Genomic DNA, 57511 nt, shown 5'->3' on the forward strand with positions numbered 1-57511 from the left:
CTGAGCCGCAAGCAGCAAAAGTATCACCACCAACTATCCTGCAACCTTCTGAGCCACAAGCAGCAAAAGTATCACCACCAACTATCCTGCAACCTTCTGAGCCGCAGCAGAACATTTCCTTTGAAAGTTCCCTAAAGTTGGAAAACGGGAGCAGCAATGTTGCCGAGCCAATTTCTGTGATTGCCAAAGACTTGCCGGAAAGCGAAACTAAATCACAGCCGCAGTCTTTAGAATCACCACCAGAAGCAATACTCCCGTCAGCACGTGGAAATGGTACAGAGCCAATTTCCGTGATTTCTCAAGACTTGTCGGAGAGCGAAACTACACCGGAGCCTACGTTACCATCGCTGGAAGTAACACCTCCAACAGTTAAGAAAAAACTTACTGAACCAATTTCTGTTTTCTCCAGAGATTTATCAGAGAACGAAATTAAACCCCAGTCTGCTTTGCGATCGCCTACGGCGGGCGCTCCCGCGCCATCGCGCAAACGAGGAGGCTCAACACCACCCAAGTTACCTAGCTCTACAAGCTTATCGCCTATCCAAATCGGTTTCTTGCTGGTAGTGTTGTCAACGGTGATGTCATCACTTTACAACGTAGCCATCAAAGTGATTTTTCACCAAGGTTCCGAGATTCTTGGAGTAGTCGAGGTAGAGCGCTTGCTTGCACCGACTTTGGGCAATACTCTCTTAATTTTGATGCTACGGTTGCTGGTGGTTGTACCACTGATGTTACTTTTGGCTCCCATGATGCATCCACGAGTCTGGCAAGACTTGCAAAGTCTGTTTGAATCAGTACGAGGAAATTCTACTTCTAGGAATGTCAAAACACTAAGAGTTTTGCAATTGTCGATCGCAAGTGGCTGCTGTTTGTTTTTGTCTCAGGTACTCATTTACATTGCCGTTGGTCAAGTTACTACCGGGATGGCGATCGCGCTTTTCTTTGTCTATCCCCTGATTAGCGGATTATTGTCGTGGCTTCTGTTCCGCGATCGCCCTAACTTATTCCGCGCCGCTGCTATCGGCTCGCTTTTCTGCGGTGAGTTACTGGTTTTGGCGGGTTCGCCTAGTACTCCTACAGGTAATGTTTCCCTGGGAAGCGGCACAGCAATTTTAGCAGGAGTGGCTTTTGCTTTCTACGTAATATTAACGCGTATATGTGCTAGCAAACTACATCCAGTATCTTTTACTTTAATTAACTTCGCTACTATGCTGCTGTTGAGCTTTATCGGGTTGATGTTGCCTTTATCTGGTGACTTAAGCCTAGCAGTTGTTCCTTCTAAGTTGCTGGAAATTATTTTAAGTGCTTTTATTTTGGGCGTACTGACTCTCTGCGGTTATGTGTTAAATCATGTTGGTATTCGCAAACTAGGTGCATCTCGTTCGGCGATTATCGGTGCTAGTGTCCCTTTCCTAACCGTAATTTTCGCTGGATTGATTATTCAGGAAAATCTAGAAATTGTGCAAATTTTAGGTGTGCTATTAGTAACTTTTGGAGCGGCAGCTTTTAGCTTTGAGCAATTGCGGAACCAAGTTAATTCTTCTAATTCTGCAAATTAAATGAAGAGTAGCAAGTAGCCTAACTAAAGAAAGTTAAAAGTTAAAACATCAAATTTTATATTTTTCGTTTTAGCTTTTAACTTTTTAAAGTATTTTATTATTAGTTATATGAGCAATTATCAGTTATATTATTACGTTACAAGGTATCAGGACTTGCTGAACATGGTTAGGTAGCCGATTATGTATCAGTCCAGAAGTAAGAATCATTATTTTTATATGTTAATTATTGTAGAAATATCAAGAAACCATGATTTTACTATTAATATAAATTATTTAAATAAAAAGCGCAAAAATCTTTAAAATAGATAAATTTATACAAAATCAATAAAAAATGCTATAATTTAAAATTAATATACTAACAAAGATTAAAAGGTAATTGGAAGTTGGAATTCTCGACTTTATTTGATATCTATGATTTTCCTTCAAATCGACAAACTATACTGCCAAGATATAATTGAAAGTGTTGATCAGGGTATCAATTGGCAAAGCATTGTTGTTCTTATCAATGCTTTCAAGTTCAGCAAGTGATTGCTTTTAAAACACTTTCTCTCATCCTCAGGCATCTGTGTAGTAGGAAAATTCATTAGGTTTTCATCACAATAATATTTGTTGAGGAATATTTCCTGTTAGCTGCACTAGTTAGTTTTTGTAGTGTTATTTGCCTGAAGCAGTACACAGCCGCACTTAGAATAAAAGTAGCGTTTGCATTACTACTAGTAAATAATAGGCAAATAGTGGTCAAATATGACAAACTTTGGGGGAAGACTTGGAATCTACAAAGGTTGCCGATAAAGCTAAAAAGCCTCTAGTGGTAAGACTAGGGATTTCTATAATCTTCTGATAGGCTAGATTAATCTAGTAACAATACTGCCTCGAAAGTATGTGCTAGAAATTACGCTGAATTTCACAATTTTTGCTACCAACAATCTTATTGTTGAAGCATAATAAATAATCTGGAGCGAAGATATCGCCTTCAGTCGGGTGTATGCTACTTCCTTTCTTTGAATTAATAACTGTGTAAACGTACTGTTTAACTGTCTGTAATATGAGTAACGACATAGATCTGATCAAACGTCTTGGCCCCAGTGCGATGGATCAGATCATGCTTTATCTGGCTTTTAGTGCTATGCGAACCAGTGGGCACAGGCATGGAGCATTTTTAGATGCTGCTGCTACAGCAGCCAAATGTGCAATTTACATGACCTACCTGGAGCAAGGACAAAACCTGCGGATGACAGGACATTTGCACCATTTAGAGCCGAAGCGGGTCAAAATCATCGTTGAGGAAGTCAGACAGGCCCTGACTGAGGGTAAATTGCTGAAGATGCTGGGTTCTCAGGAGCCTCGCTATCTCATCCAATTGCCTTATATCTGGATGGAAAAATATCCCTGGCAGCCAGGTAGATCGCGCATTCCTGGTACAAGTCTGACAACAGAAGAAAAAAGACAAATTGAGCAGAAACTGCCGAGTAATCTGCCGGATGCCCAGCTAATAACATCTTTTGAGTTTTTAGAGTTAATTGAATTTCTGCACAAGCGATCGCAGGAAGACATGCCACCTCAGCACCAGATGCCTTTGAGCGAAGCTTTAGCAGAGCATATCAAGCGCCGTCTGCTTTATTCTGGTACTGTGACACGGGTTGATTCTCCGTGGGGAATGCCTTTCTACGCTCTGACTCGTCCTTTTTATGCGCCAGCAGACGATCAAGAGCGTACCTACATCATGGTCGAAGATACCGCTCGGTATTTCCGGATGATGAAAAATTGGGCAGAACGGCAACCAAATGCTATGCGAGCTTTAGAAGAGCTTGATATTCCACCGGAAAAATTAGAACGGGCTATGGAAGAATTAGATGAAGTGATCCGTGCTTGGGCAGATAAATATCACCAGGAGGGTGGTATTCCGATGATTTTACAGTTGATTTTTGGTAAAAAAGAAGACTGATCCTTTAGGAGGCGAAACACTTTAACTACCCAATATACATACCTTGAATCCACCGTTTGGTGGATTCAACATTGGTAGTTCAATAGCGGCAAATTAAGATAGGGTTTGGTTTATCAGTCTTAAATATTTATGAAGCTGATACTCTAAGACGTGTATTTACCGTCTACAAGTGAATTTTGCCGATAGCACAACTTAAAACTAATTTACTGATTGCCTGGTTGCGATGGAATTGGAGTTGTTTCAAAAAGCGGGCGCAATTCAGCAGGATTTTGAATTAGTGGTGTAGACGAAGGTGCAAAGCTACTAATTCTGTCACTGCCATCGATACAAGTGTCTAACACTTGAGTAAGAGCAATGTTGATTTCACTACGTAAGCCCACTACACACTGAGCAAAGCGCACGGGCAACAAACTACGACCGCAATAATTTAAAAGTTCTGGATTAACTGCCTCTTTAACATTCCGTCCAATACCAACTACACAGGTAGCTAACTCTTCGGGACGTCTTGCCTGGGTACAAGTAGCTAGCGCAGATGCAGCACTGATTTGCGTTTGCTTGTTTATATTAGCTGCACAGGCAGACACTTCCCGTGGACGTAGTGCTGTAGCGCAAGCTTGCGATGCTGCTACGGGAGTAATGTTTACACGCAAGAGTTGAGCAGCACAGACACGGTAATCATTACTGTAAGAGGCGGTGACAGCCAAACTAGGAACCATTGTTGCTAACCATCCAGCTATAACCAAAAATGGTGCTGTTACCTTAATTGCTTTAGTCTGTAACATTCTATAGTTGCAACCGCCTTGTTTGCTCATCTGTTTTTTGCTCCGTAACATTGCCATTCTCTAGAGACTCAAGGTTATGCTAACTCATAAGTGCTATCAATCCTCTAAATCTAGGGAATTTTGCTTGCATATTTGATATCATGTCCGGCAAATCACCCTTAATATCATTGCGAGTGGAACGAAGTGAAACGACGCAATCGCAATGTTTTTGGGATTGCTACTCTTCGAGAAGCCGCTCCGCGTCTACCCTACGGTCGCAATGACGGTTATTTGAATGGACATGATATGAGGGAAGCCTCAACCGCCACTAGAATCATCGCGCGAAATTCAAAATATACTACCCTAAAACCTTCTCTGCTGGGTTTTTGAGGTGTTTTGCTTGATCAATTTATTTCTGCCGTACTGTATTAACACAAAATTTTGATGATGAAATTGATAATTTCTGGAAATTCTGATTTACACATATTTATAATGGTATGTCTGGGTAAAGTTGAAACAAGATTAGATTAAGGAAACTCATGTCCCGATATAGAGGGCCTCGCCTCAGAATTGTACGTCGCTTGGGCGACTTACCAGGATTAACTCGTAAAAGCGCTAGACGCGCTTACCCACCTGGTCAGCATGGCCAGAACCGCAAAAAGCGTTCTGAGTATGCGATCCGTCTAGAAGAAAAGCAAAAGCTACGTCTCAACTACGGTTTGACCGAAAAACAACTGCTGCGTTATGTACGCAGAGCAAGACGTGTTACTGGTTCTACCGGACAAGTGCTGCTACAACTGTTAGAAATGCGATTGGATAATACCGTTTTTCGCATGGGTCTAGCTCCTACCATTCCAGCAGCTCGTCAATTGGTCAATCACGGTCACATAACTGTGAACGGTCGTGTAGTTAATATTGCTAGCTACCAATGCCGTCCTGGTGAAGAAATTGCTGTTAGGGATAAAGAAGCATCACGTAAGTTGGTGGAAACAAACTTGCAATATCCCGGTTTAGCGAACCTCCCCAGCCATCTGGAGTTTGACAAAAACAAGCTGACTGGCAAAGTCAACAGCCTGATTGAGCGTGAATGGGTGGCGCTGCAAGTCAACGAACTGCTCGTGGTGGAATACTACTCACGACAAGCCTAAGAAAGTGTTGAGTACCGAGTGCTGAGTTTTAATTACTCAGAACTCAGGTCTCATTACTCGGAACTGCTTTATCCCCCAATTTGTGACATGGTACGGGTATATGTACCCACAGTTCCAGGGTCGCGTCCTTTAAAATTGATTTCTGGCTTAATGTCCAGCAAATGTTTTACCTGCTCTCGCAATTGCGCGGTGCTGACACCAGAACGGAGAGCAGTTTTTAAATCAATTTGACCAGCTTCATTCAATAAACAGGGACGCAGCCAACCATCGGCTGACAAACGCATCCTGTTACAACGATCGCAAAAACACTCCGACATCTGACTGATAAATCCCAGTGTCCCCTTAGCGCCGGGAATCTGAAATACATCAGCAGGCCCAGCACCACGAACTTGCGAATCTGTCAATCCCCAGCGATCGCGGATTTGTTGCCGCAATTGAGCTGAAGTTACCCAACCGCGATCGCCAAATAATTGCTCATTGCCAATAGGCATAAATTCAATAAATCGGACGTGCCAGTTGCGGTCAAGTGTCAAGGCGGCTAGATTCAGAACTTCGTGGTCATTGACTCCAGGGATCACCACTACATTCAGCTTCAATGGATCAAATCCCACACGATGAGCAGCTTGGATACCATCCCAGACTTGCTGCCAACGCCCACGACCACGATTGCCGATAATTAGGTCAAAGGTGTCTGCTTCGAGAGAATCTAGGCTAATATTGATGCGCCGCAAACCAGCATCGTAGAGTTTTTGCGCTATGGGCGCAAGTAAAAACCCGTTGGTTGTCATCGAGAGGTCTTGAGTCTGGGGGAGAGAAGCGATCGCCCCTACTAATTCCACCACATGGGGGCGTAGTAGAGGTTCTCCACCAGTCAAACGAAATCGGCTAAAGCCTACAGGGATAAATACTTCTTGAATGAGGGTTAAGAGTTCCTCATCAGTCAAAAGTTGTTGCTTAAGGATGTAATTCAGTTCTGCACCTTCTGGCATACAGTATTGACACCGGAAATTACAGCGATCAATCAAACTAATTCTGAGGTAGTCTACCTGGTTCATAATTCTTATTTTAGAGTTTTATCTTATGTCTTGACGAAAAAGACAAATTCTGATTTGCGAAATTTCAATGCACCAATCAGGTGATACAACCCTATAAGAAAATAGAACGAAATAACAGCCCAAGCTTCTGTAGGTTTCTGTATTTACTATCTCAACGAAAAATGAAGCTTATTTAATTCGGGGATATGGTTGCGCTCGCACAGGAGCATCAGATTTAGCGATCGCTGACTTTCGTAAGGCTGTGGAAATTTCTCATCGGCAAAAAGCCAGTGCTAAATATCATCAAGCCTTAGATGTTTTGGCCCAGACCTATGAAGTTTATTACAGCAATCTTTATTTAGTTGAGCCAGGAAATCGAGTTAATCAGCAAAGAGCGATCGCTAATCTTCGTAAAGCAGTTCAGTTTTTTCGTCAACATGGCAGTCGAAAGCATACTCAGCAAATGCTTGACGTAATTACTCAACTTGGATCAACAAAAAAGAAATAGGTTGTGCCTTACTTTTTAGTTTAATTTATATATCTCAATACGGTTCACTTCGCTATAGAAACAAGAACCAAAAGTAGGTTTGGTTGACGCAAGGAAACCCGACTCTATTAAATCTTGGTCGGGTTTCGCAAGCAGACATCTAACCTATTTTGAGCTAGAGATTAGCCTTTTACCGCAAGTGCCAGAAACAGAAAAATTTATATTAATTTCCGCCAGCCAACTTATCCAAGAAATCAATTTTTACTGCTAGGTTGATGATATCTTGGTGAGATTTCTTATCTTTAATTTCAGCATTGTTCAGGGCAACAATGTATGGCTCACCATCAATCAAACCGATAAGTGGCCCGCCAGAAGAACCACCGGCAGTATCACAATCATGGAGTAGTACTTCTTGCTCTTCCCCAACAATGCTACATCCCGCTTGGAATCCCGCAGTCCATCCTTGACCAGCATCAAGGAATTCATAGTCTTTTTTCTTGGGATCAGGGTAATCGCCAGAGTAGCCTACAAAGAATAATTTTTTCTGGTTTTCAGTAAAAGCTGAGGCGGGTAGAGATTTCCATCCTAAATAACCGTATTTGCGACCGAGAGGCTTATCAATTTTTATAATTGCCCAGTCGTTAATCTGATCTGTAGTGCTGTCACCTGTAAAGTCCGTACCATAAATGACTTGCTCTGCTGAGGCTACATCTCTTTCATTGCTCACAACACCATTGATGACATTTGGTAGAAACTGAATTTTTTTACTTAATTGATGAGTCTCCGGGTCAATTACGCAATGAGCATTGGTCAAAACTATATCGTCAGCAATTAAAGTTCCTGTGCAATGGTAACTTTTGGCATCAGTTGTTGTTCCTTGCACTCGACCAATAGTTGACCAAGGATATTGCCGACTGAGCATGGGTGTGCGATCGTCGATACCATCAGGAATTCCCCGCCTACCTCCAGTTGGTTTTTCAGATTGTCTTAGTCCCTCAGGCTTAAAAGGCTTCCCACCTCCTGGCAGTTTCACTTGGCCTGCTTTTTGGAAGTTCGTGAATTTTGGTGGGGTGCTTGGTTGTGATTCTGTCTGTGCTTGTGCTTGAACAGATAACCAACTGCCTAAAGTTACAGCACCAAGAATTCCAGCGAAAACGAGAGCGAAAGGTTGCTTGTAAATAGGCTTTTTAGTCATTAAATGATTTCTCCTACAATCAGAGTTAAGTATTCTGGCGAATAATGGCGTTTTACAGACTTAGGTTATTCCCCAATCCCTAAGAGTGATAGGGAGATGAAGAATAGATTAGTTGGGTTTTATATATATTCAGTGATTTTGCCACCTCTTTATGCGTTAATTACTATCTTTAATGGCAACTTCGTATTTACCGCCATTTTCCTTGTGAAATGAAAGCTGACCAATAATAGGGATAATACCAATTCTTTTGTTGCCACATATTAATTTGTGTGGCACGAAGGATAAATATTGGCGATTTATAAGCTGCAAACCCTCTCCCTTGCTCCCTGCCCCCTGCCCCCTGCGGCCTCAATGTGCAAATTAAATGCTTAACACCTTACCTACGAGTTAATATATCTCTAGCGGTTTTGAGCTTACTCAGGTTTTAAGAAGTTTACAGAATCTTTAAATTACAGTGTTCAAGCAAGTATCAAGTTATTAAACTGTACAGATTGAGCGATCGCCTTGCTAAATGCCACAATATATGGTGTATTTGGGTTATTTATTAACTCTATGCAAGTTAAAGATTTGACCATTATGGCTATAATACCCGCTCGAAAGGCTACCGACGATAAGGCCGATAGACATCAAGAAACTTTTCAAAGTAGCGATCGCCACAATATCTAGACGCTCTAAAATGAGAATTAGGGATAAATCTGTAATTCCCTAGTAAGTCTCTGTACCGATCATTCAGATTGCAATGTCGAACGACTCTTGAGGCAACTTGCTCATATTCATAGAAATGATATGGCATATAGTGATTTTACTTTAGAGAAAGTTAAACAGAGTTTTCAAATAAATACTATTGAAGAAATTGATATTTTTGCTAATACACCCGATTTAGAATGCAGCCATTTACTAAAAGAAGTTCTGCAATATAATGTTCCTATAGCTATTGCTAGCAATAGTGAAAAAGCTCGGTCAGAGATGATTATTTCTCCAATTTTGCTAGACTTAAGGCGACAACTAAATGACCAAATAAATTTGTTTTCTGGTGTAGAATTTAATGTTGATGCTACACAAGGATTAAATGGAATTTGTGATTTTATTATTACCCGTTCTCCAGAAAAATTAATTATCACAGCACCAGTGATTATTATTGTAGAAGCGAAAAAAGAAAATATTCCAGCGGGTTTAGGACAATGTGTGGCAGAAATGTTAGCTGCCAAAATATTTAATGAACGAACAGGTAATGAAAACTTGGCAATTTATGGAACTGTTACGACTGGAAGCATTTGGCAATTTTTGAAATTAGAAAATCAAGCTATCCACATCGACTTAAGTGAATATTATCTTAGAGATGTTAATAAAATTTTAGGAATTTTAGCTAGTGGTGTACGCTAAAAAATCACTGGTGTTAGTCACACCAGATTGTGGCATAATAAGCCGACGCATACACTACTCTGCTACCAGTCGTGCAATATAACGAATCTATCAACGACCTTGCTGCTGCTTTGCAACAGCCAGCGGATCTTACCTTTGAACTGCCCGATCCAGAAGACGAACAGATACCAGAGTCAGATTTTCAACAGCAGCTGGATGTGGCTTGGCAGGTATGCGATCGCTTTGATTTACAAACCGAAATCTGGCGGGGGCGAATTTTACGGGCTATCCGCGATCGCGAGAAAATAGGCGGTGATAGTCGGGGTGCTGGTTTTCTACGCTGGCTGAAAGAACGCGAAATCAGCAAAAGTCAAGCTTATGCCTGGATTCAATTAGCTAACAGTGCTGATACTCTCTTAGAAGAAGGCAAACTTGAGCCAGCAGCAGTAAATAACTTTAGCAAACGGGCTTTTGTAGAAACTGCAAAAGCTTCCCCAGAAGTGCAACAGATGGTGAGTGAAGCCGCGCAAAAAGGCGATCGCATCACTAGGCGTGAAGTACGTCAACTCACCGACGAATGGACAGCAATGTCTTCGGATTTGCTACCGGAACCAGTAAAAGTAAAAGCAGCAGATAACACCCTTTCCCCACGCTACATCGCCCCACTGGTGAAGGAATTGGAGAAACTGCCAGAACCACACCAAAAATACTTACAAAAAGAAATTGCTGCAAACCCCGATGTTGATACCCTCAAACAAGTAACTACAGAGGCGCGTTACCTAGCAAAATATCTCAAATCTGCTGCCCAAGTCCAAGCGTTGAATCAAGCAAATGTTGACATTGAAACAGCCTTAGAAGAAGCCCAGAGAATTGGTTGTTTAACCATCGCTGCTGACTTGGTAAATCAAGCATCTCAAATGGAACAAACAATTGCCAAGTTGTACATGACTTGGAAGCGCATCAGCAATTTAGCAGATCGATTGTATGTAGATACAGGTGCAAGTACACCAAGCCTGCGATCGCTTCTCACCTGCATAGAACCTCTTGGTGGTGAAATTATGGAATTACAACTTAGTGGCACTATTGAACACACTATTCGCCTGCAAATTCAGGAAACTAATTAAAGTATAGAAAATTAGTAAATACTGACTTTAATTTAGCGGAAACTCTCAACATTAGCAGATAAACAAGTGTGGAGTTACCTTTGGCTATTAAGATAAATTGACTCAAAAAATAATAATAGTATATTAAAACCCATGAATCAAACTACATTTTCTAATGTAATGCCGATATGGAAATTTTGCACTTTGTATATTTTTACTGGAGGAGTTTATCAGCTGGCTTGGGCGCACAAGCATTGGAAATTTATTAAAGAACGAGAAAATTTAAAAATTAGACCTTGGTTCCGTTCCTTGTTTTTACCGTTTTATTTGTACAGTTTGTGCCAAAAAGTTTTTGCTTTAGCAGAAGAGCAAGGATATAGAATTAAGCATTCACCTTTTAGAGTAACGCTTTTTTATTGGATATTTATTGTCCTGTCAAGATTAGCAGATCCCTTGTGGCTGATCAGTATATTTTCATTTATTCCTTTATTAACTGTTGTGAAGGCACTTAATTATTATTGGGGACAGCAACAGCCGAATCTACCAATTAGAGAATTTTTTACAGGCAGAGAAATTGCCTGGATTGTCTTTGGTGTGATTTTATGGCTGTTAATAGTAATTGGTTTATTAGCTGGAGGAAACGTATAAAAGGATGCCTAAACTGGGTTATTATCAAAATATTGCTAATGTTTAGCAGTTTAATAGAGGCTTCATAAGTAATCCATTCCCCAATTACCTCCTGAAGTATGAGCTATTGCCTCAATCCTGATTGCCACAAACCCGAAAATCCTGTTGATGGAAATTTCTGCCTCAATTGTGGTTCAAGGCTACTACTGAGGCAAAGATATCGTGCTATGGCTCAACTGGGTGCGGGTGGATTTGGGAAAACATATCGCGCAGTAGATCAAGACAGATTGCAAGAAGTCTGTGTGATTAAACAATTTTTACCGTCGCCAGAAATTCAAGGAAATTCACAAGCACTAAATAAGGCAATTGAACTGTTTAATCAAGAGGCAATTCGGCTATACGAACTAGGGAAGCACGATCGCATTCCCAATATGCTTGCTTATTTTGAACAAGACAAACGGCTGTATCTGGTACAAGAATTTGTCGATGGAGAGAATTTATTAACAGAATTGGAACGCTATGGAGTTTTTCAAGAAAGTCTAATTTGGCAGTTGTTGGCTGATTTATTGTCAGTGCTGAAGTTCATTCATAAACATGGAGTAATTCACCGGGATATCAAACCAGAAAATATTATGCGCCGCCAAAGCGATCGCGCTCTTGTATTAATTGATTTTGGCATCTCCAAACAGGCAAGTGGCACTATGATCAGTGGGGCGCGGGGAACAATGGCAGGTACGCCAGGATATGCCCCAGATGAACAACTCCGTTTTGGCGAAGCGTACCCAGCTAGCGATCTTTACGCCTTAGGTGTAACTTGCGTACATCTGATGACAGGAATCTATCCCTCAAGCCTGTACAACGCTTGGGAGTCGCGCTGGTTATGGCGAGAACATCTGTTGTCTCAAGGTGTAACGATTAGTAACCAGCTAGGGGCAATTTTAGATAAGTTACTCAAAGACCGAGTAGGCGATCGCTACCAATCTGCCGACCAGGTGCTAAAAGATTTAAATAGCAACACCACAGCTGCATCGGCTGAAATTCCCTCAACAATTATTAGTAACCAAACAACACCACTAATAGCCCAAAAATGGCGATGTATCAATACTCTCACAGGTCATGTAGCTTCTGTGCGTTCCGTTGCAATGAGTCCAGATGGTCAGACACTAGCTAGTGGCAGTGATGATAACACTATTAAACTGTGGCATTTAGGCAGTGGCAGCCTCAAGAACACTTTAACTTCTCAGTCAGGATTTTTTAAAAATGGGGCTACTTGGTTTACTTGCGTCGCCTTAAGCCGAGATGGTCAGACACTAGCCAGTGGTAGTTTAGACAAAATCATCAGAATATGGGATTGGGGTAGCGGTAAACAAATTCGCAACCTCAAAGGCCACGCTGACAGAGTAAATGCGATCGCAATTAGTCCAGATAGTCAAACTCTAGTTAGTGGCAGTCGTGATAACACAATCAAAGTTTGGAATCTCGTCACTGGGCAACTCCTACGCAATATAGACGGGCATTCTAACTCAGTTACCACTCTTGCCATCAGCCCCAATGCTCAAACACTCGCTAGCGGCAGTTGGGACAACACAATTAAAGTTTGGAACCTACTAAATGGCAGACTAATCCACACATTCACTGGGCATTTAGATTGGGTTTATGGTGTAGCTATTAGTCCAGATGGTCAAACTTTAGTTAGTGCTAGTCGGGACAAGACAATTCAAATTTGGCATATAGAAAGTGGCACATTAATTCGTAGCTTAACTGGGCATACTGATTGGGTGACTACCGTTGCCATTAGCCCTCAAAGTAATCTTGTGGTAAGTGGTAGTCGAGACAAAACTATCAAGTTATGGGATATGGGCAATGGACAACTGCTTGATACATTAACTGGACATTTAGATTTAATTCATTCTCTAGCAATTAGTCCAGATGGTCAAAATATCATTAGCAGTAGTAATGATGGGGCAATTAAAATTTGGCGGCGGAATTAATTTGTAATTCGTAATTCGTAATTACGATGCATCAGATTTATACAAATTTTCTAAAAGCTAGCTACTAATCATTCTCCTGTGCCTCTGTGCCCTCTGCCTCCTCTTTAAATCAACTTCTTTAATTCTTAATCCCGGTTGTGGCAATACCCTGAATAAACTGCCGTTGACCGATGATAAATAAAATCATCACTGGAACTGTTGCGATTGTCACTGCTGCCATCATCAAGGGCCAATTATTGGTAAATTGCTCTTGAAACTCTGCCAATGCCAGTTGCACAGTCCTTAATTCTGGTCGTGTTGTAAACACTAAAGGCTTAAATAAATCGTTCCATTCAGCGATAAATGTGAACAAAAACAGCGTCACCAAAGCTGGACGGGCTAAAGGTAACATCACTTGCCATAAAACTTGCAGTCGATTTGCCCCGTCTATGGCTGCTGCTTCCTCCAACTCCACGGGAATTGTCTGGAAATATTGACGTAACAAGAAAATACCAAAGCCATTCACAGCCGTTGGTAGAATTAGTGCCCCGTAGGTATTGATCAAATTTCCCCACTTCAAAACCAAAAAGATGGGAATCACCAATAACTGGAAAGGAATCACCAAAGTAGCTAAGACAATTAATAGCAGTGCTTGCCTGCCTCGAAATTTCAATCGTGCTAGGGCATAACCTGCCAATGCCGAAGTCATAATCTGAAACGCCGTCACTGCGATCGCAACCAAGGTAGAATTAGCAAACGCCAACAAAAATTTACCTCGCTGCCATGCATCGCGGTAATTAGCTAAAGTCCAGTTATTTTCGGATAAAACTTCCGCATTTGCCCCCGCAGGTGCAAAAGATGTCAGGAAGACCACAAACAGCGGCAGTAACACGATCAAAGCGCCCAGCAGTAGTACTACTAGGCTCACAAAATCGGCAGATTTCAGACTCCACTGTGGTTTAGACATGAATTTTGCTTTGAAGCATTTGTGTTTCTAATATTAGAGCAGCGTCCCCAGCAACAGCTAATCTATAAACATAGTGACTTGTTAAGTTAAATTAAATCACAGTGATTGTTACCCTAAATTCATAGGGTAAATTTAATTTTGGTATCAAATGATTCACGTTTACAGGGGTAAACATAACATGCAGCAGCTTACAGATCAATCCGAAATTGATTTTCACAGCGAAACATACAAAGATGCCTACAGCCGCATTAATGCGATTGTGATTGAAGGTGAACAAGAAGCTTACGATAATTACATCAAACTGGCTGAACTGCTGCCGGAACATCAAGAGCAACTGATTCGTCTATCAAAGATGGAAAGCCGTCACAAGAAAGGATTTGAAGCTTGTGGGCGAAATTTGCAGGTAACGCCGGATCTGCAATTTGCTAAAGATTTCTTCTCTGGATTGCACGGAAATTTTCAAAAAGCAGCAGCAGAGGGCAAGGTGGTTACTTGCTTGCTAATTCAATCATTAATTATTGAATGTTTTGCCATAGCAGCATACAACATCTACATCCCGGTTGCTGATGATTTTGCCCGCAAAATAACAGAGGGAGTAGTAAAAGATGAATATAGCCACCTCAACTTTGGAGAAGTTTGGTTGAAAGAACATTTCATCGAATCTAAGACTGAACTAGAAGAAGCAAACCGTCAAAACCTTCCCATTGTTTGGAAAATGCTCAATCAAGTAGCAGATGATGCCCAAATCTTGGCAATGGAAAAAGATGCTTTGGTAGAAGACTTCATGATTCAGTACGGTGAAGCACTAAGTAATATAGGATTCAGTACCCGCGACATTATGCGCTTATCAGCCTACGGACTGACAGCCGCTTAAAAAAGTATCAAGGGTAAAGAATGAAGGATGAACGATAACAAACCAACAGGTGAAAAATCTAACCAAGGATGAACAACTTCATCCTTTATCCTTGATTCTTGGATATATCTTACGCTTTGTGTAGTATTTTTAAGAGTTAGTTATTGTCTCTTAACCCACTATTCCACGCTTTCGACGCAGCACACGCTTAATATATCACTACATGTTTGGTCTAATTGGACATCTGACTAGTTTGGAACACGCTCAAGCCGTAGCTCAAGACTTGGGATACCCAGAATATGCCGATCAAGGGCTAGATTTTTGGTGCAGCGCCCCACCGCAAATTGTCGATAACATTACCGTCACTAGTGTAACTGGACAAAAAATTGAGGGACGGTATGTAGAATCTTGCTTCTTGCCTGAGATGCTGGCAAATCGGCGCATTAAGGCAGCAACGCGCAAAATTCTTAACGCTATGGCTCATGCTCAAAAGCATGGCATCAATATCACAGCTTTAGGCGGATTTTCCTCCATTATTTTTGAAAACTTTAATTTGGAGCAGTTTAGCCAAGTCCGCAATATCAAACTAGAGTTTGAACGCTTCACTACAGGAAATACTCACACTGCCTATATTATTTGTCGGCAGGTGGAACAAGCGTCGAAACAATTAGGAATCGATCTCAAAAGCGCGACTGTAGCTGTATGTGGTGCGACTGGAGATATTGGCAGTGCAGTTACACGCTGGCTAGATGCGAAAACAGATGTCAAAGAACTACTGTTAATAGCCCGTAACCAAGAACGTCTCCAACACTTACAAGCTGAACTGGGGCGGGGCAAAATCATGGCTTTAGAGGAAGCACTACCCCAAGCTGACATTATAGTTTGGGTTGCTAGTATGCCTAAAGGCGTGGAAATAGACCCCACTGTTTTGAAGCAACCCAGTCTGCTGATTGATGGTGGCTATCCTAAAAATTTAGGGACAAAAATTCAGCATCCTGGGGTATATGTGCTAAATGGTGGAATTGTAGAGCATTCTCTGGATATTGACTGGAAAATTATGAAAATTGTCAATATGGAAGTGCCAGCACGCCAGCTGTTTGCTTGTTTTGCGGAATCAATGCTCTTGGAATTTGAGAAGTTATACACGAACTTTTCTTGGGGGCGCAATCAGATTACCGTAGACAAAATGGAGCAGATTGGTCAGGTATCAGTAAAACATGGATTTAGACCGCTGCTGGTATAGCGACTGGGGACTGGTGGTTGGGGGCTGGGGGCTGGGGACTGGGAAATGTCTCTAATCCCCAATCCCCAATACCCAATCCCCAATACCCAACACCCAATCCCTAATCCCCAATCCCTAATACCTAACTATGGCAACTACCGAGCGTAAACCGCTACTGTTAGATTTTGAAAAGCCGCTAGCAGAACTTGCAACCCGAATTGAACAGATTCGGCAACTTGCAGAAGAAAATAACGTCGATGTTTCTGGTCAAATACGCCAACTAGAAGCACGTGCTATGCAACTGCGTGAGGAAATTTTTAGTAGTCTATCTCCGTCCCAGCGACTACAGGTTGCTCGTCATCCCCGCCGCCCCAGTACTCTAGATTACATTCAGGCAATTAGTGATGAATGGATGGAGTTGCATGGCGATCGCTGTGGTGGCGACGATCCAGCTTTAATCGGTGGTGTTGCTCGTTTGAGTGGGCAACCTGTAGTGATGTTGGGTCATCAAAAAGGGCGCGATACAAAAGATAATATTGCCCGGAACTTTGGTATGGCTACTCCTGGCGGTTATCGCAAAGCAATGCGGCTGATGGAACATGCCAATAAGTTCGGGATGCCAATTTTGACTTTTATTGACACGCCGGGAGCTTTGCCTACAGTGGTAGCCGAACGACAAGGCGCTGGGGAAGCGATCGCCTATAATCTACGGGAAATGTTCTGCCTGGATGTGCCAATTATTTGCACGGTTATCGGTGAAGGTGGTTCTGGCGGTGCATTAGGTATTGGCGTAGGCGATCGCCTCATGATGTTTGAACACGCTGTTTATACAGTTGCCACTCCAGAAGCTTGTGCCGCTATTTTGTGGAAAGATGCGAGTAAGGCTCCCCAAGCCGCTGTTGCTCTCAAAATTATTTCCCACGACCTCAAAAACTTAGGCATTATTGACCATATATTACCTGAACCGATTGGTGGCGCTCATGCCGATCCTCTGCAAGCCGCTACAACTCTCAAACAAGCACTGTTGGATACTTTAGACGAACTCAATCGTTTAACCGCTTCAGAACGACGCCAACTGCGCTATGAAAAATTCCGCAAAATTGGGATTTTTACTGAAGTTGCCCATTAAAAACCCTCAGATGATTGATTAGCATGGCAGCAATGCTATAATTGCCTATGACGCTTAAAGATTTTTAACAATCTTCTCAGTCATAGGCGTTTGCATTTGGACAAATCAACTCAAGATGGTTGGTTTGTTTATTATTTGGTAATTAATTTTGAGTGTACAAATTCATATCCCAAGCATAGATTTTTTGTCTTCTCTGGGAAAATTCTTAAAGGACAATATACCCATTCTGACACTGTAGTATATACAGTGGTCAAAAAAATCATCGGATTTTTAGATTTTTTTAATCTATTCTTTAGATTTTTTTAATCTATGCATACCGAGAGATTTAAATAATGGAGTAGCAATAAGCTTGCAGAACCGCCAACAAATCTGGAGATAGCATGAGCGTTGAGCCGAAACGACGCGCCTTAATTACTGGGGCAAGTAGTGGAATTGGGAAAGCAACTGCTTTGGCGTTTGCAAAAGCGGGCATAGATGTCGCCTTAGTTAGCCGTTCCCTTGAGAAGTTGGAGGCGGTTGCAGTAGCAGCACGGCAGACAGGAGTGGAAGCGAAAGGTTATGCTGTGGATCTAGCTTGTGTCTGGCAAGTAAAAGAACAGATACAAGCGATCGCCCATGACTTTGGCGATATAGACATTCTCATCAACAATGCTGGTATGGCGTACACAGCCAATTTAAGTGAAACTTCCTTAGAAGACTGGCAACAAGTGATGAATTTAAATCTCACCAGCGTGTTTCAGTGCATTCTGGGGATTTTGCCAAGTATGCGCGCTCAAGGTAGTGGCACAATTATCAACGTCGCCTCTATTGCCGGTAAGCAAGCCTTTGCCAATTGGGGTGCATACAACGTCAGCAAAGCTGGTCTGATTTCCCTGTCTCAAACCTTGGCACAAGAAGAAAGCGCTCATGGCATTCGCGTTACCGCTATTTGTCCTGGGGCTGTCAATACCGAACTTTGGGACACAGAAACAGTCCATGCCAACTTTGACCGTTCAAAGATGTTAACGCCAGAAATTGTTGCTCAATCGATTCTTTACACTGTCCAGTTACCACAACAGGCAGTTGTTCATGAATTGACCTTGATGTCCAACGCCGGCGTTTTGTAAGTTTTGAACTTTAAATTGAAAGCGGAGCCACCAGCAGACCCGCCTCCGGTGTTGAGTTTTTCATGCAGAATGCAACATTCAACACTAACAACTTATAAATCATTGCTGATTGCCTGATCTAAATTCCAACCATAACTAAGATTGATATCATGACTATCGCGAGTCCCAACGGTTCTAATCGTTCTCAATCTCCTTTAATTCCCGACTTGGCAGATGCCATCACTCCCAGACCAGATCGTAATACTCACGACGGTCGGGAACCGAATTTGCATCCACCTGGAGAGGAAGAGATGGAGCAAATGACGGCAGCCGTGCGACAAATACTCCTGGGTGTAGGAGAAGACCCCGAACGCGAGGGACTCCTGAAAACGCCTAAGCGGGTAGCAGAAGCAATGCGGTTTCTTACTAGTGGCTACGATCAATCCCTAGAAGAACTCGTAAATGGAGCCATCTTTGATGAAGGTCATAACGAGATGGTTTTAGTTAGAGATATTAATTTCTTTAGCCTGTGCGAACACCATATGTTACCTTTTATGGGCAGAGCGCACGTTGCTTATATCCCCAACCAAAAAGTAGTGGGACTAAGTAAGCTAGCCCGGATTGTGGAAATGTATTCCCGCCGCCTGCAAGTACAAGAAAGGCTAACCCGCCAAATTGCCGAAGCGATTCAAACCATCCTAGAACCTCAAGGTGTCGCTGTAGTCATGGAAGCTAGTCATATGTGCATGGTGATGCGGGGCGTGCAAAAACCCGGTTCTTGGACTGTCACCAGCGCGATGGTTGGTGTGTTCCAAGATGAGCACAAAACTCGTGAAGAATTCTTTAATTTGATTCGTCACCAACCAGCGTTTTTTTAAAGGATGAAGTGTGAAGGGTGAAGATGAAAAATTTCATGCTTCATCCTTTAGCTTTGCAAACAGTAGTGCTGTCTTATCTAAATCCTTATCTCCTGGTTGCCGTTCTACACCACTAGATAAATCAATGCCGTTGGGTTTAACCTGACTTAGGGCTTCTAAAATGTTATCTGGCGTTAGTCCCCCTGCTAAAAACCAAGGGCAACTTGGGCTAAATTTTTGTAGCATACTCCAGTCTAGGGTCTGACCCGTACCACCTAAATGCTGAGGATGATAGGCATCAAGTAACAAAGTATCTACATAATCGGTGTACTTATCTACTCGCTTAAGATGGTCAAGATTAAGAATCCTGAAAGCTTTGATAATTTCTACCTGGGGTAGAGATTTACGCAATTGCTCACAAAATTCTGGGGGTTCATCTCCATGCAATTGAACACTAGTCAAACCAGACTCAACAACTATCTGGACAATTTCTGGAATACTAGTGTTGGCAAACACCCCAATTTTGTCAATGTTTTGTGGTAATGGTGCTACTGCTGCGCGAATTTGCTGTACGTTAACGTAGCGGGGTGAAGTAGGCACACAAATAAATCCTAAGGCTGTTGCGCCCTGAGAGGCGATCGCTACAGACTGGTGTGGTTGAGTAATTCCGCAAATTTTCACTCGCATAGCAATTGAGTTATCCAAGATAAATACCTAATAAAGGTCTATATTTTTGCAATATTTTCTGGTTCTTTCCTAATAAATTTTATAATTTTGATGGTCTACATTATTTTCCTATTCAGGAGGCAAAAGCTTGATTTCATCAATCTTACTAGCAGCACAAGCAGCTACCCCAACTGTTCCACCAACACCTGCGTGGAATCCTACAGTAGCAATTATTATCAGCATCAGTTGCATAGTAGTTCTTTTACTGTCTACTAGAATTGAATATCCCCAAGTAGGGCCTAAGCTGCCTGTCCTACCTGTCAGTGTTCCGACATTCATCGCTGCGATGGCTTTCGGTCATGTTATCGGCGTTGGTATTGTTTTAGGTTTAACTAACATCGGTCGTTTGTAGTGTTGATCAAACAGAGACATTGAATTTATAGTCTCGTTAAATCAATTACTCTAAACACTGATTCCGGTTCTTTCTCCAGCAAGTGCAATCAACTCTATGTGCGATCGCCCGTATACTGCCAAGCCTGCTATTTTAGAACAGGCTTCCTCAAAGCTTTGCTTTGAGGCAACCGGACGGAGTGCGGTTGGGCAGTAGGGCGCGCTACGCAATCGTCTAACCGAAAGGGGAATAATTAGCAACCCCTTGAAGGCAGAATTTAGCGAATCCATACGCAAAATAGTTACATAGTTATAGAGAAGTGACTTATTGCTTCTTCATAGCTAAATAGATTTGTGCTTGCAGCAGAAAGAACCGTAATGCCATCAATTTTATTAGCAGTTCAAGCCCCAGTTTTCAGTATCGACACTATATATAAAACAGAAAGGGTTAACCTAACCCAGGCGACTGCGTTATCTCGCTAAGTACTCGTATCCCTACAGCTAAGAAAGCTACGCGATAGTATCTTTGGCAGAGAAAGACGCACAGATAAATGTTTAGCAAAATTTTTGAGAATTGATATAAGCTTAAATATTTTGTTGAATTAAGCGAATTTACTTAGGTAAACTTAAAACATTGGTATTTAATTAATCAATTTATCAGCAAAATACAGACTAAGTAAACTATTTTATAACAGAACCAGCAAATTTGTTTGAAAAAAAAGTAAAAATAAAAATTTATACATTTTCTTTACTAAGTTCGCAACAGTCATAAAAAATCATCAACAGTGGCAAGAAGATTGCATACACGATAAAAGTTGAAATTAATGAAATATTTCTTGCAATACTGCGAACTTGTATTTCAGCAGAAGGAAGTTTTAGAGTGTCTATTTCATCAAGATTTTTCATGTAAAAAGCTTGGAAAATCATATTATTTATATAGTCAATAAAGTGTCAAAAAATGTCTAAAGCTAAAGATAACCGAATCTCTGTTTTACAGTAGTTAAGCATTTTAGAAACTATTATAAATTTGTAACTCCTTCTCTAATTGAGTTATACAGAGTTAACAAAAAATGGTGGGTGTATGGCAAGAAGATTGAACTCAGGAGATAGGTACTAACAGTGTAAAAATATTATGATGTTATAAGCATTAGAGTAATTGCTATGATTGATAAATGGATGTTATAGCAGTTTTTAATAGATTGCGTCTTTGTGACTTCTATTAAAATTTACACCGTAAGTGATAGCCTAATACTGCCAATAGAGGTAATATCCAAGATTAAAATTAGGGTACAAATACTTTATGTTTAAATCAGTAGTTGTTGGTGAACAAAAATTTTATTTTCCCAAAGTGATTAAATAGAATTAGTTGTCTATTCTAGAAATTAGAGCATCGCCATCATTGTAGAGCGAAGTCGTGACCTTAAGCATTGTTTCTTATCTGAGTACTCTTTGCTTTTATCAGATGGCAAATTACATAGTATAAAAGCATACTTGTATTAAATTTATCATTCTTTACTGCAAATATCTAGTTTTAGGACAATCTTATGCAAACAAATTGGAGAATCGGTTCTTTATTTGGAATTCCACTGTTTTTAGATCCTTTGTGGTTCGTGATTTTAGGGTTGGCAACCCTTAATTTTGGGGTAGCCTACCAGGAATGGGGAAGTGCCATAGCTTGGAGTGCAGGAATAGTAATGGCACTGCTGCTATTTGGTTCAGTGTTATTGCATGAATTAGGCCACAGTTTGGTAGCGCGATCGCAAGGCATTAAAGTTAATTCGATTACCCTATTTTTATTTGGTGGCATTGCTGCTATAGAAGAAGAATCCAAAACTCCAGGCAAAGCATTTCAAGTGGCGATCGCAGGGCCTTTAGTTAGTATTGCCTTGTTTGTTCTGCTGCGTGTTGTGGCTTATGTTGTGCCTGATACCAGTCGATTGAGTGTAATGGTAGGAGATTTGGCAAGAATTAATTTAGTTTTGGCGCTATTTAACCTGATTCCCGGCTTACCTTTGGATGGGGGACAAGTGTTGAAGGCAGCATTATGGCAAGTCACAGGTAACCGCTTTCAAGCTGTACACTGGGCAGCAAAAGCAGGACAATTTTTAGGTTACAGTGCGATCGCCTTGGGATTTGCAATTGATTTTCTTACTAGAGAATTAGCGCTAGGTTTATGGATTGTGTTGTTGGGTTGGTTTGGTATCCGCAACGCCAACAGCTATGACCGCGTAACTACATTACAAGAAACCTTGTTGAAGGTAGCAGCTACCGATGCTATGACTCGTGACTTTCGGGTAGTTGATGCTGACCAGACTTTGCGTTCTTTTGCCGACGCGTATCTATTAAACAGCGCCGCCCCAGAGTTTTATTTTGCCGCATCTGATGGACGTTATCGCGGCATGGTTTCCATTGATGATTTACGCTTAGTAGAAAGAAGTGAATGGGAAAGCCAAACTTTACAAAGTATTGTGCATCCTCTAACAGAAATACCTACGGTTACTGAATCAACTTCCTTGGTGGAGGTGATTAACAAGCTAGACAATGAACAATTACCCCGGATCACTGTACTTTCGCCAGCAGGTGCTGTCGCTGGTGTAATTGATCGGGGAGATATTGTGCGGGCGATCGCACAAAAGTTAAATTGGCGGATCAGCGATGCAGAAATTAAGCGCATCAAAGAAGATGGTAATTATCCGCCTGGGTTGCAGTTGGCAACAATTGCTAAGTCAACTGTTAATTAAATTTTAAACCGCCGATGTACGCCGATAATTAACAGTATGTATCAGCGTGTGTTGGCGGTTGTTATACAGTTAGCTTTGGGAAGAAGCAATGGCGATCGCCACATCCTCACGAGTTCCACCTACAGCTAAAATAGTCCGAACTATCAAATCTAGAGAAACTGACGCATCACCCGTTTCCATTTTTGCCACCCGCGACTGACTGGAGTTGATTTTCTTAGCCAAATCTGTTTGAGTGAGGTTGTTTTTGACGCGCAATTGCTTTAAATATCTGCTCAAAGATAGCTTCATTTCAATGAAAGCTACCTCCTCAGGTGAAAGTTCTAAAAAGTCTGCTGCATCTCCCACACGCCAACCTGCTGCTTCCAGACGTTGACGTTTAGTTATATCCATAATTCAGTTGTTCGTTCTTGTAAAAATTAGCTCTCCTTAGAGATTTTGTCATATAAGCTCAAACGTTTTTGACAGTTTTGAATCACTCGTTTGGGCGTTTTCTGAGTGGTCTTGTTAAAGACATCTAATATAACAATTGCATCTGGGTCAATCCGGTAAATGATTCGCCACTGTTTATTAGCATCATTATCATTAATCCGCAGCTAAAGAGTGGTGGCAGGTAGAAAAGAAAATTGTCAAACCGTTAAGCTGAGTAAGGTAGTAATTAAAAAATACCCGTGCAAAGCAACCAGCTGACTCAACAAATCCAATTCATCATTGAAATTGATCGCCTCAAGCATATACTGCGCCAAACCTTGCTGATGGATGGATCGCGGCGAGAAAATAGTGCTGAACATTCGTGGCATTTGGCGATAATGGCGATCGCACTATCAGAATATGCCCCGGAAGGAGTTGATATATTCCGTGCGATCAAAATGCTACTGATTCACGATTTAGTAGAAATTGATGCAGGTGATACCTTTTGCTACGATGTCCAGGCAAATTGCAGTAAGGCAGAAAAGGAATTACAAGCAGCATCACGACTATTTGGAATTTTGCCAGAGGATCAGGGTAGAGAATTGCGTTCACTTTGGGATGAGTTTGAAGTAGGAGAAACACCCACTGCTAAATTCGCCGCAGCTTTAGATCGGATACAACCTCTACTGCACAACCAGCAAACTCAAGGCGGAACTTGGCGGATTCATGGTATTAGACGCGATCAAGTGATGAAGCGGGTAGCACCTGTAGAGACTGGTGCGCCGGAACTTTGGCCGTTTGTTTTGCAATTGATTGATGATTGTGTCGCCGCAGGTTATTTGAAAGAAGCACCAGTTCTCAACACTCAAGAATAGGCTGGGCTAAAATTTCATCCCATTCAGACTGTGATAAGGGTTGCATTTCTATCTGCATAGCAAAACAATTACTAGCAGCAATAACCAAAGCAGTAATAATTTCTTCTACACTTAGGTTTTGGGCTAGTTGGAGGTTGGGAAAACTTTCTGCACCGAATACCCTAGCGAACAGTTCTGTATCGGGCTGCAAGCGGATGGAACCATGCTGCAAAATTGTCCCACTTCGCCGCATTTGGGCGCTACCAATGAATTTGGCTCCATTTGACAAAACTAAATCTGCGCCTGTGGAAGTGCCAAAACAGTTAGGATTATGGATATAGCCTCGCCCAGTTGTACCATAGCTCAATTTAACGCCAAGCGATCGCCATCCTTCAATTAAAAACTCACAAATTTTTTCGTACACCTGGAAGCGATTACCATTCAGTCCAGATGTGACGACAGCATAAGTTAAATCACCTTGGTGTAATACTGCGCGTCCACCACTAGGACGCCGCACCACATCCAGTTTTTGACCTTGCCAAATTATATTTTGCCAATATTCAGGATATTGGCGTTGATGATAACCGAGGGAAATAGCGGGTGGCGACCAAGTGTAAAACCGCAGAGTTGGAGGCTGTTTTCCCAACTGGTGCTGTTCTAGCAACCAGCGGTCAATTGCCATTTGTAAATTACCAGCAGCTTCTAGCAAAGGAATCAGTCGCCAAACCTGCTTGCTATGCATTCAATACAGCACACCTTAATTCAAAATTACTCAAGCTGCACCAAATTCCGATTGTAAAGCTTCGTCGTTGTTATCAGCGATCGTTGCCACAATGGTAATTAACCGGGAAACTTCCCCTGGAGATATCTCTGCTAAGGTGCGTGTCGAGATCACAACCACCTGATTTTCAATAATACCGAAACGAGCTTCAAAGGTGCTAGAACAGTTCATCTCTAATAAATGCCGCATCAATTTGGGTTCATCTTTGGCGGGTAACTTTAGCACCGAAGACCAAACTGTGATCGTATCTTCATCATTTGTACCATTGAGCTGAACAAATACTTCCACGCTGCCGTACTTAAACTTCCAGAGATAGCCACCCTCTGGAGTGCGGCTAACCATTGCACTATCATCTTGTTCTAGACTATCGATGACATTTTCGATGATTTCCACATGATTAATGCTTGTCGTCTCCACGATTAACTCATTAACAAAATCAGTGCTAGATAAAGTTTCTTGGTAGTTTGTCATACAGATTTTTGCCTGAATATGGTTACTGTTTTATCTACACATACTTTATAGCTTGTAGGCAAGGTTAGTTTAAGCTTCCTAAAGTGATAGTCTAATCTTCAGCGATGTAAAATTGTTTTTTAGGTGAACAATAGTAAAAATATTACTTAAATTTCAACAAAATAGTATCTATAAAATCTCTTTAATTGCACCTAAACACCAAACGTTTAATTAAAAATGCGCGAGCCTATAACCTCTCTCTCTCAATCTGTGCAAAGTCGTGATGTCCGTCAATTGGGTATTAACCCGAACCATTGGTATGTGGTTGCTCGTAGTAGTGAAGTTAAAAATCAGCCTGTGGGTGTGATACTTTGGCAGGAAGCGATCGCTCTTTACAGAGATAGTACAGGAAAAATCCACGCCCTAGAAGACCGTTGCCCCCACCGCCAAGTTAAACTCAGTCATGGGCAAGTTACTGGTCATGAATTGGAATGTACTTATCATGGTTGGCGCTTCGATTCATCGGGGAAATGTGCGGCGGTTCCCTACTTAGCAGAAAATCAAAAACTACCAAGTTGTAAAATTCGCACTTACCCCGTAAAGGAACAAGACGGTTTTATCTGGCTGTTTCCGGGAAACGAATCACCAACTATAGAACCCCTTGGCTTACCAGAATGGGAACATCTAAATTATATTGCCACAGTTTCAGTAATTAATTGTCAAGCTCATTATTCTTATTTAATTGAAAACCTGATGGATATGTATCACGGACATTTACATCAGGATCTACAAGCTTGGGCGGAAGCAGCTTTGCAAGATATTGACGAAGATGCTAATCGTGTAGATGCTCATTATACAGCACAAAGTTATTATAAAATAGATAAAATTTGGTCTATCTCCCAATTATTTTTCCCAGCTTTGCGGCGCTTGCATCCTGAACCTTTGGATGTAAGTTATATTTATCCACATTGGGCTTCAACCTTGGGACAAGATTTTAAGATTTATTGTTTACTTTGTCCAGTAAGTGAAACGCAAACTAAAGCTTATTTGATTCATTTCACATCATTAAATGCATTTTGGCGGTTACACAAATTACCTGTGTGGTTTCGCCGATTTGTGAAAGATAGTTTATTTGGCGCAGCACAAAAATTTCTTGATGGTTTAGTGCGTCAAGATGTGAAAATGATTGAGGAAGAACAACAGGCATATTTGCAGAATCCAAATTGCCGAAATTATGAGTTAAATCGAGCTTTAGTAAGCGTGCAAAGGTTGATGAGAAGCCAAGTAGAGAGGTTGAATGAGGTTTTTTATCAACAATAATAATAGCGCTCGCCTAACTATAGGTAAGCGCTACTCTTTTAATTTAAATCAGGGATAAAAATAGTTAAATAGGTTCCCTGAGGTTTATTATTACTCGATTAAACAGCTAACTTATTACGCTGCACTGCGATGGGTTAACAAGTTCCACAAGAAAACAGCAACCAGTGCGCCAAGAACTGCAACTATGATTCCAGTAATACTGAGAGTAGGAGCAGTTAAGGCAAAGGTTCCCGTACTAAAGAATACACCTAAACTACCGCCAACAAAAGCACCGATGATTCCTAATATGATGGTTCCTAAAATTCCACCACCTTGATGACCGGGATAGATAGCTTTGGCGATCGCGCCAGCAATTAGACCTAAAACAAGCCAAGCAATAATGTTCATTTTTCCTAATTGGTAGGGTTTTCAGTTATGAATAGAGATTAACAAAGCAATAGCTATTACCCAATCTGCCATTAGAATTAATTATAGATATACCCATAGAGCCATAAAATTGCTACTACCTCTTTTGATATATACCGTCAATGAGATAGATAAAAATTAAGAAAAAGCTCCTAGTAGGTCTAAGACTAGGGGCTTACAAAATTATTGCTTGGTAATACATAGTATATGTATTTCTAGTTATGTCTATCCTCTACTTAGAGAATTAAGCTAGAGTATTTCAAAAGTATTGTTAACATAAAGAGACAATAATATAAATAACCGTTGATATAATTTATCTCATCAATATTAGTTTTTAGTCTAAAAAACATTTTGTCGTAATCAGTAAGTCTCTACCTGTAGAGAGAAGATTGGTAAATTTAATTTCGTGAAAATTTAAGTTGAACAATTGCAACAACTTGCATTTAATTTTGCTAAGATTAAATTTAAGATAAAATGAATTTACTAGTATTTGTGAATCTTGATTAATTGTAGCATTCTTATCTATTAATCCATGCAAAGATTAGTAATATTCATAAAATTACTGCCTTAATTAAAGTGGTAATTTTCTACTAATTCTAGAGTGAGTCGCATAGAATTCTAATTAGTTTGATTAGGTAGTAGTTGACATCAAACTAGTCTTAGAAATTGAGTTCTACGAAGGAGCAGAAAAATGACTAAAATTCAAACACCAAATATAATTACTTTGTTAGAAAAGGAACATCGCCAAGTTGAAAAGCTGTTTGCAGAGGCAGAAAAGGCTAATTTCAATCAATTATATGAGTGCTTTAATGAAATATATAGAGCATTGACATTACATACTCGAACTGAAGAGTTAGTCTTCTACCCTGCAATGCGGGAATACCCAAGAACTGCAAAATATATTGAAGAAGCTGAACAAGAACACGAAGAAGCTAAAATTATCTTAGAAGAAATTAAGTCACTAAAACCAAATGACTCTGAGTTCAAGAAAAAAATTACTGAACTGAAAAAGGCTGTTAAACATCATGTAGAAGAAGAAGAAAACGAAATATTTAAATCTATTTCTGAGTATATGAGTGAGCAGAAACTAATTGAACTAGGCAGAGAATTTAGAAAGACTAAAGCACAACTAGAAGATGAAGTTCAAGCTGCCATGACTACATAATAGAGCAACATAGAGCAACTTTAATTCAGTGGCTAAAAAAGTAAAATTGATGTTGGCGATCGCCTTCTCCTGTCGGAGATGCTGCGCGCAATTCCTCTTTTTTTAGTAAAAAAATAATAACCTACCTAGTTACCTGCTGGGTAGGTTATTGTTATTAGTTCCATACCAAAAATATATCAACGTCATGCGATGCAATGGGCACTATTGAGCAGTTGATACCTCACCACTATTAACCTCAGATTTTTCTACAACTGCTTTTTTAGCTTCGAGGCTATGAGGACTCTTGAATGATATTTGAGCATTTGCTTGTTGACAAGCTCCCATCGTCTTGACATGCTCCATCTCATCATCTCGAATTGCCACAAAGACATCATAGAGATTTTCAATTTTAGGACGGCGTTCTGCTGGCTGATGAGCCGTTTGAAATTCATCAAACAGATAGAGATCACCATCACGGTAGTAACGTATTGCTACCTCCGGTGCAGGTTGTGCTTTCAACTCGGCCTCTTGCGCCGTGAGAAATTTTTCATAACTACTGTAAGCGTGATTTTCTACCAATTCCATGAAATGATAAGCAGAACGAGGAGAAATTATATACAGTGCCACAATAACCCAGTAGTAAATCAGTGCAGCTGTTTTTGCTAAAAAGCGATCGCCCCAAAAGGCCGCACCTCCCAAAGATTCCATAATCAATAGATGATGCAACTCATTCCAAGTTTGTGCGAAGTGAACTTTGAGCCAATCGGCTTTGCGCCAAATTCCCAGAGTTTCATAAAGGTGCAAAACTGAAAGATAAGAGAAGTAAGGTACTCGTGCTACGGTTTCCAATACATAAAAGCGAGGATAAGAGCGATCGCGGTAAATTGTATTGATGACAGCGACTAGAATGTTAACCAGTAAGCGAATCATTAAAATCCTCCATAAATCATTAGTACGGTGAATCAGACTGAAATCAAGGAATTGACCAAATCCGCGGCTCCTATCAATCACTTTTTAAGCTGTTATCAAGAAAAAATTAGCTAAATTTTTAAGTAAGATGGTAAATAATCGCAAAAATGACTACGCTAAATAAATAAAACTTAGATAGCTATATTACTGTTAAAAACTAAGCCGAATCATCTTTCTCAAGATACTGCTTGGGTATCAATACCCATATCTTAAGAAAATAAACCAATCAAGCTCACACAAATACCTAGATGCATAGTGACTTCTAGCTTTCTATTAGTGGTGAGAAAGTAAAATTTTGAGCAAAAGTACCTTATTCACTCAACAATTTGCTAAACTCCAACATCTGGAGAACAAATGAAGCATTGGGAATTTGGGGAGGGTCGCAGAGTGGCTCATGATCAACGTGCAGGAAACATCGAACAAAGTCATCCGAAGGACTTTTCATGGTTCTTCTGGTTTACTTTGCCTCTCTACCCATACAGCAGACGACGGACAATCCGCAAAGAAGTAGTTAAGGATAAAGTCTGGACTTTTGATCAGTTGCAAGGCATCTTCTATGTTGTTGTGCCCATTCGCATGACTGTTGTGAAGCTAGATACCGGGGGTCTGTTCGTCTATGCTCCCGTTGCACCAACAACCGAGTGTATCCGGTTGCTCAACGAGTTAGTAGCAGAACATGGCGATGTCAAATACATTATCCTGCCAACTATCTCTGGGCTAGAACATAAGGTATTCGTTGGCCCGTTTGCTAGACGCTTTCCCAATGCACAGGTATTTGTGGCTCCCAATCAGTGGAGTTTTCCGCTTAATCTACCACTAAGTTGGCTTGGTTTACCCGCCAAACGTACTCACACACTCCCAGAAGACAGTAAAGAAACACCCTTTGCCGAAGAGTTTGACTATGCAGTGCTAGGCCCCATCGACCTAGGGCCGGGTAAGTTTGCGGAAGTGGCATTTTTCCACAAGCGATCGCACACACTATTAGTAACAGACTCAGTAATTTCTGTACCACAAGAGCCACCTGCGATCGTTCAATTAGATCCATACCCTTTGCTGTTCCATGCCAAAGATCGTGCTTATGAAATCGTCCCAGACACTCAGGCAAATCGCTGTAAGGGATGGCAACGCATCTCGCTATTTGCTTTGTACTTTCAACCAGGCGCGCTGGACGTTTTTGGATTAGGTCAAGTATTGCGCGATGCCATCAAAGCGCCAGAACGCTCTAAAAAAGCGTATTTCGGGTTGTTCCCTTTCAAATGGCAACAAGATTGGCAGCGATCATTTGATGCACTACGGGGGGATGGTCGTTTATTCGTAGCACCAATTTTACAAACTCTCATTCTCAACCGCGCACCAGAGGAAACTATCAACTGGGCTAATAAAGTGGCGAATTGGAACTTTGAGTGGATTATTCCTTGCCATTTTGATGCACCGATTAAAGCTGAACCTTATCAGTTTCGCCAAGCATTTTCTTTTTTAGAAAAGCAGCCTGCTGTGAGTGCAGGTTTATTTAGTAGTAGCAGTTACCCCTTGCCAGCAGAGGATTTTAAACTGCTCAAGGAAATTGATGCGGGTTTAAATAAGTTTGGGATTGTACCACCAGCAAAAGATAAAGTGTAGGAATAATTCAAAATTCAAAATTCAAAATTAAATAGGACTTACACAAAAACTCTCTCAAACTCTTATTTATTCGTATCCATGTTAATACATCGCCCTGCAATTGAATTGCATCGACCTGCAATGCGATCGCACCTGCAGAATAAGAATTTTAACTGTCGAACTCACGTTAAATTAAAGCGATCGCTGTGACTTCTGGAGGACAATGCCAGCGTCCTGGGGGAAATGTTCCCAAACCGCGATTAACATAAAGCTTATTCTTGCCTACCCAATGTAAACCTTGACTCCATTGCCAATTCTTCACCACTCTTGGCCATTTCCCTTTTAAAAAAGGTATCCAAGTCCAGAGGAATTCGGGAATTTCATGACGGGACGCATGAATCCAACTAGGTACAGAACCAACTCCGGGAATTACTATTTGTCCTCCGTGGGTATGTCCTGAAAGTTGTAAATCTACGCGCCATTTTTGTAGTGCTTCTGCACTATCTGGGTTGTGAGATAAGACTATCCGGGGAGTGTTTACATCTAATTGATGCATCACAGGTACAGGATTGAACTCTGGTGACCAATAATCAGGAAGCCCTACTAATCCTAAACCAGGCCCTAAAGGATAAACGACTTGATTCCAAAGAACTTGAATTCCTACAGCAGTTAAAGCACTAGTGATTTCTGCTTTAGAGTTAGGAAAATAAAGGTCGTGATTTCCCAAGACTGCATAAATCCCAGCACGACTTTGTAAACTTTTCAGCCGATTTGCTAGTTGATAAATTGGTTTGGGACTATGGGTAACAAAGTCACCTGTAAGTACAACTAAATCTGGCTGAAATTGATTGCTAGTTGTAATTGCTTGTGCTAGCAAATCTTCAGATAACAGTAGTCCATCAAAATGTAGATCCGAAAGTTGTACTATTTTGGAATTTTGTAATGATTTAGGTAGCCCTTGAATTTCAATATTTAAATACTCGATACTTAATGGTTCTGAAAGTAAGTCCATATTGATTAATTTTAATTTTTTACTAACAAGGGCGTTATTAATGTTAACACCAAGCTACTGAGTTAGTTGGAGAAAGATATTTAGAAATATACAAAAGTGAGCATTGCCCACCCTAAACTATAGGGCTCATATTTGATTTTTGAACAAAATTCAGTACACCTTTATTCCTTCTTCCCAGTCCCCAGTCCCCAATCCCCAGTCCCTTACCTCTACGAGTGGTTCAGAAATCAAATCGGATTGCTATACTTAAAATTTCTCACAATTGATTTAACATTCCTATAGGTAATTAAAACTAGTGTTTAATCATGATGGATTGTTGCAATCAGGATTTGACCAATTCTAACGATCCTCTTGATGCATTAAAATTTTTATCAACAGCAATTTAAAATAGGAAGTATCAACTATAAAATATTTTTCTAAAAGAAATATCTATAAAAAATAAAATCCCCCTTTAGATAGATACTGAGTTTGAAGATGTCGCTCCATTAGTCAGAAGACAGAGAATTTTTAGCTTTCTAGAATCAAGACACAAGAAACAACACCGGCAATAACCGATTAATAATATTAGTAACCATAATTGAGTCATGTTATTCAAAGACCGAAGGTTGGCAGGTCAATTTTTAGCTCAAGATTTAGCAGCTTATGCTAATAGTCCAAATGTGCTACTACTAGCCTTGCCAAGAGGTGGTGTACCCGTCGCCTTTGAAATTGCCAAAGCTTTAAATGTGCCCTTAGATGTTTTGGTGGTACGCAAACTCGGTGTACCCAATCAAGAAGAGCTGGCAATGGGAGCGATCGCCTCTGGTGGTGTACAAATACTTAATGAAGATATTGTGCGCCAGTTAAATATATCGGATGCCACAATTGAAACAGTAGCAACGAAAGAACAAAAAGAATTAGAGCGACGAGAACAGCTTTATCGGGGAAATCGCCCTTTCCCTGAATTGCAAGGAAAGACAATCATTTTGGTAGATGATGGTTTAGCAACGGGTGCAACCATGTGGGCTGCTATTCAAGCAGTGCGGAAACACCAACCCGCCAGGATTGTAGTTGCAGTACCAGTTGCTGCGTCCCAAACTTGCGAAGACTTTGCAGGCGAGGTAGACGAGGTTGTTTGTATTACATCGCCCAGCCCATTTTACAGCGTTGGACTCTGGTATGAGCAATTTCCTCAAACTACAGATGATGAAGTTCGTGATTTATTGGCAAAAGCCACAAATAATCATCAAGCATTATCCCTTGGAACTTAGGACTAAATACCCTCATTAGCATCAGCTATTTGACTTATTAATTCCCAAGCTTGCTGCACATTTAACTTTTCAGTTGTGGCTTGGCCAATCGACATTCGTAAAGTCAGTTTTTGATCAAGCTTAGTTGCGGTAAGGTAGATTTTTCCAGAAGAGTTGAGACTGTTGAGAATTATCTGGTTAATTTCATCGCCACCTTGATGCCGAAAACATACTAAATTTAGTGGCGGATTTGCAGCCAACTCAAAGCGTGGATCTGATTTTACCCACTCAGCAAACTCTTGGGCTAAAGCTATATGCTTACGCACATAGTGCTGTAAGCCTTCAATGCCATAATGACGAATCACAAACCAAAGCTTGAGGCTGCGGAATCTCCGCCCTAGAGGAATTTGCCAGTCTCGATAGTCGATTACCTTCCCCGATTCACTGGCTTGATTTTTGAGAAATTCCGGCATGATCGAAAGAGATTGAATCAGTTTGGCTTTATCTCGCACGTAAAAGCAAGTGCAGTCAAAGTTAGTCATCATCCATTTATGGGGGTTGAAGCAATAGCTATCGGCTAACTCCAAACCCTGATGAATCCAGCGATACTCAGGACATAAAGCAGCTGTGCCGCTCATTGCTCCATCAACATGCAGCCAGATATGATATTTTTGGGCGATCGCTCCTAACTTAGCTAAAGGATCGATCGCATTAGATGAAGTTGTCCCGACAGTAGCAGCAATGTAAAAAGGCGTTAACCCTGCCTGAATATCACTTTCAATACACTGCTGTAGTGCTTCTGGTTGCATGGCGTAATCTGCACCCACCTCTATTAAACGCAAGTTTTCACGGCTGAGTCCGGCAATCTTTACTCCCTTTTCAATTGAAGAGTGTGCTTGCGTGGAAGTGTAAGCAACCAATTTACTAACATCTGCTTTTGCTTGTTCTCTAGCGGCTACCAAAGCCACAAGAGAAGCACTACTAGCTGAATCTTGAATTACTCCTCCCCCTGTGTTTGAAGATTTGAAGTGCAAGGGCAGTTCTAGCATATCTACTAGCCAATCTAGAACATGAGTTTCTAACTCAGTACAAGCAGGAGAAGTTGCCCACAACATTCCCTGCACACCCATACCAGCACTAATTAATTCTCCCAAAATTGAAGGTGCAGATATACCAGTAGGAAAGAAAGCAAAGAAGTTAGGAGACTGCCAATTTGTTAATCCCGGTACGATGATTTCATCAATATCTTTTAAAATTGCCGCAAAAGATTCTCCTTGTTGAGGAGCAGTTTCTGGTAGCTTTGCTCTAATATCACCAGGCTCAACTTGAGAAAGAACAGGTAGTTCTTCAACATTATTTAAATAATCAGCTATCCAATCAATGGTTTTATATCCCCAGTGACGAAATTCTTCTGAAGTCATGTGGTAGTTTTGATTTTCTTCCATAGCATTTAGTTGCTGTTGTTCATTGAAATTATTTTGCCGTAAATAGGTTAGGGAAGAGGCAGGGGGCAGGGGGCAGGGGGCAGGGGAGACAAGGGGAGAAATTATTACTCAAAACTCAGCACTTTGCTATATCACTCAAAAAAATCCTCACCCATTAAAGTTATTGGTGAGGGTTATTGTGAGATGAATTAGATGCAGTCGGTAATGATATTAGGGAACTCCAAAAAATAAATTATCAAATTTTACTCCTTCAAAACGGCTTTCCCTCCCCCTGCTCCTATGCCATCAAAGCGATGGAATATTTTTTTACTTGGAAGTCCCTTAAATGTTATTCTTTGTACCCCATATACCTGCAAGTGCGGCAACACCTAATGCCGCAAATGCTAACGCACCCCATTTGAGTGGCGGATTCATATCCAACCCATCTAAGAAACTGGGTATCGATAAGTTTCTAAAGTCTCCCTCAACTGTGTCATAACCTTCAATCGGTTCAAAAACATTGTTTGGCGCATCTTCTGATTTTGGCTCATTAGTGCGCTGTGCTTTAAAGGCGATCGCCAGTAATATTGAATCCGCTAAAGATGGCGAAATGCGTTGCAGTAAATCTAATACTTTGCCCGCATCCCCAACCACAAAATCACGCATGGGGTGTTCCGCAGCGTAGAGAATGGCATCGCTAACAAGGCTAGGTTGGTAATAGGGGGGTACTCCTGTAGGCTTCACCCCTAGTTTGGTGCGAACTTTATTGTAGTAGGGAGTGTTAATCGTCGAAGGCAGTATTGAGGTAACGCTGATAGGCCATTTTTCGTGTTGCAATTCAACGCGTAAGGCATCTAGGAACCCTTCTAAACCATGCTTGGCAGTAGAATAGGGACTTTGTAGAGGCAGACTGCGCCTACCTTCCATTGAGGAAATATGAATTAACGCTCCTCGTCCTTCTTGTTTGAGATAAGGTAATGCTGCCATTGCACCATATACCTGTCCCATCAAAGTCACATCAACAACTCTGGCAAACTCCTCTGGTGTAATTTTCTCAAAAGGAGCAATTACACCTGTAGCGGCAGTATGAACCCAAGTATCGATTCTGCCGTATTCTGCTACAGTTCTATCTGCGATCGCCTTTACTTGCTGAAAGTCACTTACATCTGCAATTACATAAATTGCCTCACCACCAAAGCCTTGAATCTCATCTACCAAAGACTTTAACCCGGATTCGCTGCGGGCAGAAACTACAACCTTTGCACCACGTTGAGCAAACCTCAGCGCTGCGTCACGCCCGATACCACTGGAAGCCCCAACGATGGCTACCACCTGTTGATTAATTGGTTTTAATTGCATGGTTAATCATTCTTAATCATTTCCTCATCTTCAATGAATAAGTTTGATTTCTGCTTACTGCATCCCTCGCCAGACTTACGCCAGTAACAAATCTGTCTGGAAAGAGTGCCCAATGCCCAATCGCACCTAATTTCGCCACAAAGCAATACCACCCAATAAGCCAGTGATATTAGGGATGAGTTTTACATTTAAAGGCAACTCGATATTTACTCTGACAGCTTCACCACCGCCGATATAAAGGCAATCATAATTGAACAGATGCTGCAAAGATGCGATCGCCTTTTTTAAACGCTGGTTCCATCTTTTCTCACCAATTTTTTCTAACGTTGCGCGCCCTAGCTGTTCTTCGTAAGTATCGCCTTTACGAAACTGATGATGCCCCATTTCCATATTCGGCACTAATTTACCATCGACAAATAAAGCCGAACCAAATCCTGTACCCAAGGTAATTACTAATTCCACACCTTTACCTGCTATTGCCCCCAACCCTTGCATATCTGCATCATTAATTACCCGTACAGGCTTGTTTAATTGCTTTGATAAAGCGGTTTGTAAATCAAAACCAATCCACTCTTGATCTAGGTTTACTGCTGTTTCTGTGACTCCGTACCGCACTACACCAGGAAAACCCACTGAAACACGATGAAAGTCACCTTGAGCAGCTGCTAAGACGACAATCGCATTGATTACAACCTCTGGTTTAGCTGGTTGGGGTGTATCTAAACGTGCCCTTTCTGTTATAGGGTTTCCTGTGATATCTAATACCATAGCCTTGACACCGCTACCGCCAATATCAACTGATAGGGTGCGAATTGATCCGTTATCTTCAACCATGAGATTTTTTCCTTCTAAATGTTTGCTCTTTGGTTATTATGCTCTGCTACATCTGGGTCATATACAGATGTTTTGAGAGTCTTAACAAGGGCTGGGAGTGGGGACTAGGGATTGGGAATTGGGAAGTTTAAAGTTCCGAAACGGGTGAATGCAGTTCTGAGGTGGATGAACGCAGTTCTGAGGTGGATGAACGCAGCTTTGAGGTGGATGAACGCAGTTCTGAGGTGGATGAACGCAGCTTTGAGGTGGATGAACGCAGTTCTGAGGTGGATGAACGCAGCTTTGAGGTGGATGAACGCAGTTCTGAGGTGGATGAACGCAGCTTTGAGGTGGATGAACGCAGTTCTGAGGTGGATGAACGCAGCTTTGAGGTGGATGAACGCAGTTCTGAGGTGGATGAACGCAGCTTTGAGGTGGATGAACGCAGTTCTGAGGTGGATGAACGCAGCTTTGAGGTGGATGAACGCAGTTCTGAGGTGGATAAATGAAGCTTTGATACAATTCACTCCCCCAGCTCACCCAGCCCTCTGCCCCTCTGCCTGTTATCTCCGATACTTAATACCCAGCCCCTAAGCCAGGTAAAATCAAAATAGCGCAATAGTAGATAAAATGCACAGCTTTATTCCCCCAAAACGCTTTTTTCCCTACCTCAGTTGGACTGATATTGAGGCAATGCCAGATAAGGAAAATGTGGTAATTATCCAACCAGTGGGGGCAATTGAACAACATGGCCCCCATCTACCACTGATTGTTGATGCTGCTATTGGTGTTGGAGTACTAGGAAAAGCGTTAGAAAAGTTAGACTCTAATATTCCTGCTTATGCTTTGCCCAATCTTTATTATGGTAAATCTAACGAACACTGGCATTTTCCAGGGACGATTACCCTGAGTACGGAAACACTCACGGCAACAATTATGGAAGTGGGAGACAGCATTTACCGTGCTGGGTTTAGAAAATTAGTGTTGATGAACTCCCACGGGGGACAACCGCAAGTCATGCAAATGGCAGCGCGAGATTTACACGTTAAATATGATGACTTTTTAGTATTTCCGTTGTTTACTTGGCGTGTACCTAATATTACTAAAGATTTGCTAACTCCCAAAGAAGCACAGTTAGGAATGCACGCTGGAGATGCCGAAACTAGTCTGATGTTGGCAATTTTACCGGAGCAGGTGAAGCTGGAGAAGGCTATTGCTGAGTATCCACCAGAACAGGAAAAAAGCAGTTTAATCAGTTGGGAAGGTAAGCTACCGGTGGCTTGGGTAACGCGAGATATTAGTAAAAGTGGAGTCATTGGCGATGCAACCACAGCAACTAAAGAAAAAGGCGATCGCATTCTCGAATCTCTGGCTGACGGTTGGGTACAAGTTATTCAAGATATTTATACTTTTCGCCCACCTCAAAGCTGTTAATCATTCTAGAAATCACTACCTACGGCACTAGCCAGATTTGTTAGTGTAGGGATAATGAAAATATTGCTAATGGTGCTGGCGCAGCAACTCTCTATTAAAACTAATACTACGAGCTAAAATTATGGCGGAATTTGAAGCAAAAAGTATCCGTTCTTATAGCCAAGAAGATGTACAGCAGATTCTGAATTTGGCGATCGCGCGTCATGCTGGTGATACAGAACGAGAGTTTTCTTACGACCAGCTATTAGAGATCGCCGCTGAGTTAAACATCCCTGCTGATTCTTTACAATTAGCAGAGTGCGACTGGCGATCGCAACAAAGCGAAGTACAACGGCGGCAAGTTTTTAATAATTACCGTCGAGGAAGATTAAAAAAGCGTTTAGGTAATTATGCCGTAGTTAATGCTTTTTTCATCCTTGTGGATTTGATTGGGGGTGGCGGTCTTGGTTGGTCGCTGTATATTTTGCTATTCTGTGGCCTCACAGTAGGACTGGATATCTGGAATACCTTTCAAACTAAAGGTGAAGAGTATGAAATGGCTTTCCAGAGATGGAATCGCAAGCATCAAATTAAACAAACCATTAACACTGTTGTTACTAGATGGTTTAAGGCATTGCAGATTTAAATGTGTACAATATCTTCGCCGAATTGATATTACAAAAATACTCACACCAGCAATTAATAGCCTTCTATCGCCTTCCTATCAGAAAACAGAGAAATTCTATAGCAATCCGATTTGATTTCTGAATCACTCGTAGAGGTAAGGGACTGGGGATTGGGGACTGGGGACTGGGAAGAAGGAATAAAGGTGTACTGAATTTTGTTCAAAAATCAAATATGAGTCCTATATGTACAATTACTATGAATAATATGCAATTTAAAATAATATACTTGCCAACAACTCACTATGGAAACTGAAGCGCAAAACTATCCCAGGCTTACTTGTGCGGTAGAAACTACACTAGATGTAATTGGCGGACGCTGGAAGGTTTTGATTATTAGAGAATTAATGGCAGGCGTAAAACGTTTTGGTGAATTACAACGCGCCTTACCAGGAATTACCCAAAAAATGCTAACTCAGCAACTCAGAGAAATGGAAGAAGATGGCATTATTCACCGAGAAGTTTATCCACAGATTCCCCCAAAAGTAGAATATTCATTGACACCTTTAGGAGAAAGCTTGCAACCAATACTCAATGCAATGCACGAATGGGCTGTACAAAATTTTTCTCAAATAAACCGTCGTCAAGTTGAAAATCAGTAATCGTTAGACAGCAATATTTTTAATACTCACAATTATTAATTCACAACTATGAATTCCTAGCAGAATTAAACGCAAATTTTATATTATTCAATTTATAGTAAATTTAGGGCTTTAAATACCCGACTGAAAATGCCTTTAATTTTGAATTGTGAATTGTTAATAGTTGTTTTGCAAATACTCAATAGCCGCCTCTAACTTTGAGGGATAGCTTTCAGCAAATCTTTCAAACCATAGCCCTTCAACTGAAAATGGATCTAATTTGGCTAGCCATTCTTTTGCTTGACTTTTTAAAGCTTCTAATTGTTTGGCGCGGAGTTGTTCTTGATGAATTCGTTCTTTTTCTAATTCTTGCTGTCTTCTTAACTCCTCAGCAGTATCTTGTTCTGCAAAATCAGCCTTAACTTCCTCCAAAAGGCTATCTATTAAAGAAATTGCCTTTGGTGGCGCTTGGATAAATGGTTGAGTTAAGTTTGGTTGTGGCTGTGGCTCAGAGGGTTTTACTTCCTGGTATTCAGTTTTGAGTTCAGCTAACAGATTATCAATGGTATCCATTGTTTCAGTCCTGTAAAGACGATGGCTAGTACCACTGTGCGGAAATCAAAATATCCTTTGGAAACTAGCCTTTGAGATATCTACAAAAACCTTATTATATTCTGCTGGGTTCTTGAGGTATTTTTGAATAGTAGATTTGTTGCCGTCGGGTTGCATTAGTCATTAATGGCATTAAGTAGCACTTCCGATAGGCTTAAATCTTCCATATCTTCCATTGTAATTGTGTCACAAATATCAAACTTAGCACCAGCTCCTTGAAGTTCGTCATCCAAAACTTTAAGAAAGCGAGTAGCTTGGGGATCTGTACCAACTTGAATGAAAGAAATAGCCAGTTCTTCATCACGATCCATGTGGCGAGAAGCTTCAATAATTACCCGCATTACAGCTTTGCGATCGTCCGGTTCACCATCGGTAACAACTAAAATTGTTTCACCATTGGGCTTAGTTTTACCCGCACCCTTGCGTTGAAAGTAATCATCAGTTGCATGTTTTAACACTGCTGCTAAGTCAGTAGTTCCAGAGGGGTCGTTTTCTCGGAAAATTTGTGCCACCTTAGCCGATGTCACATTTTCATAGCGTTTGAATCTACCAGAAAATACATAAATAGTGATGCCATCAGGGTCAAATTGTTCACACTTACTTGCTAGGGCTAATGTAGACTCTTGTGCTGCTACCCATCTGCTTCTACCACCTTTTTGATCTGGGGTAGCCATGCTGCCGCTTTTGTCAATAATTAAGGTGTAATCACGATTTTCTAGCATTTCTAATTTCTCCAATCATTTAGTAAAAACTTTTAAACTATCAAATTATCAATCAGTTACCGCCTTTACTAATACATCCGTGAGGCTCATATCTTCTAATTCATCTAAAGTGATGGTATCGCAAATATCAAATTTAGCTCCAACACTCTGCAACTCGTCATCCAAAGCATGAAGAAACTTAGTTGCTTTGGTATCAGCACCGACTTGAATTAGAGAAATTCTTAATTCTTGAGCCTTTTCTAGCCGATGAGTAGCATTAATAATTACCTCAAACACAGCTTGGCGATCGCCTGGTGTACCATCAGTAACAACTAAAATTACTTCTCCCTCTGGCTTGGTTTTGCCATCAGCTTTGCGTTTAAAGTAGTTATTGATGGCATCTTGAAGTACACCCGCTAAGTTTGTCGTATCTCCAGGTAAATTGTCTGCAAAAATCTGCTTTATTTGGTTTGATTTAACATAGTCGTAGCGTTTAAATCCTTTAGAGAAAAGATAAATAGTAATTCCATCTAAATCAAACTCTTCACATCTAATTGCTAAGGCTAATGTCGATTCTTGTAGTGCTGACCATCTACTTCTACCATTCCTTTGATCTGTAGTAGCCATGCTAGCACTTTGGTCAATAATTAACGTGTAATCACGATTTTCTAGCATGACTAAAACTCCAAAAAATTATTTATCACTTATTTAACAAAACTTATAGAATCAAGCAATATCAGTCAGTTATCGCATTCATTAATACATCTGCGAGACTCATATCTTCTAAATCATCTAAAGTCACAGTGTCGCAGATATCAAATTTAGCCCCAACACTTTGCAACTGGTCATCCAAAGCTTTGAGAAACTTAGTAGCTTGAGGATCTGAACCTACCTGAACTATAGAAATTGCTAATTCTTCATCACGATCCATCTGGCGAGTAGCAGTAATTATTACTTCAAATACAGCTTTGCGATCGTCTGGTTCGCCATCAGTGATTACTAAAATTGTCTCGCCATTGGGTTTGGTTTTGCCAGCAGCTTTACGCTTAAAGTAATTATTGATGGCATCCTGTAGTACACCCGCTAAATTAGTTGTGCCAGCCGGGTCATTTTCTAGAAATACCTGCCCAACTTTTGCTGAGGTTACATCCTCATAGCGTTTAAATCTCCCTGAAAATACATAAACAGTGAGACCATCAGGATCAAACTGTTCGCACTTTCTGGCTAAAGCCAGAGTAGATTCTTGGGCTATTTCCCATCTGCTTTTTCCACCCGCTTGATCAGGAGTGGACATACTACCGCTTTTATCAATAATTAAGGTATAGTCACGGTCACTCATCATAGTATTCCTTTGATTGTTACCCTGTGGTTACTAGTCTAACCGCTGAGTAATAGCACAGCATCTCTGGAAGATGCTTTGTAATAATGATTTAAGTAGTTAAAAACTACAAGCCATTTGATACTATCCATAAAGTATTAATACGTAAACTATCTGCAACAGTCTTGGCTTGGATATTTATAGGACTTACGCACTGAAGCCTGAAACCCTGATCCCCCCCTTCAAAAGAGGGGAATTTCTAAAGCCACGCCACTGAGGGAGTCGGGGAACCCGCAAGGGCGCAGGGCTGCCCCTTTTGAAGGGGGTTGGGGGATCTGAGTGCGTAAGTTCTGATTTAGTGTAGGGGTACTGGTGTTTGATAAAAAACTCCCTCAGAAATTCTGAGGGAGGTTTGAGAAGGAGTATTTTGGATTGGACTATGCAGGGTTGAATTCAGATCTGCGTTGTAGTAGTTGGATAATCGCAGCCTTTTCTAAAATTCCCACTAGCACGCCGTTGTCACGAATTACGGGAAGCGCAGATAGCTTTTGTTGTTCGAGTAGCTGAACTACTTCTAAAAGCGGCTGGTCTGATTTGACTGTGGTAGATTCTGCAATTGGTCGCATTACTTCTTTGACTTGAGTTTCTGACCACTGTGTTGTAGGGATGCTTCGCAAATCATTAGCAGCGATCGCACCTACCAATTGTCCCTCATCGTCAGTCACTAAGAACCGATGCCAGTTTTGTCCACTTAAAATCCGCTCATCGGCAAACTCTCTTAAAGTTAGATTAGCAGAAACAATCGGGCTATCTGGAGTTACAGCATCCGCAGCTGTCAAACCTGTAAGTTTTTCCTGCACTCTGGCAAATTGAGCCGCATTACCTGCATTTTGTAACAGAAAGAAACCGATTAACAAGTTCCAGATGTTGGCAAAGCTACCGTATAACAGTAGGGGAATTAAACCAGTGGCGATCGCCACCCAACCAAATATCTGTCCAACTCGACTGGCAAAAGTCACGCCTTTATAAGGATTGCCTGTGATTTTCCAAACAAGAGCTTTAAGTATATTTCCGCCATCTAAAGGCAAGCCAGGAATAAGATTAAACAGTGCTAGCGCCAGGTTAACAGAAGCTAGAACACCAAGAATAGCTGCTAGTGCCCCTGATGCGGCGGTAGCAACACCAATTGCTGTAACCACACCGCAGATTAGTAGGCTAACTAAAGGCCCAGCGATCGCTACCCAAAAAGCTTCTCCTGGAGTTTTCGATTCTTTTTCTAAGCTTGCTAAACCGCCGAATATGAACAGTGTGATTGATTTGACATCAATGCCTTGGCGGATAGCTACGAAGCTGTGTCCTAATTCATGAGCGACGACAGAGGCAAATAACAACAGCGCTGTCATCAATCCTAGTAGCAAGGCTAAAGCCCCAGATAGTTGCGGAAATTGCGCCATCAGCCCGCTGCTATAAGTCCAAGTTACCAAGCCCAGAACTAAAAACCACGACGGATGGATGTAAAAGGGAATCCCAAACAGATTACCCACGCGTATTGTGCCATTCATGTCGTACACCTTTGATTTCAGCTTCCAGAGGTTTGTTTTTCTCTGGATGTCTCCAGTGTAACGAAATGTTACTAGGCTTTAATCTTTCTATTGGTAGGGGTGTCCGTCCGTGCAGGTGCGGTTATTTGGATGTAGATGTTTTTACAACTTCTGGCAAAGCATAAAAACCCAAGTGGTTGCCAACCGGACGCTCACGCATAGGTAGTTTGGTATGAATAGGAGCATTTAATACCTTTGTGCCATTATTCGCTGATATCACCAATGTGGTAGAACCGCCGCCATCCATATTGAGCGCAGCATAAGCGCCTAGATTGATAGCAGTCTTGGTCAACTCACCAAGAGTAAGACCTTCACTGTAAAAGGGTTGCTTACCATCGACAACAATTAACCACAGTTTATTACCCTGGCGATTGATAGCTACTGCCACACGTGGGTATGGTTTATTCTCAGAAATCTGAGAAATAGCAGGTTTACCATCACTAACCAACATTTCCTGGCCTGCAACCCCTTGAACTGTATCTTTGGGACATTTGCCACTCGCCAATATTTGAGCAATATTACTTCTGGAAAAGCACACCACAGCTTTATTCGCTTCTGGTTTTGAATAACGAGATCCACTGGAGATTACCTCTCCTAAAGGATAGGAAGGATCGCCGCTGTGAGGATAATAATCCCAAGGTGTACGTTCATAAAAATGATGAAAGTAACTAGCATTGACTGCCAATTGCACCTTAAATTCCCGAAGAAATTCTGAGGTAGTTCGAGCGTTGGTTTTTCTACCACTGCCAATTGGCATCCCTGGAGTTACTAAGGCTTTTACTCCTGGTACTGCCAAATCAACCGTGACAATATGAATCATGACCAGACGTGGCGTGGAAACTGCACGGCGTTGATAAATAATGCCATTGAATAATACTTGCTGTTGATCAGTCCGGGGTGGACGTAAAAAACAAAGCCAACCGTAGAACAGCAGTGGCGATAGCAGTAGACTCGTGCCAGCAACTATTAAAATTCGTCTGATATAGACTTGGTTACGATGTTGCATCGCTTGATTGAGAAACAGCAGTTTGTCCTGCGATTTATCTTGCCACTAAGCGAGTACAGTTATAGCACCAGGCTTGTCTGAGAATTCTTTAAATTCAGGGAAGTTGCTCCTGAAGCAGACTCCCTGATAACTGTAATTTATAGTTTCTCTGTAACCTTGTCAGTGCTTAGACTTGTGAGGCTGTTTGTTTATCGGCCGATGTGCAAATATCTAATGGGGGAGCCGATCGCAACACTGCATCCAATAACCCCGGAAACAACGTCTCTAAATCCTCGCGCCGCAATCTATTGATGTGCTGTGTCCCTTCTTTATGAGTCAAGACTACCCCCGACTCTCGCAAAATTTTAAAGTGATTTGACATGGTAGACTTGGCGATCGCAAAATCAAACCCGGCACAGCATTGCTCTCCCTTAGTCGCTAGCAGCCTCACAATCTCCAGCCGCACCGGGTCACCCAATGCATATAGCACCCCCGCTAAAGATATATCTTTTCTATCTGGATGATACAAGAATCTCATAGTTGCATGATCTCATAAAATGGCTTATATTTTAATTATTCGATAATATCGAACAATAGAATTAAATCAGGAGGACAGTTATGTCATCCGTTACAAATGTCACGGAAGCCACATTTAAGCAAGAAGTCCTAGATAGCCAAGTTCCGGTATTAGTGGACTTTTGGGCCCCTTGGTGCGGCCCTTGCAGAATGGTAGCTCCGGTCGTCGATGAGGTTGCTACCGAATACGATGGACAGGTGAAAGTAGTGAAACTGAACACAGATCAAAATCCTACCGTCGCCAGCCATTATGGAATTCGTAGCATTCCCACATTAATGGTGTTTAAGGCAGGCCGACAAGTTGATACAGTCGTGGGTGCTGTGCCCAAAACCACATTAATTAAGACTTTATCACAGCATATGTGACAAATATAACAGCTTAGGGTGGGTTGTCTACCTACCCTAGTTGAGTGCCCAGTTGTGAGTGCTGAGTGCTGAGTTCTGAGTGCCCAGCCCCCAGCCCAATTTTACACACTCATTTGGAGACATAACCAATGAATAGTGACATCAACTTATTCTCTCCCTACCAGTTAGGCGAACTGGAATTGCCCAACCGTATTGTTATGGCTCCCTTAACTCGACAAAGAGCAGGTGAGGGAAACGTGCCGCATCAATTGAATGCTACCTACTACGCCCAACGCGCTTCTGCTGGGCTGATTATTGCAGAAGCAAGTCAGGTTTCTCCCCAAGGACAAGGATATCCTAATACACCAGGTATTTATTCACCGGAACAGGTAGCAGGTTGGGAGTTAGTTACTGATGCTGTGCATCAACAGGGAGGAAGAATTTTTCTGCAACTGTGGCACGTAGGCAGGATTTCTCATCCTGATTTGCAGCCAGGTGGAGAGTTACCTGTAGCACCTTCTGCGATCGCACCTAAAGGTGAAGCCTTAACCTATGAGGGACGCAAACCCTTTGTCACGCCCCGTGCTTTGGAAACCTCAGAAATTCCAGGGATTGTAGAAAGCTACCGTCTAGGGGCAATCAATGCACTAGCGGCTGGGTTTGATGGAGTAGAAATTCACGCAGCCAATGGTTATTTAATCGACCAGTTTCTCCGGGATAGCACAAACCAACGCACAGATAAGTATGGCGGTAGCATTGAGAATCGTGCCCGACTGTTAGTAGAGGTAACAGAGGCAGTTACTAGCGTCTGGGATGCTAAACAAGTAGGAGTACGCCTTTCTCCTAGTGGGACATTTAACGATATGCGTGACTCCAATCCCCTAGAAACCTTTGGCTATGCGGCACAAGTGCTAAACAAATTTGATTTGGCTTATTTGCATATCTTTGAGGCAATAGACGCAGACATTAAACATGGTGCGACGGTAATACCAACTAGTCATTTACGAGAACGCTATACAGGGACTCTGATTGTGAATGGCGGTTATACCCGTGAAAAAGCCAATGCTGTTTTGGCAAACAAAGAAGCAGATTTAGTAGCATTTGGCACTCTATTTATAGCCAATCCTGATTTACCCGAACGTTTGGCTGTGAATGCACCACTGAATCAGCCAGACCCAGAATCGTTCTATGGCGGTGGTGAAAAGGGATATACAGACTATCCATTTTGGACAGCAGCAGGTGAACAGCTAGCCAGTGTCTAATTATTCTGGGGTGAGGATAAGCAACCTTTTACACCAAATCAGTATTTGGTCTGATAATAAAAAACGCTATCCTAAGCACAATAATTCAAACAATCAGGAGAATCTCATGAGTGTTATTACCCAAACTCAAGCCCTAGATGTACCCAGTGCTATTATTAAGCGTCGGTCAATCAAAACTTTTAAATCAGACCCTATAGCCCCAGAACTGCTAAAGCAACTGGTAGAGTTGACTGTAGCAGCACCCAGCAGTTTTAATATCCAAGACTGGCAAATCATCCTCGTGCAAGATGAGGCGCAAAAGGCAGCGCTATCGGCAGCAGCTTGGAATCAACAGCAAATTATCCAAGCACCTGTAACCTTTGTTTTTGCTGCCGATCGAACCGCAGGCGAACAAGATTTAACGCCGATTTTTGAGCGAGCAAGCCAAACTGGAGCATGGAATGAAGGTACAATCAACTACTTTAAAAACGCCATCCCGCAATTTCAAAGTTCATTGGGAGACAAGCGCCGTGAATATGCCATCAAAGATGCAATGATTGCTGCCACTCATTTGGTACTAGCAGCAGAAAGTCTGGGATTATCCACCTGCTTTATGAATGGCTGGCTTGAGGATCAGGTGAAGGCAGTGATTGGTGCGGCGGACAATCCAGATTTAGCGATCGCTGTTTTAGTTCCTGTTGGCTATGCAGCAGAACCACGCTTGAATCCGGGCCGCTTGCCATTGCCCTACAACGTTTCTGTAGACAGAATCGGTAACTCTTATGAGGGCTAGTTTTTACTTGCCTGGGATATCAAAATTTTAGAAATCAAACCACAGATAAACACAGAGAAAAGCCTGCACATCTGTGTTTATCTCTTGCCAATCCCCAATCCTTTTCATGCTTGCATTGATCATGGCATCCCTTTGTGATTATGAAAATATTTGATTTTGTCGGGACAAATATATTTAATTGGTTGCCTGATGGATAGAATAATCCCTTGGATTGCCGCATCCTTCTAGAAGTGGGATGAACCGTGGTAACTCACCGTCGGCTTGGGGCGTTAGGCATTGAACAGAACTTTCCCATTCCCCATTCCCGGGAAATCCCATTCCTAAAAGGAGTGGAATGAGCTTAAAACTATCTTCAGCGACACTCAATCCTTAGAGAGAATCGCACCCATGCCAAAAACAGCTTTGATAGTCGGAGCAGGTAGTGGACTCAGTGCCTCTTTAGCCCGCCTGTTTGCCAAAGAAGGAATGACTTTAGCTTTAGCTGCTCGCCGCATTGAAAAACTCACCCAACTTAGTAGTGAAATTGGGGCAACTAGCTTTGCCTGCGATGCTTCAAAACCAGATGAGGTAGAGCGGTTATTTATTGATGTGGAAAGCAAACTAAGTTCGCCAACAGTTGTTGTTTACAATCCCAGCTTTCGGGTGCGTGGGCCTTTTGTTGATCTAGACCCAATTGAAGTAGCAAAAACTCTAGATATCACCGCCTATGGTGGTTTTCTGGTTGCCCAAGCTGCTGCCAAACGGATGTTGAATCAAGGAGGTGGCGCTATTTTCTTTACCGGAGCCTCAGCCAGCATCAAAGGTTATCCTCAATCTGCACCCTTTGCTATGGGTAAATTTGCACTACGCGGTCTGGCTCAGAGCATTGCGCGGGAATTAGCGCCCAAAAATATCCATGTGGCGCATTTTGTTATTGATGGTGTTATCCGTGCAACAGCAAGCCAAGACCCCGCAAACAACCCCGACAGCACCCTTGACCCAGATGCGTTCGCGTAGCGTCTCCGAAGGAGATTCGCCCAGACTTATCTCAACATTCTGCATCAACCCCGCAGTGCCTGGACATGGGAAGTCGAACTGCGGCCTTGGGTGGAGCGTTTCTAGTCAAGATAATTTTTCTTTAAATTTTTAGGAGAACTATATCATGATTGACCTTTACTATTGGACAACCCCAAACGGCCACAAAATCACTATTTTCTTGGAAGAAGTTGGATTACCTTACAACATTATTCCTGTAAATATTGGTGCTGGCGATCAATTTAAACCGGAGTTTCTGGAAATTTCTCCTAATAACCGCATCCCGGCGATCGTTGACCATGAACCCGCAAATGGGGGCGAGCCAATTTCCGTTTTTGAGTCTGGTGCAATCTTGCTATATTTAGCAGAAAAAACCGGAAAGTTGATCCCCCAAGATGTGCGCGCTCGCGTTGAAGTCCTCCAGTGGTTATTTTGGCAAATGGCAGGTTTGGGGCCAATGGCGGGACAAAACCACCACTTCAGTAAGTACGCCCCAGAAAAAATTGACTATGCCATTAACCGCTACATTAACGAAACAGCACGTTTGTATGCAGTCTTAGATAAGCGACTAGCAGATCGAGAATTTGTGGCTGGTGATTATTCCATTGCTGATATTGCCGCCTATCCCTGGATTGTAGGTTATGAACTTCAAAGCCAGAAACTAGAGGATTTTCCCAATCTCAAGCGCTGGTTCGAGACAATTAAAGCACGTCCGGCAACAATTCGCGCCTACGAAAAGGCAGAAGCATTCAAAAATCAGGCGTTAGATATTGAGAAATCACGAGAGTTGTTATTTAATCAGTCCGCAAAGACTATTCAGCGTTGAGCCTCATAATTAGACAATTTAGAGTAGTCTAGTCTAGGCAGGGGAAATATTTTCTTCCTGCCTATACATCTTTAGTGGACTTTAAGGTATTACTAAAAATATTCATTACTACTACGCTAATTCCAACTGTAGTCAGCAGGAAGGTATCTCCTAAATATAATTATGTGCTATCAGTAGCAGCAATATATTATATAGGACTCATATTTGATTTTTGAACAAAATTCAGTACACCTTTATTCCTTCTTCCCAGTCCCCAGTCCCCAATCCCCAGTCCCTTACCTCTACGAGTGATTCAGAAATCAAATCGGATTGCTATATGTAAGGGCACAGCTTTAGTAAGATTATCTACTTAACCTGGATATTGTGGACACCGTGCCTTAGCACTGAGATAGAATTTTACCGGAAATTGACTAGCAAACTCGCACTCAACTGACACTAATGTAAAAGTAATGTCAGTTATCCTAACGAGTAGAAGCGATCAATATGGTAAAGATTGCTTATATTAATAATTCTTATTAAAAGGCGAGAAAGAGCCAATTGCCAAGGGATATCCAGCAAGTTTCACTGCAATGATTTCAAGTTAAGCTCCAAATTCTAATTTGTTTAGGCAAATAGCCCCAAAAAGCGATCGCATTATTCCAAATTATTTACTATGCCCAGGATTCATATTAACGGGATTGATCTGTTCTACGACATTCAAGGAATAGGCGAACCTTTACTATTAATTGCAGGTTTCATGTGCGATTATACCTATTGGTCATTGCTGATGCCTTCACTCGTAAAGCAGTATCAGGTCATTCGCTTCGATAACCGAGGAATTGGTCGAACTTCTGCTCCCGACAGTCCCTATAGTATTCAACAGATGGCAAGTGATGCAGCTGCACTGCTTGAGCAAATCGGAACTAAGAAGGTATATATAGCAGGCCATTCAATGGGTGGTCAAATTGCCCAAGAGTTAGCATTGGCATACCCAGAAAAGGTACAAAGTCTGATACTACTCTCATCTTTGGCCAAGGGTGATGCACTATTTAACAGCATTATCACTACTTGGGGTGACCTCCCCAGCACTCTTGACCTGAAACTTTATGAACAAGTTATATTGCCTTGGGTATTTACCGATGCGTTCTACTCTATTCCTGGGATGATAGAAATGATCGTCAATATGGCAATTAACTACCCATTTCCGCCAACTCCTCATGGACTATATCATCAAAGCCGAGCTATCCTTGGCAGTGATACAACAGATCGCCTCAAAGACATTCACTGTCCTACCCTAGTTCTAGTCGGTACACAGGATATTCTCACTCCAGTAAAGTTTTCTGAGCAACTTGCTCAAAGCATCCCCAACGCTGAACTTGTAGTCCTCGACCGTGGTGGTCATGGCTTTTTGGTTGAGTTTCCCGATGCTGTGGTAGCAGCAATGCTCAAGTTCCTATTGCGTCTTCCGGAAAATGGGATGTATTTGATGTAGCCACAGAGCAGAATTATACATTCAGTTCTAATTAGTATTTATGAAATCTTCTCCCCTAGCCTTGGTCGTTGTGATTGGTACACTAGCGATGACCCAGAGTGCTTATGCTAACCAAAAGAATTTTCCTTCTGCAACAGGTGAAGTACATCAAGCTGCGATTTTGGTAACTAAACCAGCCACGCTTACGAGCAAGTGGGGTAATAGTATCAACTCAATTAATAATTTCAAAGCAACTGCTAACTCAATTACAGTAGTGCAAGAGCAAGGATGCAAAAATATTAACCCGCTTGAGTTCATCAAAAATCCAGAAGCTATCTTCAAGCAATGTCAAAAGCAAACAAATAATCCCACTCCTCAACTTGCTGAACCAATTGAATATTTAAAAGTTCCTCGGCTCGATTCTGGTATTAAGGTAACGGTAGGTAAATTTTGAGCCAATACATGATTTGTGACAATTTCAAAAAAGTAACATCTGTTTTAATTTGTTATTTTCAATTTTTGAATGCCCCTCTACTTGGCGTAGAGGGGTAAGTTAAAGCATACTTTTAAAGCACAGATATCGCTGTCTTCAATGTAAAAATCTTTTCAATCACATCTTCTACTACCTTATCTGGTGTAGAAGCACCAGAAGTAATACCTACAACTATTTTGCCATCAGGTAACCAGTTATCTGTAATTACTAAATCTCCATTTAACTGTCTATGCTCAATGGATTTTTCTGACTTAATTCGCTCCACACAATCAATGTGATACGAAGGAATCCCCCGCTCAAAAGCAATCTGTTGCAATTGGGTAGTATTTGACGAATTAAATCCACCAATTACTATCATCAAATCTAAATTCTGTTGCACTAACTCCAACATAGCATCTTGGCGTTCTTGGGTAGCATCACAGATGGTATTAAAACTTTGGAAGTGTTGATTCAACTCAGTGGGGCCGTACTTCTGCATCATAGTACGCTCAAACAACTTACCAATTTGCTCAGTTTCGCCTTTAAGCATTGTTGTTTGGTTAGCGATACCAACCCTTTCTAAATCTTGATCGGGATCAAATCCTGCTGAACAAGCTTTAGCAAATTTTTTCAGAAATTCCTCGCGATCGCCACCGTTAAGTATGTAGTTGGCAACATATTCTGCTTCTCGAAAATTTAGCACAATCAAATATTTGCCTGCAAAAGAACTTGTAGCAACGGTTTCTTCGTGCTTATATTTACCGTGAATAATTGAGGTGTAATCGACTTTTTTGTGCTTTTCAACTGTATTCCAAACTTTAGATACCCAAGGACAAGTTGTATCGACAATTTTGCAGCCTTTATCGTGAAGAATCTGCATTTCCTGCACGCTTGCCCCAAACGCAGGTAAGATGACCACATCTTCATTTGCTACAACAGAAAAGTCTTTTTGACCTGCGGTAACAGGGATAAAATCTACCTCCATCTCCTGCATACGCTGATTCACAGAAGGATTGTGAATAATTTCATTAGTAATCCAGATGCGTTCGGTGGGGAAGTGTTGACGGGTTTCATAAGCCATGGCTACAGCGCGTTCTACGCCCCAGCAAAAGCCGAAGGCTTGCGCTAACCGAATTGTGACATCACCTTGTTCCAGGGTGTAGTTGCGATCGCGAATTTGTTGAATCAAGTTACTTTGATACTCAGACTGTAACTGAGTAGCAACTTCTGCTTGGTGACCAAACCCCTTGCGATTATAGTTTTCTGAGTGTTGGAGTGTACGCTTAAAAGCTTTTGTATCCATTGGATGATTCTACTTAATTCACTATTTCTCATTCTCTCGTGTCAAGACGCCAATGAAATAGAAAGAGTGGATTCGGGATTGGGGATTAGGAATAAAACCTAGTCCCCGTGATTTTTCCTTATATTTTGACTTTGCTTCGATTCCTGGCTTGAGGCTGAGGTTCTAGTTGCTTCTGGCTATAAATTTGCAATGCAGTACGCCAAACCATATAGCCTTGGTAACTCAAGTGTAAACCATCAGTGGTGAATTCACGGCGGAGATTACCTCGCTGGTTCGTAAACAGAGAGTATAAGTCAAGATATTTAACGCCTCGTTTTGTGGCTATGCTTTGCAACTGCTCATTCAATTGGCGAATGCGATCATTAGGAATACTCAGCAGTTTCTCTTTCCCTTCCCAAGTTGCGTCTTCTCCCCCATGCGGCAAAATTGATTGCACAAAGATTTGCGCTTTGGGATGTACTCTTCGCAGGTAATTCATCATTCGCCGCTGATTTCTTAAAATTTCCTCATCACTTACTCCTCGAATCAGGTCATTAATACCAATCATCACAAAAATAACTTCTGGCTGGGCCTGGTCAAATAAATTTAACCTTTTTAAAAGCCCATCGCTGGTTTCACCAGAAATCCCTTGATTTAGCCAATTTCTATCTTCAGGTAATAACTCAGTGGGAAACCATAGACTCAGAGAATCTCCGGCCAGTATGCTTAAATTCTCAGGATGTTTATCAGCGGCAACTTTAGCTTCTTTTTCGAGTATATTTACCCACTGCTGGTAATTAAGTTTGTGGCGCGGGCCTAACTCTGGTGTCACAGCTTGGGATTCACTGACTTTAGCCGGAGAAGTTGTCGTTCCAAAAACAGCAGTCAATCTCTGCTGTTGCCAAATTAGCAGGATGACCGCCAACATCAGCAAGCCGTTGGTTAGCAGCGAAAAAAATGCCCAGACAGGAAATGTTTTTGCAGAAGTGGACACAACTAAGGAAATTTATTAATTATTTGAATTGGATTGTAGACTACTCCCGATAAAAATTTCGTGGAGTATGAGTTTCCAGTTTTACGGGAGGATACTTAACAGCATTAAATCCCTTATTAGGGCTTACTTGTTTGCGATCGCCTTTTAGGGCACTGCACTACGCGATCGCAACAAGCGCTGCCAACGCCAAAAGTTACAACTCCTGTTTGTGGATGTTGATATCTCTGTCGTGCTTGGTATCATAACTCAGAGAACTTCAACTGCGTAAAACTACTTCTAAAAAAAGAGCGCTATTGCCAATTTCCTACCAAAACGTAAGGTGCCCAATAATAAGGATGTGGCGGTAAATTCTTCAACTCTGGAAAAGGTGGATTCATCTTCAAAGATTTCAACAGTGAGAGTTGAGCGTTCCTTAAAGCATCTGCCTGTTTCCCTCCTGGCTGTTTCAAATCTTGGTAAAATTCACCCATGAATTTGGCGGTGGAAGCATCTCCTACAGGCCAGAGAGTAGCAAGGGTACTGCGTGCCCCTGAACGAACAGCAATTCCTGCCAAGCCTAAGACAGCCCGTTCATCGCCTGTTGCGGTTTCGCAGGCACTCAGCACTAATAGTTCTACGGTTGTGCCTGGTTCTCTTAATAAAGCACTTAACTCATTAATACTGATACTTTTACCATCCCCTGTAATAATAAAATTCCTCTGGGGATTAGAACTAAACAGCCCATGAGTTGCTAAGTGAATAACAGGAAAATTCAATTTCAACTGTTTTTGTATGGTTTTGGCAGTAAACTCTTGATTGAGTAGCTTTTGGGAAGCGGGAAAAGTTTGTTTAATTTGGTCTAATTCCTTGGGCACATTAACTAGTGCAGCAAAAAATTCTCCTTGTACCTTAATTTGCTCGCTAACTCCAGCGGCTAACACCTTAAGCTGTTTCCTTTGCAATTGTTGAGGATTGATGAGTTGCAGGCTAGGCACAAGTGCCACGCTATATTTTTCAATCAGATAGTTTTGCCCATCGTAGAGTGCAGCTATTGGCACTCTCTGCAATCTCCCATTTAATACAAACACTAAATTTTTGATTTGGTTGGTATTTAACTGTGCCTCGAAAGGTTTAATTAACCAGTTATAAATTTGTCCAAAAGTTGGTAAAAGCGTTTGCAGATTTTCTTTTAATTCTCTAGGATCGGGATTAGAAGTGGATAGGATATTCCGTGCAGAGTTATTGATAGTAACGTTGTCTAAATAATCGTAAAGTCGATCTAGAGTCTCATTAACTTCTTGCTCACTAAGAGTAATTGCCACTTCCTGTAAAGGTTTTCCCGACAACGAAAGGATCACTTCTAAGCGATCTGGCAAAACAATCGGATAAATAACAGCTGCGTGGGGGTCGATATTATCAATTTGTACCGCGACATCTGCTAGCTCTGAACAGGGGTCTTGAAAAAAGTTATCTAGTTCTGCTACTTGCAGAGACTCTATTACCCTACGGGCTAACTCTAAACGACCTTGAGGTTTTTTTGTTTTAGCTTTTTCCTGGGAAATGCTGGGATTTGATACTATGAGGGAATTTAATTCGTCATCGCCCAGATTTGATTTCAAGAGCAAATCTACTAATTCTATATAGACAGGTCTAACCTCTCGCAGAAAGTCAAATTGGACATCTTGATTGTTAGCGTTTAAATCGGTACGCAGGGATTGGAGAGTATTGAAGGCGGCGGTGTAAGCTGCGATCGCTCCTTTTGCATCTTCCTGTTTCCGTAGTAAACTCCCTAACTGAGATTGCCAAAGATAAGTAATCTCCCTAGCGTCACCATTGATATTTTGTTCCTGCGCTAACATCAATGCTTGCCGAGTTAGTTTGGTTGCCTGAGTTAATTGCTCTTGCTTGTGGTAAAGTTTGCCGAGGTAGCCTAGAGCGTAGGTTTCGGCTCGTCTATCTTGTAAAGTACGCGCCTGTTGCAGTGCATTCTCTAATAAAGCTTCAACTCGGTTTGTTTGTCCGCTTTGCATCAAAGATTCGGCAAAGTTAATCTGGGCGTAGATTGCGGCACGACTGGGAGTTAGAGTGGCCAGGCTAGGTGCAATTTGGTTTTGCAATGCTTGGGTATCTTGATTCAACTGCGACTCTAGCTGGGAGACAAAATCTTTTCCTCGTTGAATTAATTTAGATTCCGAAAATCTCGCCCAAGAAGCAATCCGGCGATTGGTTTGATCGCGCCACCATCTTTGAGTTTCTAGTAATAGCTGGAAATGATTGAGTTGCGCCTGAATTTTAGGCAAAGGTGGCGCTGATGTTATCTGTGCTGCTTGGGTATAGTAGTTAAAAGCTTGTTGGTAGGGCGCTAGAGCATCCGAGATAGATTTACGATCAATAATTTCCGTTACTACGTCATAGTCCCAGCGATCGCGGATTTGGTTACCTAAGATCCGTTGGGTGTTGCCTAAACTCAGTAGCACTGCGCTTTTTTCCGGTGATTCGGGAATTGATGACAAACTTAACTGTAAGATTTCTTGCGACTTTTGCAATAACCCTTGTCTACGGAGAACATCACCAAGGCTGTGCAAGCCAATAGCTTGAGTTAGAGTCAGAGAATTGCGCTGTTGAGCAAGAGTTTTGTGGAGTTGCTCGATTTGGCTTTGGCTACAGTCAGGATTTTTGATAGCAAAAGCTTGAAGTAAGGTATTGCAAGCTTTGGGATACAGTCCTAAATCTTGCAAAGCCTGAGATTTATTGATTAGGCTTTTAGTCATCCCCTCGCGATCGCCCACTTTTTGATAAGCCTCAGCCGCTGCTTGCCATAACTTTGCTGCTGCTTCTAATTGTCCGGCATTGTAGCGTTGTTGACCTTCTCTTGCTAGTGCAAGAGGACTAGCCGCAGCATTAACGATTGGGCGAAGCCCAGTGCCGGAGGCAATCGCAGGCGAACTGCTGGCTTGTAAACTGGGGGAATTTGACCAAGCTGGGATGGTCAAACTAGATAACAGTCCTAATAAGGCTGAAAGGATAAGGATTAATAAACGGCGGTGTTTCTTAGAAATCATCATAATTAGGTCGGCGTAAATATTTATTGGCACAAGGCTAGAGAATCGATTCTTTATTTTGAATTTATTCATCTATCTCAGAACTGCGCTCATCCACCTCAGAGCTTCATTCATCTATCTCAGAACTGCGTTCATCCACCTCAGAGCTTCATTCATCCACCTCAGAACTGCGTTCATCCACCTCAGAGCTTCATTCATCCACCTCAGAGCTTCATTCATCTATCTCACAGCTTCATTCATCCACCTCAGAACCTTAAACTTCCCAATCCCCAATCCCCAATCCCCAATCCCCAATCCCCACTACCTTCAAAACGCCTTATACTCCAATTGAAAATACAGACCGTTTTCTTGCCATGTGCGCTTGCTCGTATCAATATTTACTAAAGGAATACCCCAATCGAGGCGGGCTGTTAATCTATCCCCCATCTGCCAAAGCAGGCCTAATCCTGAGCCTACCAAGGTATTAGGCTGGGGATTTTCTGTGCCTGTGTTCCAGACAGTACCAACATCGATAAATGGTGCGACCTGCAAAGTTCCTTGCACCTCTGGTAAGCGGGCGATCGGCAATCGCAATTCTGCGGAAGCAAAAATGCCGTTATCACTCAGCAAAACATCTTGGCGATAACCTCGCACTGTTCCTTGGCCTCCCAAACTAAACTGCTCGAAGGAAACCAGAGAATCACTTGCCAATTGCACATTAGAACGCAACAATAAG

General features: G+C 41.6%; 59 protein-coding genes (1 of these 59 only partly in view). 32 read left to right on the plus strand and 27 right to left on the minus strand.

Annotated features, from left to right (window positions below):
* Both AC5JL8_RS20875 and hetR read left to right on the plus strand, forming a co-directional pair.
* On the plus strand, positions 1 to 1559 hold a 1559-nt coding region (locus AC5JL8_RS20875; RefSeq protein ID WP_495881581.1), incomplete at its 5' end, for an EamA family transporter.
* A 1045-nt stretch (positions 1560 to 2604) separates the two neighbouring features.
* The gene (gene hetR, locus AC5JL8_RS20880) at positions 2605 to 3504 is read left to right on the plus strand and encodes a heterocyst differentiation master regulator HetR (protein ID WP_495881582.1); all 900 of its coding nucleotides are present in this window, start codon (positions 2605 to 2607) and stop codon (positions 3502 to 3504) included.
* 203 nt (positions 3505 to 3707) lie between these two features.
* On the opposite strand, the gene AC5JL8_RS20885 is transcribed toward hetR, so the two are convergent.
* The gene (locus AC5JL8_RS20885; RefSeq protein ID WP_495881583.1) at positions 3708 to 4316 is read right to left on the minus strand and encodes a hypothetical protein; all 609 of its coding nucleotides are present in this window, start codon (positions 4314 to 4316) and stop codon (positions 3708 to 3710) included.
* Between the two features lie 153 nt (positions 4317 to 4469).
* Between AC5JL8_RS20885 and AC5JL8_RS20890 the strand changes: the two genes are divergently transcribed.
* A complete protein-coding gene (locus AC5JL8_RS20890; RefSeq protein WP_495881584.1) occupies positions 4470 to 4655 on the plus strand; it encodes a hypothetical protein in 186 nt (61 codons plus the stop codon).
* Positions 4656 to 4804: 149 nt separating this feature from the next.
* Positions 4805 to 5413 (plus strand): 30S ribosomal protein S4, encoded by a 609-nt coding sequence (rpsD, locus tag AC5JL8_RS20895; RefSeq protein WP_495881585.1) that lies wholly within the window; start codon positions 4805 to 4807, stop codon positions 5411 to 5413.
* Between the two features lie 68 nt (positions 5414 to 5481).
* On the opposite strand, the gene moaA is transcribed toward rpsD, so the two are convergent.
* Positions 5482 to 6468 carry a GTP 3',8-cyclase MoaA gene (moaA, locus tag AC5JL8_RS20900; protein WP_495881586.1) on the minus strand — a complete coding sequence of 329 codons (987 nt, stop codon included), beginning with the start codon at positions 6466 to 6468 and terminating at the stop codon, positions 5482 to 5484.
* A 241-nt stretch (positions 6469 to 6709) separates the two neighbouring features.
* Here moaA and AC5JL8_RS20905 point away from each other — a divergent pair, with 241 nt between their 5' ends.
* Positions 6710 to 6955, plus strand: a complete 246-nt coding sequence (locus AC5JL8_RS20905; protein ID WP_495881587.1) for a hypothetical protein — start codon at positions 6710 to 6712, stop codon at positions 6953 to 6955.
* Between the two features lie 202 nt (positions 6956 to 7157).
* Here the strand turns inward: AC5JL8_RS20905 and AC5JL8_RS20910 are convergent, their stop codons facing one another.
* Positions 7158 to 8129, minus strand: a complete 972-nt coding sequence (locus AC5JL8_RS20910) for a trypsin-like serine peptidase (protein ID WP_495881588.1) — start codon at positions 8127 to 8129, stop codon at positions 7158 to 7160.
* Positions 8130 to 8915: 786 nt separating this feature from the next.
* Here AC5JL8_RS20910 and AC5JL8_RS20915 point away from each other — a divergent pair.
* From AC5JL8_RS20915 to AC5JL8_RS20930, 4 genes are all read left to right on the plus strand, one after another.
* Positions 8916 to 9512, plus strand: coding sequence for a hypothetical protein (locus tag AC5JL8_RS20915; protein ID WP_495881589.1), 597 nt, complete (start codon positions 8916 to 8918; stop codon positions 9510 to 9512).
* Positions 9513 to 9583: 71 nt separating this feature from the next.
* A complete protein-coding gene (locus AC5JL8_RS20920; RefSeq protein WP_495881590.1) occupies positions 9584 to 10615 on the plus strand; it encodes a hypothetical protein in 1032 nt (343 codons plus the stop codon).
* A 132-nt stretch (positions 10616 to 10747) separates the two neighbouring features.
* Positions 10748 to 11242 carry a hypothetical protein gene (locus tag AC5JL8_RS20925; protein WP_495881591.1) on the plus strand — a complete coding sequence of 165 codons (495 nt, stop codon included), beginning with the start codon at positions 10748 to 10750 and terminating at the stop codon, positions 11240 to 11242.
* Between the two features lie 98 nt (positions 11243 to 11340).
* Positions 11341 to 13212 (plus strand): protein kinase domain-containing protein, encoded by a 1872-nt coding sequence (locus AC5JL8_RS20930; protein ID WP_495881592.1) that lies wholly within the window; start codon positions 11341 to 11343, stop codon positions 13210 to 13212.
* 118 nt (positions 13213 to 13330) lie between these two features.
* Here AC5JL8_RS20930 and AC5JL8_RS20935 read toward each other — a convergent pair whose 3' ends face one another.
* Positions 13331 to 14158 (minus strand): carbohydrate ABC transporter permease, encoded by an 828-nt coding sequence (locus tag AC5JL8_RS20935; RefSeq protein ID WP_495881593.1) that lies wholly within the window; start codon positions 14156 to 14158, stop codon positions 13331 to 13333.
* Between the two features lie 178 nt (positions 14159 to 14336).
* On the opposite strand from AC5JL8_RS20935, the gene AC5JL8_RS20940 reads away from it, so the two are divergent.
* The 5 genes from AC5JL8_RS20940 (at position 14337) to folE (ending at position 19325) form a co-directional block, all read left to right on the plus strand.
* Positions 14337 to 15032: an aldehyde oxygenase (deformylating) gene (locus AC5JL8_RS20940; RefSeq protein WP_495881594.1), complete on the plus strand. Its 696-nt coding sequence runs from the start codon at positions 14337 to 14339 to the stop codon at positions 15030 to 15032.
* Positions 15033 to 15234: 202 nt separating this feature from the next.
* Positions 15235 to 16254 (plus strand): long-chain acyl-[acyl-carrier-protein] reductase, encoded by a 1020-nt coding sequence (locus AC5JL8_RS20945; RefSeq protein ID WP_495881595.1) that lies wholly within the window; start codon positions 15235 to 15237, stop codon positions 16252 to 16254.
* Between the two features lie 127 nt (positions 16255 to 16381).
* Positions 16382 to 17362 carry an acetyl-CoA carboxylase carboxyltransferase subunit alpha gene (locus AC5JL8_RS20950; protein ID WP_495881596.1) on the plus strand — a complete coding sequence of 327 codons (981 nt, stop codon included), beginning with the start codon at positions 16382 to 16384 and terminating at the stop codon, positions 17360 to 17362.
* A 380-nt stretch (positions 17363 to 17742) separates the two neighbouring features.
* Positions 17743 to 18468, plus strand: coding sequence for an SDR family oxidoreductase (locus AC5JL8_RS20955; RefSeq protein ID WP_495881597.1), 726 nt, complete (start codon positions 17743 to 17745; stop codon positions 18466 to 18468).
* A gap of 149 nt (positions 18469 to 18617) precedes the next feature.
* The gene (gene folE / locus AC5JL8_RS20960) at positions 18618 to 19325 is read left to right on the plus strand and encodes a GTP cyclohydrolase I FolE (protein ID WP_495881598.1); all 708 of its coding nucleotides are present in this window, start codon (positions 18618 to 18620) and stop codon (positions 19323 to 19325) included.
* Positions 19326 to 19358: 33 nt separating this feature from the next.
* On the opposite strand, the gene AC5JL8_RS20965 is transcribed toward folE, so the two are convergent.
* On the minus strand, positions 19359 to 19991 hold the full coding sequence (locus tag AC5JL8_RS20965) for a phosphoribosylanthranilate isomerase (protein WP_495881691.1): 633 nt from the start codon (positions 19989 to 19991) through the stop codon (positions 19359 to 19361).
* A 127-nt stretch (positions 19992 to 20118) separates the two neighbouring features.
* Between AC5JL8_RS20965 and psaK the strand changes: the two genes are divergently transcribed.
* The gene (gene psaK, locus AC5JL8_RS20970; RefSeq protein WP_495881599.1) at positions 20119 to 20382 is read left to right on the plus strand and encodes a photosystem I reaction center subunit PsaK; all 264 of its coding nucleotides are present in this window, start codon (positions 20119 to 20121) and stop codon (positions 20380 to 20382) included.
* 50 nt (positions 20383 to 20432) lie between these two features.
* Here psaK and AC5JL8_RS20975 read toward each other — a convergent pair whose 3' ends face one another.
* A complete protein-coding gene (locus AC5JL8_RS20975) occupies positions 20433 to 20651 on the minus strand; it encodes a hypothetical protein (protein WP_495881600.1) in 219 nt (72 codons plus the stop codon).
* A gap of 1253 nt (positions 20652 to 21904) precedes the next feature.
* On the opposite strand from AC5JL8_RS20975, the gene AC5JL8_RS20980 reads away from it, so the two are divergent.
* Positions 21905 to 23101, plus strand: coding sequence for a site-2 protease family protein (locus AC5JL8_RS20980; protein ID WP_495881601.1), 1197 nt, complete (start codon positions 21905 to 21907; stop codon positions 23099 to 23101).
* Between the two features lie 69 nt (positions 23102 to 23170).
* On the opposite strand, the gene AC5JL8_RS20985 is transcribed toward AC5JL8_RS20980, so the two are convergent.
* Together AC5JL8_RS20985 and AC5JL8_RS20990 are read right to left on the minus strand one after the other, a co-directional pair.
* The gene (locus AC5JL8_RS20985) at positions 23171 to 23491 is read right to left on the minus strand and encodes a helix-turn-helix transcriptional regulator (protein ID WP_495881602.1); all 321 of its coding nucleotides are present in this window, start codon (positions 23489 to 23491) and stop codon (positions 23171 to 23173) included.
* 26 nt (positions 23492 to 23517) lie between these two features.
* Positions 23518 to 23694, minus strand: coding sequence for a type II toxin-antitoxin system RelE/ParE family toxin (locus tag AC5JL8_RS20990; RefSeq protein ID WP_495881692.1), 177 nt, complete (start codon positions 23692 to 23694; stop codon positions 23518 to 23520).
* A 75-nt stretch (positions 23695 to 23769) separates the two neighbouring features.
* Here AC5JL8_RS20990 and AC5JL8_RS20995 point away from each other — a divergent pair, with 75 nt between their 5' ends.
* Positions 23770 to 24384 (plus strand): HD domain-containing protein, encoded by a 615-nt coding sequence (locus AC5JL8_RS20995; protein WP_495881603.1) that lies wholly within the window; start codon positions 23770 to 23772, stop codon positions 24382 to 24384.
* Here the strand turns inward: AC5JL8_RS20995 and AC5JL8_RS21000 are convergent.
* Entirely contained in the window at positions 24368 to 25105 is a 738-nt protein-coding gene (locus AC5JL8_RS21000; protein ID WP_495881604.1) for a lipoate--protein ligase family protein, read from the minus strand. The two genes, AC5JL8_RS20995 and AC5JL8_RS21000, sit on opposite strands and share 17 nt — an antisense overlap.
* Before the next feature lie 30 nt (positions 25106 to 25135).
* Complete coding sequence (locus AC5JL8_RS21005; RefSeq protein ID WP_495881605.1) at positions 25136 to 25615, minus strand: YbjN domain-containing protein; 480 nt, start codon at positions 25613 to 25615, stop codon at positions 25136 to 25138.
* 216 nt (positions 25616 to 25831) lie between these two features.
* Between AC5JL8_RS21005 and AC5JL8_RS21010 the strand changes: the two genes are divergently transcribed.
* On the plus strand, positions 25832 to 26914 hold the full coding sequence (locus tag AC5JL8_RS21010) for an aromatic ring-hydroxylating dioxygenase subunit alpha (RefSeq protein ID WP_495881606.1): 1083 nt from the start codon (positions 25832 to 25834) through the stop codon (positions 26912 to 26914).
* A gap of 114 nt (positions 26915 to 27028) precedes the next feature.
* On the opposite strand, the gene AC5JL8_RS21015 is transcribed toward AC5JL8_RS21010, so the two are convergent.
* On the minus strand, positions 27029 to 27301 hold the full coding sequence (locus tag AC5JL8_RS21015) for a GlsB/YeaQ/YmgE family stress response membrane protein (RefSeq protein WP_495881607.1): 273 nt from the start codon (positions 27299 to 27301) through the stop codon (positions 27029 to 27031).
* Between the two features lie 709 nt (positions 27302 to 28010).
* Here AC5JL8_RS21015 and AC5JL8_RS21020 point away from each other — a divergent pair.
* On the plus strand, positions 28011 to 28484 hold the full coding sequence (locus AC5JL8_RS21020; protein ID WP_495881608.1) for a hemerythrin domain-containing protein: 474 nt from the start codon (positions 28011 to 28013) through the stop codon (positions 28482 to 28484).
* Positions 28485 to 28685: 201 nt separating this feature from the next.
* On the opposite strand, the gene AC5JL8_RS21025 is transcribed toward AC5JL8_RS21020, so the two are convergent.
* Positions 28686 to 29393 carry an alternative oxidase gene (locus AC5JL8_RS21025; protein ID WP_495881609.1) on the minus strand — a complete coding sequence of 236 codons (708 nt, stop codon included), beginning with the start codon at positions 29391 to 29393 and terminating at the stop codon, positions 28686 to 28688.
* 393 nt (positions 29394 to 29786) lie between these two features.
* Here AC5JL8_RS21025 and AC5JL8_RS21030 point away from each other — a divergent pair, with 393 nt between their 5' ends.
* The gene (locus AC5JL8_RS21030) at positions 29787 to 31052 is read left to right on the plus strand and encodes a DUF4336 domain-containing protein (protein WP_495881610.1); all 1266 of its coding nucleotides are present in this window, start codon (positions 29787 to 29789) and stop codon (positions 31050 to 31052) included.
* A 166-nt stretch (positions 31053 to 31218) separates the two neighbouring features.
* Here AC5JL8_RS21030 and AC5JL8_RS21035 read toward each other — a convergent pair whose 3' ends face one another.
* Complete coding sequence (locus AC5JL8_RS21035; protein WP_495881611.1) at positions 31219 to 32043, minus strand: metallophosphoesterase; 825 nt, start codon at positions 32041 to 32043, stop codon at positions 31219 to 31221.
* Positions 32044 to 32627: 584 nt separating this feature from the next.
* On the opposite strand from AC5JL8_RS21035, the gene AC5JL8_RS21040 reads away from it, so the two are divergent.
* Positions 32628 to 33293, plus strand: coding sequence for a phosphoribosyltransferase (locus AC5JL8_RS21040; RefSeq protein ID WP_495881612.1), 666 nt, complete (start codon positions 32628 to 32630; stop codon positions 33291 to 33293).
* A gap of 2 nt (positions 33294 to 33295) precedes the next feature.
* Here AC5JL8_RS21040 and AC5JL8_RS21045 read toward each other — a convergent pair whose 3' ends face one another.
* From AC5JL8_RS21045 to AC5JL8_RS21055, 3 genes are all read right to left on the minus strand, one after another.
* Positions 33296 to 34717: a pyridoxal-dependent decarboxylase gene (locus tag AC5JL8_RS21045; RefSeq protein ID WP_495881613.1), complete on the minus strand. Its 1422-nt coding sequence runs from the start codon at positions 34715 to 34717 to the stop codon at positions 33296 to 33298.
* Between the two features lie 321 nt (positions 34718 to 35038).
* Positions 35039 to 36055 carry an SDR family oxidoreductase gene (locus tag AC5JL8_RS21050; RefSeq protein WP_495881614.1) on the minus strand — a complete coding sequence of 339 codons (1017 nt, stop codon included), beginning with the start codon at positions 36053 to 36055 and terminating at the stop codon, positions 35039 to 35041.
* 126 nt (positions 36056 to 36181) lie between these two features.
* A complete protein-coding gene (locus tag AC5JL8_RS21055) occupies positions 36182 to 36889 on the minus strand; it encodes an ROK family protein (RefSeq protein WP_495881615.1) in 708 nt (235 codons plus the stop codon).
* 161 nt (positions 36890 to 37050) lie between these two features.
* Here AC5JL8_RS21055 and AC5JL8_RS21060 point away from each other — a divergent pair, with 161 nt between their 5' ends.
* The 4 genes from AC5JL8_RS21060 (at position 37051) to AC5JL8_RS21075 (ending at position 39566) form a co-directional block, all read left to right on the plus strand.
* Positions 37051 to 37377 carry a hypothetical protein gene (locus AC5JL8_RS21060; protein ID WP_495881616.1) on the plus strand — a complete coding sequence of 109 codons (327 nt, stop codon included), beginning with the start codon at positions 37051 to 37053 and terminating at the stop codon, positions 37375 to 37377.
* A 121-nt stretch (positions 37378 to 37498) separates the two neighbouring features.
* A complete protein-coding gene (locus AC5JL8_RS21065; protein ID WP_495881617.1) occupies positions 37499 to 38302 on the plus strand; it encodes a creatininase family protein in 804 nt (267 codons plus the stop codon).
* Positions 38303 to 38423: 121 nt separating this feature from the next.
* A complete protein-coding gene (locus AC5JL8_RS21070; protein ID WP_495881618.1) occupies positions 38424 to 38927 on the plus strand; it encodes a 2TM domain-containing protein in 504 nt (167 codons plus the stop codon).
* Positions 38928 to 39209: 282 nt separating this feature from the next.
* Positions 39210 to 39566: a winged helix-turn-helix transcriptional regulator gene (locus AC5JL8_RS21075; RefSeq protein WP_495881619.1), complete on the plus strand. Its 357-nt coding sequence runs from the start codon at positions 39210 to 39212 to the stop codon at positions 39564 to 39566.
* Positions 39567 to 39722: 156 nt separating this feature from the next.
* On the opposite strand, the gene AC5JL8_RS21080 is transcribed toward AC5JL8_RS21075, so the two are convergent.
* From AC5JL8_RS21080 to AC5JL8_RS21110, 7 genes are all read right to left on the minus strand, one after another.
* Positions 39723 to 40118: a salt stress protein, Slr1339 family gene (locus tag AC5JL8_RS21080; RefSeq protein WP_495881620.1), complete on the minus strand. Its 396-nt coding sequence runs from the start codon at positions 40116 to 40118 to the stop codon at positions 39723 to 39725.
* 155 nt (positions 40119 to 40273) lie between these two features.
* Positions 40274 to 40879 carry a vWA domain-containing protein gene (locus AC5JL8_RS21085; protein ID WP_495881621.1) on the minus strand — a complete coding sequence of 202 codons (606 nt, stop codon included), beginning with the start codon at positions 40877 to 40879 and terminating at the stop codon, positions 40274 to 40276.
* Positions 40880 to 40927: 48 nt separating this feature from the next.
* Positions 40928 to 41533 (minus strand): vWA domain-containing protein, encoded by a 606-nt coding sequence (locus tag AC5JL8_RS21090; protein WP_495881622.1) that lies wholly within the window; start codon positions 41531 to 41533, stop codon positions 40928 to 40930.
* A gap of 61 nt (positions 41534 to 41594) precedes the next feature.
* On the minus strand, positions 41595 to 42200 hold the full coding sequence (locus tag AC5JL8_RS21095) for a vWA domain-containing protein (RefSeq protein WP_495881623.1): 606 nt from the start codon (positions 42198 to 42200) through the stop codon (positions 41595 to 41597).
* A gap of 413 nt (positions 42201 to 42613) precedes the next feature.
* Positions 42614 to 43738 carry a site-2 protease family protein gene (locus tag AC5JL8_RS21100; protein WP_495881624.1) on the minus strand — a complete coding sequence of 375 codons (1125 nt, stop codon included), beginning with the start codon at positions 43736 to 43738 and terminating at the stop codon, positions 42614 to 42616.
* Positions 43739 to 43859: 121 nt separating this feature from the next.
* On the minus strand, positions 43860 to 44783 hold the full coding sequence (locus AC5JL8_RS21105; protein WP_495881625.1) for a phosphodiester glycosidase family protein: 924 nt from the start codon (positions 44781 to 44783) through the stop codon (positions 43860 to 43862).
* A gap of 166 nt (positions 44784 to 44949) precedes the next feature.
* Entirely contained in the window at positions 44950 to 45300 is a 351-nt protein-coding gene (locus AC5JL8_RS21110) for an ArsR/SmtB family transcription factor (RefSeq protein WP_495881626.1), read from the minus strand.
* A gap of 80 nt (positions 45301 to 45380) precedes the next feature.
* Here AC5JL8_RS21110 and trxA point away from each other — a divergent pair, with 80 nt between their 5' ends.
* The 7 genes from trxA (at position 45381) to AC5JL8_RS21145 (ending at position 51461) form a co-directional block, all read left to right on the plus strand.
* A complete protein-coding gene (trxA, locus tag AC5JL8_RS21115; protein ID WP_495881627.1) occupies positions 45381 to 45704 on the plus strand; it encodes a thioredoxin in 324 nt (107 codons plus the stop codon).
* Positions 45705 to 45832: 128 nt separating this feature from the next.
* On the plus strand, positions 45833 to 46945 hold the full coding sequence (locus AC5JL8_RS21120) for an alkene reductase (RefSeq protein WP_495881628.1): 1113 nt from the start codon (positions 45833 to 45835) through the stop codon (positions 46943 to 46945).
* Between the two features lie 106 nt (positions 46946 to 47051).
* A complete protein-coding gene (locus AC5JL8_RS21125) occupies positions 47052 to 47717 on the plus strand; it encodes a nitroreductase family protein (RefSeq protein ID WP_495881629.1) in 666 nt (221 codons plus the stop codon).
* A gap of 387 nt (positions 47718 to 48104) precedes the next feature.
* A complete protein-coding gene (locus tag AC5JL8_RS21130; RefSeq protein WP_495881630.1) occupies positions 48105 to 48713 on the plus strand; it encodes an SDR family NAD(P)-dependent oxidoreductase in 609 nt (202 codons plus the stop codon).
* Between the two features lie 145 nt (positions 48714 to 48858).
* On the plus strand, positions 48859 to 49557 hold the full coding sequence (locus tag AC5JL8_RS21135; protein WP_495881631.1) for a glutathione binding-like protein: 699 nt from the start codon (positions 48859 to 48861) through the stop codon (positions 49555 to 49557).
* A gap of 652 nt (positions 49558 to 50209) precedes the next feature.
* Positions 50210 to 51028: an alpha/beta fold hydrolase gene (locus tag AC5JL8_RS21140; protein WP_495881632.1), complete on the plus strand. Its 819-nt coding sequence runs from the start codon at positions 50210 to 50212 to the stop codon at positions 51026 to 51028.
* A 40-nt stretch (positions 51029 to 51068) separates the two neighbouring features.
* Positions 51069 to 51461: a hypothetical protein gene (locus tag AC5JL8_RS21145; protein WP_495881633.1), complete on the plus strand. Its 393-nt coding sequence runs from the start codon at positions 51069 to 51071 to the stop codon at positions 51459 to 51461.
* Between the two features lie 112 nt (positions 51462 to 51573).
* Here AC5JL8_RS21145 and AC5JL8_RS21150 read toward each other — a convergent pair whose 3' ends face one another.
* From AC5JL8_RS21150 to AC5JL8_RS21165, 4 genes are all read right to left on the minus strand, one after another.
* Positions 51574 to 52782: a 4-hydroxy-3-methylbut-2-enyl diphosphate reductase gene (locus AC5JL8_RS21150; RefSeq protein ID WP_495881634.1), complete on the minus strand. Its 1209-nt coding sequence runs from the start codon at positions 52780 to 52782 to the stop codon at positions 51574 to 51576.
* Positions 52783 to 52900: 118 nt separating this feature from the next.
* Positions 52901 to 53755 carry an SGNH/GDSL hydrolase family protein gene (locus AC5JL8_RS21155; RefSeq protein ID WP_495881635.1) on the minus strand — a complete coding sequence of 285 codons (855 nt, stop codon included), beginning with the start codon at positions 53753 to 53755 and terminating at the stop codon, positions 52901 to 52903.
* 290 nt (positions 53756 to 54045) lie between these two features.
* Entirely contained in the window at positions 54046 to 56799 is a 2754-nt protein-coding gene (locus tag AC5JL8_RS21160) for a CHAT domain-containing protein (RefSeq protein WP_495881636.1), read from the minus strand.
* A gap of 303 nt (positions 56800 to 57102) precedes the next feature.
* A protein-coding gene (locus AC5JL8_RS21165; protein WP_495881637.1) for a ShlB/FhaC/HecB family hemolysin secretion/activation protein crosses the window boundary here: on the minus strand, positions 57103 to 57511 show its 3' end. It continues 1403 nt past the right edge of the window; only the last 409 of its 1812 coding nucleotides appear in the window; its start codon lies beyond the right edge, outside the window; it ends in the stop codon at positions 57103 to 57105.

The sequence above is a fragment of the Mojavia sp. genome (genome assembly GCF_059505145.1).

Bases quoted from the DNA above. Each gene is read 5' to 3' on its own strand.
- AC5JL8_RS21055 (WP_495881615.1), bottom strand. From the start codon at position 36,889: ATGGTTGAAGATAACGGATCAATTCGCACCCTATCAGTTGATATTGGC.
- AC5JL8_RS20885 (WP_495881583.1), bottom strand. From the start codon at position 4,316: ATGAGCAAACAAGGCGGTTGCAACTATAGAATGTTACAGACTAAAGCA.
- AC5JL8_RS20930 (WP_495881592.1), top strand. From the start codon at position 11,341: ATGAGCTATTGCCTCAATCCTGATTGCCACAAACCCGAAAATCCTGTT.
- AC5JL8_RS21000 (WP_495881604.1), bottom strand. From the start codon at position 25,105: ATGCATAGCAAGCAGGTTTGGCGACTGATTCCTTTGCTAGAAGCTGCT.
- AC5JL8_RS21035 (WP_495881611.1), bottom strand. From the start codon at position 32,043: ATGGACTTACTTTCAGAACCATTAAGTATCGAGTATTTAAATATTGAA.
- AC5JL8_RS21150 (WP_495881634.1), bottom strand. From the start codon at position 52,782: ATGGATACAAAAGCTTTTAAGCGTACACTCCAACACTCAGAAAACTAT.
- AC5JL8_RS21105 (WP_495881625.1), bottom strand. From the start codon at position 44,783: ATGCAACATCGTAACCAAGTCTATATCAGACGAATTTTAATAGTTGCT.
- AC5JL8_RS21005 (WP_495881605.1), bottom strand. From the start codon at position 25,615: ATGACAAACTACCAAGAAACTTTATCTAGCACTGATTTTGTTAATGAG.
- AC5JL8_RS20980 (WP_495881601.1), top strand. From the start codon at position 21,905: ATGCAAACAAATTGGAGAATCGGTTCTTTATTTGGAATTCCACTGTTT.
- AC5JL8_RS21070 (WP_495881618.1), top strand. From the start codon at position 38,424: ATGGCGGAATTTGAAGCAAAAAGTATCCGTTCTTATAGCCAAGAAGAT.
- AC5JL8_RS20965 (WP_495881691.1), bottom strand. From the start codon at position 19,991: ATGCGAGTGAAAATTTGCGGAATTACTCAACCACACCAGTCTGTAGCG.
- AC5JL8_RS21130 (WP_495881630.1), top strand. From the start codon at position 48,105: ATGCCAAAAACAGCTTTGATAGTCGGAGCAGGTAGTGGACTCAGTGCC.
- AC5JL8_RS21015 (WP_495881607.1), bottom strand. From the start codon at position 27,301: ATGAACATTATTGCTTGGCTTGTTTTAGGTCTAATTGCTGGCGCGATC.
- trxA (WP_495881627.1), top strand. From the start codon at position 45,381: ATGTCATCCGTTACAAATGTCACGGAAGCCACATTTAAGCAAGAAGTC.
- AC5JL8_RS21045 (WP_495881613.1), bottom strand. From the start codon at position 34,717: ATGGAAGAAAATCAAAACTACCACATGACTTCAGAAGAATTTCGTCAC.
- AC5JL8_RS21100 (WP_495881624.1), bottom strand. From the start codon at position 43,738: ATGAATGGCACAATACGCGTGGGTAATCTGTTTGGGATTCCCTTTTAC.
- AC5JL8_RS20935 (WP_495881593.1), bottom strand. From the start codon at position 14,158: ATGTCTAAACCACAGTGGAGTCTGAAATCTGCCGATTTTGTGAGCCTA.
- AC5JL8_RS20910 (WP_495881588.1), bottom strand. From the start codon at position 8,129: ATGACTAAAAAGCCTATTTACAAGCAACCTTTCGCTCTCGTTTTCGCT.
- AC5JL8_RS21030 (WP_495881610.1), top strand. From the start codon at position 29,787: ATGAAGCATTGGGAATTTGGGGAGGGTCGCAGAGTGGCTCATGATCAA.
- AC5JL8_RS21090 (WP_495881622.1), bottom strand. From the start codon at position 41,533: ATGCTAGAAAATCGTGATTACACGTTAATTATTGACCAAAGTGCTAGC.
- AC5JL8_RS20975 (WP_495881600.1), bottom strand. From the start codon at position 20,651: ATGGATTCGCTAAATTCTGCCTTCAAGGGGTTGCTAATTATTCCCCTT.
- AC5JL8_RS21135 (WP_495881631.1), top strand. From the start codon at position 48,859: ATGATTGACCTTTACTATTGGACAACCCCAAACGGCCACAAAATCACT.
- hetR (WP_495881582.1), top strand. From the start codon at position 2,605: ATGAGTAACGACATAGATCTGATCAAACGTCTTGGCCCCAGTGCGATG.
- AC5JL8_RS21145 (WP_495881633.1), top strand. From the start codon at position 51,069: ATGAAATCTTCTCCCCTAGCCTTGGTCGTTGTGATTGGTACACTAGCG.
- AC5JL8_RS20955 (WP_495881597.1), top strand. From the start codon at position 17,743: ATGAGCGTTGAGCCGAAACGACGCGCCTTAATTACTGGGGCAAGTAGT.
- AC5JL8_RS21075 (WP_495881619.1), top strand. From the start codon at position 39,210: ATGGAAACTGAAGCGCAAAACTATCCCAGGCTTACTTGTGCGGTAGAA.
- AC5JL8_RS20950 (WP_495881596.1), top strand. From the start codon at position 16,382: ATGGCAACTACCGAGCGTAAACCGCTACTGTTAGATTTTGAAAAGCCG.
- AC5JL8_RS21125 (WP_495881629.1), top strand. From the start codon at position 47,052: ATGAGTGTTATTACCCAAACTCAAGCCCTAGATGTACCCAGTGCTATT.
- AC5JL8_RS20925 (WP_495881591.1), top strand. From the start codon at position 10,748: ATGAATCAAACTACATTTTCTAATGTAATGCCGATATGGAAATTTTGC.
- AC5JL8_RS21010 (WP_495881606.1), top strand. From the start codon at position 25,832: ATGCGCGAGCCTATAACCTCTCTCTCTCAATCTGTGCAAAGTCGTGAT.
- AC5JL8_RS21080 (WP_495881620.1), bottom strand. From the start codon at position 40,118: ATGGATACCATTGATAATCTGTTAGCTGAACTCAAAACTGAATACCAG.
- AC5JL8_RS21110 (WP_495881626.1), bottom strand. From the start codon at position 45,300: ATGAGATTCTTGTATCATCCAGATAGAAAAGATATATCTTTAGCGGGG.
- AC5JL8_RS21120 (WP_495881628.1), top strand. From the start codon at position 45,833: ATGAATAGTGACATCAACTTATTCTCTCCCTACCAGTTAGGCGAACTG.
- AC5JL8_RS21095 (WP_495881623.1), bottom strand. From the start codon at position 42,200: ATGATGAGTGACCGTGACTATACCTTAATTATTGATAAAAGCGGTAGT.
- AC5JL8_RS21160 (WP_495881636.1), bottom strand. From the start codon at position 56,799: ATGATGATTTCTAAGAAACACCGCCGTTTATTAATCCTTATCCTTTCA.
- AC5JL8_RS21040 (WP_495881612.1), top strand. From the start codon at position 32,628: ATGTTATTCAAAGACCGAAGGTTGGCAGGTCAATTTTTAGCTCAAGAT.
- AC5JL8_RS20940 (WP_495881594.1), top strand. From the start codon at position 14,337: ATGCAGCAGCTTACAGATCAATCCGAAATTGATTTTCACAGCGAAACA.
- AC5JL8_RS21085 (WP_495881621.1), bottom strand. From the start codon at position 40,879: ATGCTAGAAAATCGTGATTACACCTTAATTATTGACAAAAGCGGCAGC.
- AC5JL8_RS21020 (WP_495881608.1), top strand. From the start codon at position 28,011: ATGACTAAAATTCAAACACCAAATATAATTACTTTGTTAGAAAAGGAA.
- AC5JL8_RS21050 (WP_495881614.1), bottom strand. From the start codon at position 36,055: ATGCAATTAAAACCAATTAATCAACAGGTGGTAGCCATCGTTGGGGCT.
- AC5JL8_RS20915 (WP_495881589.1), top strand. From the start codon at position 8,916: ATGGCATATAGTGATTTTACTTTAGAGAAAGTTAAACAGAGTTTTCAA.
- rpsD (WP_495881585.1), top strand. From the start codon at position 4,805: ATGTCCCGATATAGAGGGCCTCGCCTCAGAATTGTACGTCGCTTGGGC.
- AC5JL8_RS21025 (WP_495881609.1), bottom strand. From the start codon at position 29,393: ATGATTCGCTTACTGGTTAACATTCTAGTCGCTGTCATCAATACAATT.
- folE (WP_495881598.1), top strand. From the start codon at position 18,618: ATGACTATCGCGAGTCCCAACGGTTCTAATCGTTCTCAATCTCCTTTA.
- moaA (WP_495881586.1), bottom strand. From the start codon at position 6,468: ATGAACCAGGTAGACTACCTCAGAATTAGTTTGATTGATCGCTGTAAT.
- AC5JL8_RS20945 (WP_495881595.1), top strand. From the start codon at position 15,235: ATGTTTGGTCTAATTGGACATCTGACTAGTTTGGAACACGCTCAAGCC.
- AC5JL8_RS21140 (WP_495881632.1), top strand. From the start codon at position 50,210: ATGCCCAGGATTCATATTAACGGGATTGATCTGTTCTACGACATTCAA.
- AC5JL8_RS21065 (WP_495881617.1), top strand. From the start codon at position 37,499: ATGCACAGCTTTATTCCCCCAAAACGCTTTTTTCCCTACCTCAGTTGG.
- AC5JL8_RS20985 (WP_495881602.1), bottom strand. From the start codon at position 23,491: ATGGATATAACTAAACGTCAACGTCTGGAAGCAGCAGGTTGGCGTGTG.